Source organism: Pseudomonas jinjuensis (genome assembly GCF_900103845.1).
In the GTDB taxonomy this organism is placed as follows: domain Bacteria; phylum Pseudomonadota; class Gammaproteobacteria; order Pseudomonadales; family Pseudomonadaceae; genus Pseudomonas; species Pseudomonas jinjuensis.
Map to the genome: position 1 here is coordinate 165,297 of NZ_FNIJ01000007.1, position 56,805 is coordinate 222,101.

The window sequence follows — 56,805 nt, forward strand, 5'->3', positions numbered from 1 at the left end:
AGCGGGCCATGCCCGCGAGTCGCACGCATGGCGTGCTCCTACAGGGAGCGTTTCGCAGGGATCAGAAGATGTAATCCGTCGTCAGGAAATTCGATTCCCGGTTGCGGATGATCTCGCTGACCAGTTCCTTGTTGTCGTCCTGGAATTTGGTCGCCACCAGTGTGCGGATGGAGAACACCCGCAGCGCGTCGTGCACGGAGAGGGTGCCTTCCGCCGAGTTCTTGCGGCCGTTGAAGGGGAAGGTATCCGGGCCGCGCTGGCATTGGGCGTTGATGTTGATCCGGCCGACCTGGTTGACGAAGGCGTCCACCAGCCGGCCGACCTGCGCCGGGTCGTTGCCGAAGATGCTCAGCTGCTGGCCGTAGTCGGAGCGCAGCACGTAGTCGATCACCTCGCCGAGGTCGCGGTAGGGCACCACCGGGATCAGCGGGCCGAACTGTTCTTCCTGGTACACCCGCATGTCCGGGCGCACCGGGCTGAGCACGGCCGGGTAGAAGAAGCTGGCGCGATGGGCGCCGCCGCCCGGGTTGATCACTTTCGCGCCCTTGGCGAGCGCGTCCTGCAGCAGGCCGTTGAGGTAGTCGACCTTGCCCGCTTCCGGCAGCGGGGTCAGGGCCACGCCCGGTTCCCAGGGCATGCCCGGCTTGAGCGCGGCGAGCCTGGCGCTGAACTTGTCGAGGAACGGCTGCAGCACGTCGTCATGCACGAAGAGGATCTTCAGCGCGGTGCAGCGCTGGCCGTTGAAGGAGAGGGCGCCGGTGATGGCTTCGCTGACCGCGTTGTCCAGATCGACCTGGGGCAGGACGATGCCGGGATTCTTCGCGTCCAGGCCGAGGGCGGCGCGCAGGCGGTGCGGGCGCGGGTGGAGCTTCTTCAGGTCGCTGGCGCCGGAGTGGGTGCCGATGAAGGCGAACACGTCGATCCGGCCGCTGGCCATCAGCGCGCTGACCGTCTCGCGGCCCTTGCCGTAGATGATGTTGATGACGCCCGGCGGGAAGCTGTCGCGGAACGCCTCCAGCAGCGGGCGGATCAGCAGCACGCCGAACTTGGCCGGCTTGAACACCACGGTGTTGCCCATGATCAGCGCCGGGATCAGCGTGGTGAAGGTCTCGTTCAGCGGGTAGTTGTAGGGGCCCATGCACAGCGCCACGCCCAGCGGCACGCGGCGGATCTGGCCGAGGGTGCCCTGTTCCAGCTCGAAGCGGCTGGAGCGGCGGTCCAGTTCCTTGAGCGCCTCGATGGTGTCGACGATGTAGTCGCAGGTGCGGTCGAACTCCTTCTCGGAGTCCTTGAGGTTCTTGCCGATCTCCCACATCAGCAGCTTGACCACCGCCTCGCGCTGTTCGCGCATGCGCGCGAGGAAGGTCTCGACATGCTGGATGCGCTCGGCCACCCGCAGCGTCGGCCACAGGCCCTGGCCATGGTCGTAGGCCTGCACCGCCGCATCGAGGGCGGCCAGCGCGGCGTCGGCGTCGAGCAGCGGAGTGCTGCCGAGGATCACCTGTTCGTCGCCCTTGTCCCCGGCCAGGAACACTGGGCTGCGCACCGGCGCCAGCGGGCCGTCCCAGCGCAGCAGCTGGCCGTTCAGCAGGTACTCGCGCTGCTCGATGGGCGCGCCCGGACGGTACTGCTCGGGGATGTCGGCGAGGGTGGGGAAGAGCTGGTCGAGATTGTTCTTGTCGTGCATTGCCAATTCCTCTGGAGCGGGTGGATCAGGGGAAAGCTGTGTGCTGTTTTAGCCTGTGGGGGTGATTAAGTGAATCGTTTCAGCAGGCCGTTGGGCGGAAAGTGGGTGGGCGAGGGCTTCGGTCGTCGGGGAGTCGTAGGAGCGGGCCATGCCCGCGACCGGTCGCGCCCGGGTGCGCTCCTACAGGTAGGGCGAATAACCGTTCGCGGTTATCCGCCGTCCTGAAACGGCGGATGACGCTGGCGCGCCATGCGCCCTACCAGAGCTGTCTCAGATCACCAGCGACAGCAGCAGGATGAAGATCAGGCCGACCACCGAGAGGATGGTTTCCATGGCGGTCCAGGTCTTGAAGGTCTCGGCCACGCTCATGTTGAAGTACTGCTTCACCAGCCAGAACCCGGCGTCGTTGACGTGGGAGAGGATCAGCGAGCCGGCGCCGGTGGCGAGCACCAGCAGTTCGCGGTTGACCCCCGGGATCAGGTCGATCACCGGCACCACGATGCCCGCGCCGGTGATGGTGGCGACGGTGGCCGAGCCGGTGGCGATGCGGATCACCGCGGCGACCAGCCAGGCCAGCAGGATCGGCGATATCTGCGCGTTCACCGCCAGGTGACCGATCACGTCGCCCACGCCGCTGGCGACCAGCATCTGTTTGAAGCCGCCGCCGGCGCCGATGATCATGACGATGGCGGCGGTCGGCGCGAGGCTCTGGTCGAGCAGCCTGAGCACGCTCTTCGAGTCGAAGCCGCGGGCGTAGCCGAAGGTATACAGGGCCAGCAGCAGGGCCAGCAGCAGGGCGGTGATCGGGTGGCCGATCATGTCCAGCCAGGCGCGGACGATGTGCTCCGCGGGCAGCACCACGTCGGCGAAGGTCTTCAGCAGCATCAGGAACACCGGCAGCAGCACGGTCAGCAGGGTCACGCCGAAGCTCGGCAGGTCGCGGGCCTCGGGGTCATGGGCGAGCTGTTCCATCAACTCTTCCGAGGGCTGGCCGGGGATGTATTTGGCGATCAGCGCGCCGAACAGCGGGCCGGCGATGGCCGCGGTGGGCAGGGCGACGATCAGGCCGTAGAGGATGGTCTTGCCGATGTCCGCGCCGAACACGCCGATCGCCAGCAGCGGGCCGGGGTGCGGCGGCACCAGGCCGTGCACCGCCGAGAGGCCGGCGAGCAGCGGGATGCCGATCTTGATCAGCGACACGCCGCTGCGCTTGGCGACGATGAACACCAGCGGGATCAGCAGGATGAAGCCGATTTCGAAGAACAGCGGGATGCCGACCAGGAAGGCCGCCAGCATCATCGCCCAGTGCACGCGCTCCTTGCCGAAGGCCTGGATCAGGGTGCGGGCGATCTGATCGGCGCCGCCGGACTCGGCCATCATCTTGCCGAGCATGGTGCCCAGGGCAAGGATGATGCCGACGAAGCCGAGCACGCCGCCGAAGCCGTCCTGGAACGACTTGACGATCTTTTCCACCGGCATCCCGGAGGTCAGGCCGAGGAAGCCGGCGGCGATGATCAGGGCGATGAAGGGGTGGAACCTGAAGCGGGTGATCAGCAGGATCAGGCCGAGGATGGTGACCACGGCGTCCAGCAGCAGGTAGGTGTCGTGAGACATGCCGAGCATGGCGATCTCCTGTTGTCTTTGTTTTCGAGGAGCTTGTCGGGATAGCGCTATCTTTGGCAGGCGAAGCGCAAGCGGGTCATTCGAATCCGTGCATCCGCCACCAGGCGTTGGCGGAACGCGCCAGGCTTTCCACTTCGATGGTGGCGTCCAGGCGCAGGGTCAGGGGTTCGTCATGGGGTGGTTCGAGGGCGGCGAACTGGCTTTCGATCAGCGTAGCCGGCATGAAATGCCCCGGCCGCCGGGCCACGCGCTGGGCGGCGAGGTCGCGCGGCAGTTCGAGGAACACCACGCCGAGGCCGGGCACCGCGCGGCGCAGGCGCTCGCGGTAGCTGCGCTTCAGGGCGGAGCAGGTCAGCACCGGCTGCAGGCCGGCGTCCAGCGCCTTCTGCAGTTCGCTGCACAGGGTATCGAGCCAGCCGGCGCGGTCCTCGTCGTTCAGCGGGATGCCGGCGCTCATCTTGCGGATGTTCTCGGCAGGGTGGAATGCATCGCCCTCGATGATGAAGGCGCCGCTCTGCCGGCAGATCGCCTCGGCCACGCTGGATTTGCCGCAACCGGCGACACCCATGACCACGAGCGCATTGATGGTGGGGAGCATAGGATGCCTCTGCAGGGAGACAGCGCTATCTTTGACGGGGGAGAAATGCTGCACGGACTGCCTCCGCATTCTTGTGATTCTAGTGGATCGCCACTGGGGCGGTGCGACGGGAAGGAAATCGTCCACGGCGGGTGCAGGCAATTGCCGCCGTTTCGAGACAGCGCTACCTTAGTGCCTCGACTTTGGTTTGACAAGACAGGTTTGGCAAGCAGGCCGATGAACGCGAACAGGAATGACAAGAGCACCCGGACCACCGGGCGGCCGACCCTCAACGAAGTGGCGCGCCGCGCCGGCGTCAGCCCGATCACCGCGTCCCGCGCGCTGCGCGGCGTCGCCAGCGTGGCCGAGGAACTGGCGGAAAAGGTCCGCCAGGCGGCCAGCGATCTCGGCTACGTGGCCAACCCGGCGGCGCGCGCGCTGGCCTCGGCGCAGAGCCATGCGGTGGTGGTGCTGGTGCCGTCGCTGTCCAACCAGCTGTTCGTCGACACCCTCGAAGCCATCCACCGGGTACTGCGCCCGCAGGGCCTGGAAGTGCTGATCGGCAACTTCCACTACTCCCGCGACGAAGAGGAAAACCTGGTCCGCAACTACCTCGCCTATTCCCCGCGCGGCCTGCTGCTCACCGGCTTCGAGCGCACCGAGAGCGCGCGGCGGATGATCGAGGCCAGCGGCATTCCCTGCGTCTACATGATGGACCTGGACCATGGCGCCGGCCTGCACTGCGTGGGCTTCTCGCAGCTGCGCGCCGGCGAGGCGGCGGCCGAGCACCTGCTGTCGCGCGGGCGCCGCCGGCTGGCCTTCGTCGGCGCGCAGCTGGACCAGCGCACCCTGCTGCGCGGCGAGGGCTTCCGCCGCGCGCTGCAGAAGGCCGGCTGCTACGACCCGGCGCTGGAAGTGCTGACGCCGCGGCCGTCCTCGGTCGGCCTGGGCGGGGAAATCTTCATCCAGCTGCTGGCCAGCCAGCCGCAGGTCGACGGCATCTTCTTCGGCAACGACGACCTGGCCCACGGCGCGCTGCTGGAAGCCATGCGCCGCGGCGTGAAGATTCCCGAGCAGATCGCCGTGCTCGGCTTCAACGACCTGCCCAGCTCGGAATTCATGGTGCCGCGGCTGAGCAGCATCCGCACGCCGCGCGAGGCCATCGGCCGCCGCGCCGCCGAGCAGCTGCTGGCGCTGATCAACGGCCGCGAGGTCAGCGAGCCGGTGCTGGACATGGGCTTCGAGCTGATGGTGCGGGAAAGCACCTGAGCCGGCCGCGGCGACCGTCCGTCGGCTCGCCGCTGTTGGCTTGTTCCCACGGGCCGCGGGTGGTAACAGCGCCGCGCGGACTGCCCGTCACGATGTGCGGGGCCTCCCCCGCAGGCCCATGGCAGAGGCCATGGCGGGCGTTACCTTCGGTAGCGTGCGGCTTTCGTGCAATGCCCGCCGATTCCGACTGCGAATCATGAATAATCGCCGCCCCGCGTGCGTCCCACGCATCCGCGGTCAGCAATTCGTAGTTCCGATTCGGAGTGAGCATGACAAGAACAACAATGCGCGCCGCGTTCCGGCCGCATCTGCTCGGTGCGGCCATCGCCCTTGGCATCGGCGCGCCGGCCCAGGCCATCGATTTCAGCATCGGCGAACTCGAGGGAAGTTTCGATTCCACGCTCTCGGTGGGCGCCAGCTGGGCGGTGCGCGGCGCCGATCCGTCGTTCATCTCGCCGAACAACGTGCTGGGCAAACGTGGCGAGTCGGCCACCACCACGGTCGACGACGGCCGCCTCAACTTCAAGAAGGGCGAGACCTTCTCGAAGATCTTCAAGGGCATCCACGACCTGGAGCTGAAATACGGCGACGGCGGCGCCTTCGTGCGCGGCAAGTACTGGTACGACTTCGAGCTGAAGGACGAGCACCGGCTGTTCTACGACATCGACGACAGCGGCCGCGACCGGGCAGCGAAATCGTCCGGCGCGATCTTCCTCGACAGCTTCGTCTACTACAACTACAGCCTCGGCGACCTGCCGGGCAACGTGCGCCTGGGCAAGCAGGTGGTGAGCTGGGGCGAAAGCACCTTCATCCAGAACAGCATCAACGCCATCAACCCGGTGGACGTCGCCGCGCTGCGCCGCCCGGGCTCCGAGGTCAAGGAAGGGCTGATCCCGGTGAACATGTTCTACCTGTCCCAGGGCCTCTCCGAGAACCTCACCGCCGAGGCCTTCTACCAGCTGGAATGGGAGAAATCGGTCGTCGACAACTGCGGCACCTTCTTCGGCGTCGACGGCGTGGCCCAGGGCTGCAACGACCGCCTGGTGGCGGCCGGCCCGGACCTGGCGCCCGGCGATCCGCGCGCCAATCTGGACAACGCCTTCATCCCGCGCCTGAAGGACGACGATGCCCGCGACAGCGGCCAGTACGGCCTGGCCCTGCGCTGGTTCGTGCCGGAGCTGAACGACACCGAGTTCGGCGCCTACTACCTGAACTACCACAGCCGCAATCCGCTGCTGAACACCATCGCCACCACCGGCGGCAGCGGCCTGGACGCGGTGCGCAATTCCCGCTACTTCATCGACTACCCCGAGGACATCCGCCTCTACGGCCTGAGCTTCCAGACCACGGTGAGTGGCGCTTCGCTGGGTGGCGAGATCAGCTACCGGCCGAACCAGCCGCTGCAGCTGTCCTCGCCGGACTTCCTCTCCGCCGCCCTGGGCCGTCCGACGCCGCTGCTCACCACCGGCTTCGAGACCTTCGAGCCGGGCCAGGAAATGACCGCCTACAAGCGCATGCCGGTGCTGCAGGCGCAGATGACCGCGACCGAGTTCTTCGATCAGGTCTGGGGCGCCGACCGCCTGACCCTGGTCGGCGAGGTGGGCTACAACCGCATCAACGGCCTCGGCGACGCCGACGGCAGCGACCTGCGCTTCGGCCGCAGCCCGGTCTACGGCGCCGGTCCGACGCCGGGCGTCGCCTGCGTGCCCAGCGTCCCGCAGCAGGAATGCAGCGGCCACGGCTTCTACACCACTGACTCCTGGGGCTACCGCGCCCGCGGCAGGCTCGACTACAGCAACGTGATCGCCGGCATCAACCTGTCGCCGACCCTCGCCTGGTCGCACGACGTGGACGGCTGGGGACCGAACTTCGAGGAAGGCGCCAAGGCGGTCAGCCTCGGCGTCGAGGCCGAATACCTGAACACCTACACCGCCAGCCTCAGCTACACCGATTTCTTCGGCGGTGACTTCAACACCCAGGTCGATCGCGATTTCGTCGCGCTCAGCCTGGGCGTGAGTTTCTGACGCGCTCGCGCGGCGGCCGGCTGGACCGGCGGCCGCCCGCCGCCCGCGGATTATCCCCGCCGCGGTGCTTCAGATTCCCCGCCCGGCGCCGATAAGCGATAAGGACCCTGCCCGGAATGGCGGGCTAACATACTTTGCGTGCGTCGCCCGAAGCTGAACAACAACAATGCGTTTCCGCCGCCGGCTTGCCTGGGCGGCACCAGCAGGAGATGGACCCTGACTATCCAGTTCTTCGCTGTGATCAAGGAAGGAACGCCATGAACAGCAGCCCTGAAGACCCCGCACTCGCCCAGGGAACAGAGCAGCGCCAGCGTCTCGGGCTGGTGCTCTACGCGACGCTCTGCCTGGTGCTGGTGCTGCTGATCGGCCTGAGTGGCTGGGGCATCTACCGCGACTACCAGGCCAGCTCCGGCGAGGTGCGCAAGAACATCTCCGCCCTGTCGCGGGCCCTCGAAGGCTATATCAGCGCCCTGCTGGAGCAGAGCCACGAGAGCATCCGCACGCTGGCGGCGGACCTCAGCGGCGGACGCCTGGCGCCGCCGGACGACGCCGAGATCCAGCGCGATCTGCTGGCGGCCATGCGCTACGACCCGGTGTCCTCCTACCTGTTCGTGCTGCACGACGACCGCCTGCATGCCATCGATACCCACGGCCGGCCGGCTGCCGACGAACTGGGCAGCCTGGTCGCGCAGCTGGAACGGCCGGTCGGTCCCGGGCCGGTGTTCGGTACGGCCATGCGCGTGCCCGGCCGCGCCAACTACCTGCTGCCGCTGCTGATCGGCCGCGACGACGGGCAGGGCGGCGAACACATCTACGGCGCGCTGGTCGACACCGACCGCATCGGCCGGCTGCTCAAGCGCCTCGGCCTGCAGGAGCAGATGAACGCCGGCATGGTCGACGACCACGGCATCGTGCTCTACCGCGTCCCGCAGACGCTGGAGTTCGTCGGCAAGTCGTTGCCCGCCGGGTCGCCGATCCGCCCGCTGTTCGGGCAGATGCAGCCGGCGATAGTCGAAGGCATCAGCATCGACGGGCGGGACACGCTGTTCGCGGTGACGCCTTCGGTCAGCTTCCCGATCCTCGCGGTGGTCGGCGAGACCATGGCCAGCTACCAGCAGCCCTGGCTGCGGCGCACCCTCTACAGCGCCGTGGTGCTGCTGCTCAGCCTGCTGGTCACCGGGCTGGCGGCCTGGCAGCTGCGCCGGCTGATCCTGCAGCTCGGCAACAACGGCCAGTTCTACCGGCAACTGTTCACCGACATCAACGACGGCCTGCTGCTGGTCGGCGAGGACTGCTGCATCCGCGCGGCCAACCGGCGCGCGGCGGAACTCTTCGGCGTCCTGGCGCCGGCCAGGCTACACGGCCGTGCCCCCTGGGAACTGTCGCCGGCGCACCAGCCCGACGGGCGGGATTCGAAGCAGTCCGCCTGGGCCAGCCTGCGCGCCATGTTCGCCGGGGTGGCGGGCGACCACGAGGCGGAATGGCGCTTCCTGCGCTGCGACAACGGCCAGCCGTTCGACTGCGAGGTCCGGGTGGCGCTGTTCCACTGGCAGCAGCGGCCGATGGTGGTGCTGGTGATGAACGACGTCACCGAGCGCAAGCGCTACATCGCCGAGCAGGAGTACTTCGCCAACCACGACTCGCTGACCGGCCTGCCCAACCGCTACTGGCTGATGCGCCACATCGAGCAGCGCATCTCCAGCAGTCCCGGCGCGCGCTTCGCCGTGCTGCTGCTGGACATGAACCGCTTCAAGGAAGTGAACGACACCCTCGGCCACCAGCACGGCGACCTGGTGCTGCAGGAGGTCGGCGAACGGCTGGCGGGCTGGCTGAACTTCCGCAACGCGCAGATCGCCCGCCTGGGCGGCGACGAGATGGCCATCGTCACCGCCGACCTGCCCGACGAGTCGCCGATCACCTCGCTCTGCGAGGGCATCGGCCAGGTCCTCAGCCAGCCCCTGTCGGCCGGCGGCATACCGCTGGAACTGTCGGCCAGCATCGGCGTGGCCTACTACCCGAAGCACGGCTCCAGCCCCGGCGACCTGCTGCGCTGCGCGGACATCGCCATGTACCAGGCCAAGCACAGCCGGCGCAATTTCCTCCTCTACCATCCCGGCGTCGACCACTACACTCCCGAGCGGCTGGCGCTGCACACCCGGCTCGGCCGGGCGATCCGCGAGGGCGACCTGCAACTGCACTACCAGCCCAAGGTGCGCCTGGCCGACCGCGAACTGGTCGGCTTCGAGGCGCTGCTGCGCTGGGAACACGCCGAACTGGGCGCGATTCCGCCCGCCGAGTTCATCCCGCTGGCCGAATCCACCGAGCTGATCCATCCGCTGACCCAGTGGGTGCTCGACGAGGCGCTGCGCCAGTGGCGCAGCTGGGAGGACAACGGGCTGGGCATCTGCATCGCCATCAACATCAGCGCCAACAACCTGCGCAACCCGCATTTCACCGCCGAGCTGCAGGCGGCGCTGGAGCGGCACCGGGTGCCGGCCGGGATGATCGAGCTGGAAGTCACCGAGGGCACCCTGCTGGAGGACCCGGAAATGGCCCTGCGCAGCCTGCAGGAAATCCGCGACCTGGGGGTGACGCTGTCGATCGACGACTTCGGCACCGGCTATTCGTCCCTGGCCTACCTCAAGCGCCTGCCGGTGCAGGTGCTGAAGATCGACCGCACCTTCGTCTCGGTCATGGCGAGCAGCCCGTCCGACGCGATGATCGTGCAGTCCACCGTCAGCCTCGGGCACAACTTCGGCATGCAGGTGGTCGCCGAAGGAGTGGAGGATGCCGCCACCGTGGAGACGCTGCTGCGCCTGGGCTGCGACATCGGCCAGGGCTATCACTTCGGCCGGCCGATGCCGGCGGAGCAGGTGATCGCCTGGCGCCTGCAGCGCCAGCTGGAGCGCCTGGACATCGAGTGAACGCCCGCGCCGACGAATGGCCGCGGGCGAGGCACTAAACTGCTGAAAGGGCGCCGCGATCGCATCGGCGCCGGGCGGGGAGCTGGAGCCTCCCCCATGCAGGCCGGCTGCGCCGGTTTCATGGGGATCATGAGCCGACGTGCAGCAGGAGGTGCCTCATGACCATGGCAACCCGTTTGCAGAACAGCCTGACGCAGCACCATTCCGCCTTCGACGTGGTGCCGCATTCACTCTCCATGACCACCCGCGAGGCCGCGCGCCGCGCCGGCATTCCGCCGCAGCAGATGGCCAAGCCGGTGATCCTCGACGACTTCCAGGGCAACTGGCTGATGGCGGTGATCCCCGCCAGCCGCCAGGTGGACCTGCAGAAGGTCCGCAAGCTCACCCACCGCCACTGGCGGCTCGCCCGCGAAGGCGAGTTCGGCGAGCGCTTCACCGATTGCGAGCTGGGCGCGATTCCCGCGGTGGGTAGCGCCTACGGCCTGGAAACCCTCATCGACCAGTCCCTGGTGGAACAGCCGGACATCTATTTCGAAGCCGGCGACCACACCGAACTGGTGCACATGAGCGGCAAGCAGTACCTGGACCTGATGCCGGACGCGCGGCAGGGACGCTTCTGCGAATGACGCCGGGGTAGGGGGAGGGCGGAGCGGCCGCCCTTTCCAGCCCGCATGACCGGCCGGCTTTCCCGCCTGCCGGAAGGGGTTCCCTCGGCCTGCGAGCGGACGCCTTCCGGCTCGACCTGACCCGACTTTCTCCGCTGTCGACCGGGACCTGCCCTGCATTCCCTGCACCGCCCTCGGCGCGGGGTCGCTGTTTTCGCCGGACCTATACTCGACAGGCGGAGGTCCAATTTCTGGATCTTCCGTTGGCTTGGAACCGGCCGGACAGGGCCGGTGGGCAGCTGTGCCGTTATGAGCCGTATCAGGTATGTGGCCGCAACCTCTTCGCTGGTGGCCGGATGGCCGTTCCGGAGCGCGGCGATGTGGATGCTGCGCGTCCTGCTGATCGTTCTGCTGGTGGCGCTGGCGGCCTGCGCCGGCCGCGAGCCGGCTGCCGAGGCGCCACCTCCGGCGCCGCCCAGCGAGTACAGCTGGCGGCAGATCGACCAGGAAATCGTCGGGGCGTCCGAGGCCGCGCAGGTCCAGGCCGAGGAATTCGCCCAGGCCTCCATGGACCGCTGGATGGACCTCGTCTACCAGCGCACCGACTCGCATTTCGTCCCCTGGTTTTCCGGCTACTGGACGCAGCAGTGGCTGTCGATGAAGGTCGGCTGGTACCGGCTCGACTCCGACGGCGAGAAGGAGCAGGTGGTGCAGCGTCTCGCGCAGTACCTGCAGGAGCAGTACCGCAAGCGCGTGCTCGACCCGGTCGCCAGGACCACCAGCCCCGAGGCGATCATGCAGCAGGCGACCCGCACCTACGTGCAGCTGCTCGGCCAGCACCTCGCGGAAATCCCCCCGCGCCACGGCGTGCCGGCGGCGCTGTTCGACCGTCGGCTGCAGGAGATTCCGGCGATCCTTCCGGCCGCGCCCGGCAGTCCGCGCGCGTCGCTGTACCAGATCACCCACACCGACCCGGTGACCCGCCTGCCGGCCTATGCCGCGCTGATCCAGGGCATCCGCCAGGCTGGCGACGAGAACGGCGTGGGCAACGCCCATGCCGGCATCTCCAGCGTGGCGGCGGACGCCAGCGCCCGGCTGGAAGCCGAACTGGTCACCGGCGGCGTCGCCAGCGTCGTCGGCATGGCCATCGGCCGGGTGGCGGGCTCCCTGCTGTCCCTCGGCGCCAGCGGCTTCACCGCCATCGCCCGGGAAAACGCCCGGCCGAAACTGGAAGCCCAGCTGCGCCAGAACCTCAACGCCGCCTTCGACGAGCAATGGCTGGAGCTGATGCGCAACTCCTCCAGCGGCGTGCTGGCGGGAGTGCATTCGCTGGCTGGGCAGATCGAGAGCGGGGTGGCGGCGACGGCGGGGCGGGATGCCGGATTCTGACCCTCTCTCTGGTTTGGGCGAATCCTGACCAGCGCCATTCGCAGAAGCACCGCGCCGTTTCTCCAGACCTTCGACTGACGGCAGCCCGTTCATCTGCTCCCGGGCCGCAACCAGGCTGGACAGGAAAGGTCCGCCGCTACTGCGAGTGTCGCTTCAGCGGCGCGCCACGCGACTCACACGGAAATGCAGACGACCGCTGCCAGCCGCCATCAGGCCGAACGCTGGCGCCGCGGGCGACTCCCGGCGGAAGTGGCGTCGGCCTTGAGCGATTCGTGGGCCAGCACGGTGCGGGTGGTCTGCTGGTAGTGCCCGGTGAGCAGGGCGCAGGCGCCGTCGATGTCCTTGGCCAGCGCCGCTTCGAGCAGGCGGCGGTGTTCGCCGGGAACGTCGCGTTCCTCGTTGCCGGCGTAGCGCACGGCGAGCATGCGATAGCGCGCGGTCTGGTCGCGCAGGGTCTTGGCGAAGCGCAGCAGCCAGGGCGAGCCGCAACTGGCCAGCAGCGCGGTATGGAACTCCTCGTGGGCCTGTTCCCATTCCGGCTTGAGGATGCGCTCCGGTCCCTCGACCACCGGCAGGCGGTCGAGGCGGTGGTGCGCGGCGAGCAGGCGGCTTTCCCATTCGACGTCGCCATTGGCGATGGACAGCGCCAGCGCCTTGCATTCGATGAGCAGGCGGGTCTCGGTGATGTCGCGGATTTCCTCGGCGGAGATCGAGCCGACGCTGAAGCCCTTCTGGTCGGCGGACGAGACGAAGCCGATGGCCGCCAGGCGTGACAGCGCCTCGCGCAGCGGAATCACCCCGGCATCGTAGAACTCGGCCAGCTCCTTGAGACGCAGCTTGCTGCCGGGAGCCAGGCGGCCGTTGATGATGTCCTCGCGCACCCGGATTTCCAGCTGCGAAGCCATGGTGCGCTTGTCGGCGCCGTCGAGCGCTTCCGTCCAGCGTTCAGGTTGGTTCATGGGCTATTACCCCAGGTGCAGGTCGTTTTCACGGAATCATACACGCGACGTCGTTTCGTAGAAAATCTCAAAAAAATATATTTTTCAGTTGACGATATATTTTTAGGAGCTTAGTTTTGTTCCCACGCCGTCCTGCCTGACGGGTATCGCCACAACACAACAAGAGGTCCGGATCCATGCGCTACGTGTATTTCAACCATCAAGGCCGCGCCGTGCTGGGCGTGCGTACCGCCGAAGGCGTCAGGGTGCTGGGTGAGGAAACCCTGGAAGCGCTGCTGGCGCGCGGCGTGGACCTCACCACCTACGGCGCCCGGGCCAGCGGGCCGGTGGTGGAGATCGGCGAGCAGGACTACCTGCCTCTGATGCGCCGCCCGACCAAGATCGTCTGCGTCGGCCTCAACTACGCCGACCACACCAAGGAATCGCCCTACGCGCAGCCGGACTACCCGACCCTGTTCCCGCGCTTCAACAGCAGTCTCACCGCGCACAACCAGCCGCTGGTCCGCCCGCGCGTCTCCGACACCCTCGACTACGAGGGCGAGATGGCCGTGGTGCTGAAGAGCGGCGGCCGTCACATTGCGAAGGACAAGGCGCTGGACTGCGTGGCCGGCTACGCGCTGTTCAACGAGGGCTCGGTGCGCGACTACCAGTTCAAGTCGCCGCAGTGGACCGTCGGCAAGAACTTCGACGACACCGGAGCCTTCGGTCCGGACCTGGTGACTGCCGACGAGCTTCCCGCCGGCGGCAAGGGCCTGCTGCTGCAGACCCGGGTCAACGGCGAGGTGGTGCAGTCGGCCAATACCGAGGACATGCTGTTCGACGTGGCGACCATCATTTCCACCCTGAGCGAGGCGGTGACCCTGGAAGCCGGCGACGTGATCGTCAGCGGCACCCCGGCCGGAGTCGGTTTCGGCAAGGACCCGAAGGTCTACCTGAAGGCCGGCGATGTGGTGGAAGTGTCCATCGAGGGCATCGGCACGCTGGTCAACCCGGTGGTCGACGAGGCCTGACCGACAACAGGCCACGCCCGCCGTGGCGTGGCGCTACAACAAGAAGGCGGCCCGACGCAGGCCGCGAGACAAAGTTGGAGGATTCGCCATGACCTTGTCCGACAAGGCATTGGACGGTTCGCCCCGCCCGCTCGGGGTCCACTCCCTGGACCACTTCAGCCTGGACGTACCCTGCCTGGAGACCGCCCGGGACTTCTACGCCAGCTTCGGCCTGGATGCTCGCGTGGAAGGCGACGCCCTGGTGCTGCGCTGCTTCGGCGACGGGCATGCCTGGGCCCGGCTGTACCAGGGGCCGAAGAAGCGGCTGCGGCAGATCGCCTTCGGCGCCTGGCGCGAGGACCTCGGCGCATTGCGCGAGCGGGTGGAAGCGGAAGGCATCGCGGTGACGCCGGCGGAAGAGGGCATCGACGGCTTCCGCTTCGTCGATCCGGACGGCAACCAGGTCGAGGTGCGGGTCGCGGCCAAGGTCACTCCGGACTGCAAGTCCGACGTGCACTTCGAAAGCGTCGCCGGCGGCGAGCGCGGTTCGCCCTACCGCCGCCATGCCGCGCAGGTCCAGCCGCGGCGGCTGTCGCACATCATGCTGTTCACCCCGGACCTGCCGCGCGCCGTCGACTTCTATGGGCGGGCGCTGGGCATCCGCCTGTCCGACCGTTCCGAAGACATCGTCGCCTTCATGCACACGGTGCATGGCGCCGACCACCACACCGTCGCCTTCGCCCAGTCGTCCCATCGCGGCTTCCACCACTGCAGCTGGGACGTCGCCTCGCTCAACGAGGTGGGCCTCGGCGCCATGCGCATGGTCGAGAAGGGCTGGAAGGACGGCTGGGGCTTCGGCCGGCATGTGCTCGGTTCCAACTACTTCTACTACGTGCGCGACCCCTGGGGCAGCTACAGCGAGTACTCCTGCGACATCGACTACGTCCCCGCCGGCGTCGAGTGGCAGGCCGGCAACCACCCGCCGGAAGACTCGCTGTACCTCTGGGGACCCGACGTTCCCGCCGAGTTCATCGTCAACCACGAAGAACCCTGAAGCGGCCCGTTACAAGAACAAGATTGCGGAGCAAGACCATGAACCAGCCCGAAACCATCGAAGTCCCGGTACTGATCGTCGGCGGCGGCCCCGCCGGCCTGAGCGCGTCGCTGCTGCTGTCGCGCTACGGCATCCGGAACCTCTTGATCAACAAGTACCGCTGGACCGCCAACAGCCCGCGGGCGCACATCACCAACCAGCGCACCATGGAAGTGTTCCGCGACGCCGGCGTCGAGGAGCAGGTGCGCGCCGTCGCCAGTCCCCATGAACTGATGGCCAACAACGTCTGGGCCACCAGCTTCGCCGGCGACGAGCTCGGCCGCCTGCTCACCTGGGGCAATGCCATCGAGCGCAAGTCCGACTACGAGAAGGCCAGCCCCTCGGCCATGTGCAACATTCCCCAGCACATCCTCGAACCGGTGATCGCCAACGCCGCGCTGCGCGCCGGCAGCGAGATGCGCTTCAACAACGAACTGCTGGACTTCACCCAGGACGAGGATGGCGTCACCGCGCGCGTCCTCGACCGTGGCACCCAGCGTGAATACTTCGTGCGCGCGCAGTACATGATCGGCGCGGACGGCGCGCGCAGCCGGGTGATGGAACAGCTCGGCATTCCCCTCGAAGGCCAGATGGGCCTGGGCTGCGCGGTCAACGTCTGGCTGCGCGCCGACCTGCGCCGCTACTGCGAGAGCCGTCCCGGCGTCCTCTACTGGATGGTGCAGCCGGGCAACGACTACTGGGTCGGCAGCGGCACCTTCATCTGCGTGCGGCCGTGGGACGAGTGGGTGATGCTGTTCATGTACGACCCGGCGCAGGGCGAGCCCGACCTCAGCGAGGCGGCGGTGATCGAGCGCGCGCGGCGGGTGATCGGCGACGCCGACATTCCCGTGGAAGTGCTGGCCACCAGCAAGTGGCAGATCAACCACGTGGTCGCCAACCGCTATTCCCTGGGCCGTGTGTTCTGCGCCGGCGACGCGGTGCACCGGCATCCGCCGGCCAACGGCCTGGGCACCAACACCTCGGTGCAGGACGTCTACAACCTGGCCTGGAAACTCGCCATGGTGCTGCGCGGCGAAGCCGGCGCGGAACTGCTGGAAACCTACAGCGCCGAGCGCCAGCCGGTGGGGCGGCAGGTGGTCGACCGCGCCATGGAGAGCGTCGGCAACATGCTGCCGATCTCCAGCGCGCTGGGCTTCAAGCCGGGCCAGAGCGAGGAGGAGGGCTGGGCCAGCCTCGCCGAGCTGCGCGCCGACAGCGCCGCCGGCCGCGAACGCCGCGCCGCGCTGAACGAGGCCATCCAGCTGCAGAACTACCAGTTCAACTGCCACGGCGTCGAACTCGGCCAGCGCTACCGCAGCGCGGCGGTGCTCGGCGACGGCAGCGAGGAACCGGCCTACGAGCGTGACCGCGAACTCTACTACCAGCCCACCACCTGGCCGGGCGCGCACCTGCCGCATGCCTGGCTGCACGACGCGCAGGGCCGCCAGCTGTCGACCCTGGACATCTGCGGCAACGGCCGCCTGACCCTGCTCACCGGCCACGGCGGCGAAGCCTGGGTGCGCGCGGCCAACGCAGCGGCCCGCGAGCTGGGCATCGAGCTGCAGGTGCGGCGCATCGGCCTCGGCCTCGACTACGCCGACAGCTACGGCGACTGGGCGCGCCAGCGCGAGATCGGCGAAGACGGCTGCCTGCTGGTGCGGCCGGACAACCATGTGGCCTGGCGTTCGTCGCAGCGCCACGACGACTGCGAGCAGGCGCTGCTCGAAGCGCTCAGGGCGCTGCTCGCCCGCCACTGATCCCCTGACCCCACAAGAGTCTCCCGGGCCTGTCCAGGGCCCGGGCCGGGACTCTGCACGCCTGCGAAACGGCTCGCGCATCCCGCGGCGAGCCGCAATGACAACAAGAAAAAAGAGGCAGCAATGTTGAACATCAGGTTGAAACCACTGGTGGCGGTTTCCTGCGTCCTCGCGTCGCTGGGCGCGAACGGCGAACCCGCGGAACGCGGCGAAGGTTCATTGGTCCGCGGGCTGTTCGGACCGACGCTGGAAGAGGACTACGGCATCCGCATCTCCGGCCTGCTCGATGTCGGCTACGTACGCAACAACCGCTCGACCCACGACGAGCGCAAGGACGGCCTGAGCAACCTGCCGCTCACCGGCTATTCGGACGAGGGATTCGAGCTGGCCTCCGTGCACCTGTTCGTCGACAAGGCGCTGAAGTCCAACGTCATCCCGCGCATCACGCCGTTGCCCGGCCCGCGCCCCGACGACTTCTCCTTCGGCTTCAGCATGGAGACCCTCTACGGGCGCAACGCCCAGTTCGCCCGCACCTTCGGCTGGGACATGCACTGGCCGGCGAACTCCCCCGGCGACGACGATCCGGATCACGCCAAGCGGCACAAGGAAAAGTTCGTCGCCACGCCCAACCTGTTCGCCTCCGCCTACCTGCCGTATGCCACCGGCATCAGCCTGATCGCCGGCATCTTCGGCCCCGCCGTGGGCTACGAGATCCCGCCGAACATCCGCGAGGCGCGCAACCCCTTCGCCAGCAAGACCTACGCCTTCGTCACCGAGCCGAGCACAGTATCCGGCGCGCTGGCCAGCACCCGGCTGCTCAACGGCGACAGCGGCATCCTCGGCGCCGAGCTGGGCCTGGTGCAGGGCTGGAACAACCTGCGCGACAACAACCATGGCAAGTCGGTGCTCGGCGCGCTGCGCTGGCGCACGGCGGACATGCAGACCTGGATCGACTACGAGTTCATGGTCGGCGACGAGGAGAACCACGACACCGACGACGTCCAGGCGCCCACCGCGCGGCTGATCTCGCCCCACGGCCAACTGCGCCAGCAGCACTCGCTGAACGCCTGGCACACCATCGACGCGCGCTGGTCGATGGGCGCGGAACTGGTCTACGGCCGGCAGTCCGGCGACGGCAAGGCGGAGACCGTCGACATCGTCAACGGGCCGGGCTTCGACGGCGCGTCCTGGTGGGGCATGAACGGCGTGCTGACCTACCAGTACCGCACCGACCTGTCCTTCTCGGTGCGCGGCGAGCACTTCCGCGACCGCGACGGCTTCGTGCTGTTCCCCACCAGCAGCGCCCGCGGCGACTTCAACGCCATCACCGCCGGTTTCCGCTACGACGTCACGCCCAACCTCAGCCTGCGCCCGGAGCTTCGCTACGACTGGTTCGAGCCGCTGGAGCACGACCGCGTCTATGGCAACGGCCGCGACCGCACCCAACTGACCGGCATGGTCGAAGCGCTCCTCTATTTCTGAGACGCACAGTCATCCACCCAGGCCCGCAAGGGCGGAGAACCACGATGAACGACAACAAGAAATGGGATTCTCGATACGAATGGAAAGCCGTGGCGCTGCTGGCGCTGGGCTTCGGGCTGGTCGGCCTGGACCGCTTCATCATCCTGCCGCTGTACCCGGCGATGATGCGCGACCTGGCGCTGGACTATCAGGACCTTGGCAATATCTCCGCCGTGCTGGCGCTCGCCTGGGGCATCTCCTCGATCTTCATGGGGCGCCTCTCCGACCGCATCGGCCGGCGCAAGGTGATCATTCCCTCGGTGGTGCTGTTCTCCCTGCTCGCCGGGTTCTCCGGGCTGGCCAGCGGCGTCGGCGCGCTGCTGCTGATCCGCGCGGTGATGGGCGTGGCCGAGGGCGCCTTCACCCCGACCTCCATCGCCGCCACCGCCGAGGCTTCGCACCCTTCGCGGCTGGGCATGAACATCGGCATCCAGCAGGCATTCTTCCCGCTGCTCGGCCTGGGGCTGGCGCCGATCATTGCCACCCAGCTGCTGCTGGTGGTGCCGTCCTGGCGCTGGGTGTTCGTCATCGTCTGCATTCCCGGTCTGCTGCTGGCGTGGATCATGTACCGCGTGCTGCGGGAAACCCGTCCGCAGCCGGTGGAAGGGCAGGCCGCTGGCGGTTCCAGCGGCGACTGGCTGGCGGCGCTGAAGTACCGCAACGTGCTGCTGAACATCCTCGGCATGTTCTGCATGCTCACCTGCCTGTTCGTCAGCTCGGTGATGCTGCCGAACTACCTGACCGACTACCTGCACATGGGCATGCAGCAGATGGGCTTCGTCATGTCGGCGATCGGCTTCGGCGGCTTCTGCGGAATGATCGTCATGCCGACCCTGTCCGACCGCCTCGGGCGCAAGCCGGTGGCGCTGCTCTCGTGCCTCGCCACGGCGGTGGCGCTGTTCCTGATGATCCGCACCGGCGCGGAGCCGGCGAAGCTGTTCGCGCTGCTGTTCGTCACCACCTTCTTCAACTTCAGCATGATCTGCATGATCGTCGGCCCGCTGACCAGCGAGTCGGTCCCGGCGGCGCTGACCTCCACGGCGACCGGGGTGGTGGTGGGCATCGGCGAGGTCTTCGGCGGCGGCGCCGCACCGGCGCTGGCCGGCTACATCGCCCAGCACTTCGGCATCCAGCACACCCTGTTCCTCGCCCTTGGCGGTGCGGTCGCGGGTCTGCTGGTGGCGCTGGCGCTGCGCGAGACGGCGCCGCGCAGCCTGCGTTCGCGCCCGGAGCGGGTGGTCGACGCCGCCTGAGGTGGAGAAATTCGCTCCCCTGCGGGGAGTCGACAGGATGTCGGAATGGGCGCTGCCGTGCGGTCCTCGGCAGCGCCCCGACATGCGCAGGAAGCGCATGCCATGGCCCGGCGCCACGAACGCCGGGCGATGCCTTTCAGCCGCTGGCGTCATGAGGCGGGCGGGTTCCGGTCACGAGCCGGGGCCCGCCCGCTTTTTCTTGCCCGGAACCGTGGATCACGCTCCACCGATCCACCACGGCCGCGCAGGCCGCCCCGGAATGGTGGATGGAAGAGCGCCCATCCACCCTGCGATTTTCCCGAGTGTCAGGCGACGGACGCCTGCGGCCGGTGATCAAGGAATTCGCGGACTTCCTTCGAGCCCAGGTTGAGCGCCCACACCGGGCGCACCGAGCCCATCTCGCCGGAGATCCAGGACTGCAGGTACTGCACCGAGAAGACCACGCCATGGGCGCAGGTCTCGCGGCCGCAGCCGAGGCTGGTCATCGCCATGTGCACGCAGGTGTCGATGTAGTCGTGGGGATTCTCCACGCCCTGCAGGATCGCCTGGATGCCGTGGGCGGAGGCGCCCATCAGGAAGTCGGTGGTGGCGTCCAGCCGGCCATAGTCGAGCTGTCCGGCGGCCTTGCCGGCCTGCAGGTCCCTGGCCATGTATTCGGCGACCAGCGCGTGGTGCGGCCAGGCGTCGGCGCGGGTGACGAAGCCGGCCCACTTGTGGTCGAGCACGGCGCGCAGCAGGAACAGCCGGAAGCCCACGGCGATGCGCTGCCAGGGTTCGCTCAGCACGTCGTAGGCGGGCAGGATGTCGGTGGTCATCTGGTTGCTGAGTTCCTGGCCGAGGGTCACCAGCACCTGGTCCAGCGAGTCGAAGTAGCGATAGAAGGTTCCCCGCGACACCTTGGCCTCGCGGATCACATCGTCGATCACCGGCGGCGTGGTGCTCTGCCTGGCGAACACGCGCATCGCCGCGTCGAGCAGCTTGGTGCGCATCAGCAGACGTTTCTTCTCGGCCATCTTCGGACGGTGGTCGGAAACGATTTTTTCCCTGGTATCAGTGGCCTGCACTCGATTGGCTCCATGGAAGCGACAAAGTGTCATTGTGACGGACGTGCCGTCTATCTTCCTCTCGAAAATAAATCAATGAAACCCCTTGCATGCGCAGGGTCTCTGCCATAGATTGAACACGCATGTCGCAATGACACAAATGTACAGTCTGTAACTTGGTGTCGTGCGTCGATCGTCAATAAGAACAATCAGGAGACGAGCATGATCCTCCAGCCCGCAACTCCCCGCCTGTGCCGCCCCATCCCGCTGCGTTCCTGCCCGGCGCCGTGCGCCATCGATCCTCATTCTTCCCGAACGCCTGCATGAAGCCTGCGTGACGCCGCGCCATCGCGGTAGTCCGTCCACAGTGATCTGAAGCGCGCCCTTCCTGTTGCCGCAGTCATGCCGGCGGGATTCGCTCGCCCGGATAAAATAACTGACAAAAATGTCATTGTGACACAAAGGTATAAAGCCATGAAAGAAGCCACCGTTGCCAAGATCGATGTACAGGGCCCGAGCCTGGAAGAACTGGTCAAGCGCGCCGAGGCGCTGCAGCCGCTGCTGCGCCAGCACGCCGTGGAGGCGGAGCGCAATCGCCGCGCCGCCGAGGAGAGCATCGAGGCGATCCGCGAGGCCGGGTTGTTCCGCCTGATGGTGCCCAGGCGCTTCGGCGGCCACGAAGGCACGCTGCGTTCCCACCTGGAGGTTTCCGCGGCGCTGGCCGAAGCCTGCGGCGGCACCGCCTGGGTGGTGGCGCTGACCAACGTCTGCGCCTGGTTCACCAGCCTGTTCTGCGAGCGTGCGCAGCAGGAAGTGTTCGGCGCCAACCCGGATGCGCGGGTGGCCGGGGTGTTCAACGCCTCGCCCAATACCCGTCGCGTGGACGGCGGCCTGGTGGTTTCCGGCAAGTGGTATTTCTCCTCCGGCAGCCTGCATTCCGACTGGGCGGTGGTCGGCGCCGAGGAGCGCGACGCCAACGGCGCGCTGGTCGCGCAGTACTTGGCGCTGATTCCGAAGGAGCAATACAGCATCGAGGACACCTGGTTCACCACCGGCATGCGCGCCTCGGGCAGCAACTGCATCGTCGCCAACGAGGTGTTCGTTCCGGACCACCGCCTGCTGAACATGGGCGCGGCCATCGAGGGCGAATACCCCACCGAATTCAAGGACGAGGTCAGCTACCGTCCGCTGTTCGTGCCGTTCGCCTCGATGATCCTCAACGGCCCGCAACTCGGGCTGGGCCGCGCCGCGCTGAAGTACGTGATCGACAGCGCCCCGCGCCGCGCCATCGCCTACACCTCGTTCGAGAAGCAGACCGATTCGGTGCTGTTCCAGGCCCAGGTCGCCGAGGCCGCGCTGAAGATCGACAGCGCCGAGCTGCGCGCCTTCCGCACCGCCGACGAGATCGACACCGCGGCGCGCCAGGGCCGCAAGCTCGACGCCACCACCCGGGCGCGCATCCGCGCCGACGCCGGCCTGGTCAACACCCACATCACCGAGGCCATTGGCATCCTGCTGACCGCCCATGGCGCCGGCAGCTTCGCCGAGGCCAGCCCGATGCAGCGCTGGTGGCGCGATTCCAACACCGCCGCGCGGCATGCCGTGGCGCTTCCGGCCATCGGCCTGGAGCTGTACGGCAAGGCGCTGCTGGGTGTGGAAAACACCGTCACTCCGCTGATCTGACCGGGAGGGCAAACCGATGGACCCCAAACTCCTGCGCTCGGTGATGGGCCAGTTCGCCACCGGCGTGACCGTGGTGACCTTCGTCGCCGACGACGAGCCGGCGGGCATGACCGCCAACGCCTTCATGTCGGTATCGCTGGAACCGGCGCTGATCCTCGTCTCGGTGCGCAACGCCTCGCGCTTCAACCAGTGGGTGAAGGAGGGCGTGCGCTATGGCGTCAACTTCCTCGCCGAGACCCAGCGTTCGCTCAGCGCGCACTTCGGCGGGCGTCCGGAGGAGGGGCTGGATCTGCCGTTCCGCTTCCACCGGGATACGCCGCTGCTGGACGGCAGCCTGGTGCAGCTGGTGGCGCGCACGGTGGACGTGCACCCGGCCGGCGACCACCAGCTGTACATCGGCGAGGTCGAGCACCTGCGCATCGGCGAGCAGCGCAAGCCGCTGCTGTTCTACAGCGGCCGCTACCACCAGATGCACGCACGTTCGCCGGGCGCCGAATGGAACGGCTGCGCCGACGGCTGGTGAGCGCCGTCTCCCGGACTGACTGACCGCACCGCCTCCCGCACTGGCGCCCCACGGGCGTCGCGGGCTGGCGCGTGCCCGAGAAAAGCATTCGAGCGATAACCATGACAGCCAAGATTCCTGAAATGCCGCGCAATCCGGCGACCGCCGGGGCCGGCGACGACATCGACCGCCAGGAAACCCACGAATGGCTCGACGCCCTGGAGGCCGTGGCGCGCAGCGCCGGCGGCGAGCGCGTCGAGTTTCTCCTGCAGCGCCTGGCCGAGCACGCCAGCCACCTCGGCGTGCGCCCGGCGGCGCATCCCTATTCGCTGTACCAGAACAGCATCGCCGTGGAAGACCAGCCGGCCTTCCCCGGCGACCTGGCGATGGAAGAGCGCATCACCTCGATCATCCGCTGGAACGCCCTGGCCATGGTGGCGCGCGCCAACAAGGCCTATGGCGAACTGGGCGGCCATATCGCCAGCTACGCTTCGGCGGCGGAAATCTTCGAAGTCGGCTTCAACCACTTCTTCCGCGCCGACAGCGAGGCCGGCAAGGGCGACCTGGTGTACTTCCAGCCTCACTCCGCGCCAGGTGTCTATGCCCGTGCCTTCCTCGAAGGCCGCCTGGGCGAAGAGCAGCTGCAGCGCTACCGCCAGGAAGTGGACGGCGGCGGCCTCTGTTCCTACCCGCATCCGTGGCTGATGCCGGACTTCTGGCAGTTCCCCACCGGTTCCATGGGCATCGGCCCGATCAGCTCCATCTACCAGGCGCGCTTCCTCCGCTACCTGGAGCACCGCGGCATCGCCGACACCCGCCAGCGCCACGTCTGGGGCGTGTTCGGCGATGGCGAGATGGACGAGCCGGAATCCATCGCCGCGCTGTCGCTGGCCGCGCGCGAGAAGCTCGACAACCTGACCTTCGTCATCAACTGCAACCTGCAGCGCCTGGACGGCCCGGTGCGCGGCAACGGGCAGATCATCCAGGAGCTGGAGTCGCTGTTCAGCGGCGCCGGCTGGAACGTGATCAAGGTGGTCTGGGGTTCGGACTGGGACGCGCTGTTCGCCCGCGACCGCAACCACGTGCTGCTGCGCCGCTTCGCCAATACCGTCGACGGCCAGTACCAGACCCTCGGCGCCAACGACGGCGCCTACAACCGCGCGCACTTCTTCGACCTCGACCCGGAGCTGCAGGCACTGGTCTCGCACATGAGCCCGGAAGAGATCGACGGCCTGCGCCGTGGCGGCCACGACTTCCGCAAGCTGTATGCCGCCTTCGCCGCGGCCAAGGCGCACGACGGCCGGCCGACGGTGATCCTGGCCAAGACCAAGAAAGGCTTCGGCATGGGCCAGGCCGGCGAATCGCGCAACACCTCGCACCAGCAGAAGAAGCTCGATCTCGACGCCCTCAAGGCCTTCCGCGACCGCTTCGCCCTGCCGCTGGACGATGCCGCGCTGGAAGACATGCGCTTCTACAAGCCGGCCGAGGACAGCGCCGAACTGCGCTACCTGCGCGAGCGCCGCGAAGCGCTGGGCGGCTACATGCCGCGCCGCGTCACCCAGGCCGAGCCGCTGGCGGTGCCGGCGCTGGACAGCTACGCGCAGTTCGCCCTGCAGCCGGACGAACGCGAGAGCTCGACCACCACCGCGGTGGTGCGGCTGTTCTCCAACCTGCTCAAGGACAAGCAGCTCGGCCCGCGCATCGTGCCCATCGTCGCCGACGAGGCGCGCACCTTCGGCATGGCCAATCTGTTCCGCCAGATCGGCATCTACTCGCCGGCCGGCCAGCTCTACGAGCCGGAAGACGCCGGGGCGATGCTCTATTACAAGGAAGCGCGTGACGGCCAACTGCTGGAAGAAGGCATCACCGAGGCCGGGGCGATCTCCTCCTGGGCGGCGGCGGCGACGTCCTACAGCGTCAACGGCGTGACCATGCTGCCGTTCTACATCTACTACTCGATGTTCGGCTTCCAGCGCATCGGCGACCTCATCTGGGCCGCCGCCGACCAGCGCGCCCGCGGCTTCCTGATCGGCGCCACCGCCGGCCGCACCACGCTCTCCGGCGAAGGCCTGCAGCACCAGGACGGCACCAGCCAGCTGATCGCCGCGACCGTGCCGAACTGCCGCGCCTACGACCCGGCGTTCGCCGCCGAGGCCGCGGTGATCATCGACCACGGCAGCCGGCGCATGCTCGAAGAGCAGCGCGACGAGTTCTACTACCTGACGGTGACCAACGAGAACTACGTGCAGGCACCGCTGGAGGCCGCGCAGCACGCCGACGTGATCAAGGGCATGCGCCTGTTCGGCACGCGCGGCGAAGGCCAGCCGACGGTACGCCTGCTCGGCTCCGGGGCGATCCTGCGCGAGGTCATCGCCGCCGCCGAACTGCTCGCCGAAGAGTGGGGCGTGGCCAGTGAAATCTGGAGCGTCACCAGCTTCTCCGAGCTGGCCCGCGAGGCCCGCGAAGTCGAGCGCCAGCAGCTGTTCGGCAGCGACACCGAGACGCGCAGCCACCTGCAGGCCTGCCTGCCCGGCGCCACCCCGGTGGTGGCCGCCAGCGACTACGTGCGCGGCTATGCGCAGCTGATCGCGCCGCACCTGCAGGCGCCGTACATCGCCCTGGGCACCGACGGCTTCGGCCGCAGCGACACCCGCCCGGCGCTGCGCCGCTTCTTCGAGGTCGACCGCCAGCACATCGCCCTGGCCGCGCTGGCCTCGGTGGACCGCGACAAGCACGCCCAGGCGCGCCAGCGCTATGCCATCGACGGTGCTGTCGACGCACCGTGGAACCGTTGAGCGAGGAGGATTTCGCCATGCAACAACTCATGGTTCCGGATATCGGCGACTTCAAGGACCTGCCGGTGGTCGAGGTACTAATCAAGGCCGGCGACGTGGTCGCCATCGAGCAGCCGCTGATCGTCCTCGAATCCGACAAGGCGGTGATGGACGTGCCGAGCACGCTGTCCTGCACCATTCGCGAAGTGCTGATCAAGCCGGGCGACAAGGTTTCCCAGGGCAGCGTGATCGCCCATATCGAGGCGGCCGAGGCCGGCTCTCCGGCACCGGCTCCGGTCATGGTCGCCGAGGCGCCTGCGCCGGTCGTCGAGGCCGCTACGGTGCAACCGGCTCCCGCCGCAACTGCACCTGCGTCCGCACCCGCACCGGCCGCAACCAGCACCGAGCAAGCGCGCAAGCCGCAGCTCGCCCTGGCCGGTCCGGCGGTGCGCAAGCTGGCCCGCGAGCTGGGCGTCGACCTCGACCAGGTGCCGGCCAGCGGTCGCAGCGGTCGGGTGCTGCGCGAGGACGTGCTGGCCTTCGTCAAGGCCCAGCGCGAACAGCCTGCGGCGGCCAAGCTCGGCGGCGGGCTCGACCTGCTGCCCTGGCCGCAGGTGGACTTCGCCCAGTTCGGCCACATCGAGCGCCGCTCGCTGTCGCGCATCAAGCGCATCTCGGCGGCCAACCTGCACCGCAACTGGGTGAGCATTCCCCACGTCACCAACCACAGCCAGGCCGACGTCACCGAGCTGGAGGCGCTGCGCGTGCAGCTCAACCAGGAGGCGCGCGACGGCCAGGCCAAGGTCACCCTGCTGGCCTTCCTGATCAAGGCCTGCGTGGCGGCGCTGCAGCGCTTCCCGCAGTTCAACGTGAGCCTGGAGGGCGACGAGGTGGTGCAGAAGCACTACTTCCACATCGGCTTCGCCGCCGACACCCCCAATGGCCTGGTGGTGCCGGTGATCCGCGACGCCGACCGCAAGGGCATCGCCGCGCTGGCCGCGGAAATGGCCGAGCTGTCGCAGCTGGCGCGCAGCGGCAAGCTGTCGCCGGCGCAGATGCAGGGCGGCTGCTTCTCCATCTCGTCGCTGGGCGGCATCGGCGGCGGGCACTTCACCCCGATCATCAATGCCCCCGAGGTGGCGATCCTCGGCGTCGGCCGCGCCGAGATGCAGCCGCGCTGGGACGGCAACGCCTTCCAGCCGCGCCTGCAGCTGCCGCTGTCGCTGTCCTGGGACCACCGCGCGGTGGACGGCGCCGAAGCCGGGCGCTTCCTGGCCTACCTGGCTACGTTGCTCGGCGACTTCCGCCGGGTGCTGGTCTGACAACAACAAGGAGAACCGAGATGACTGCTACCCAAGCCCCGGCCGCCGGCGCCGAGCGCATCGTGCCGATGAAAATGGCCCACCTGGTGTTCCGCTGCGCCGACCGCAAGACCATGGTCGACTGGTATCGCGCGCTGTTCCAGGCCGAACTGGTCTTCGAGGACGAGGTGCTGACCTTCATCACCTACGACGACGAGCACCACCGCCTGGCCTTCTTCAACATGCCGAACCTGCCGCCGAAGTCCGACGAGGTCACCGGCGTCCACCACATCGCCTACAGCTACCGCAGCATCGGCGACCTGCTGAACACCTACCTGCGCCTGAAGCCGCTGGGCATCCTGCCGTTCTGGTGCATCAACCACGGCCCGACCACCTCGCTGTACTACCGCGACCCGGAAGGCAACGACATCGAGCTGCAGGTGGACAACTTCATCGACGCGGCCGACGCCGCCGCGTTCTTCCACACCGACACCTTCGCCAACGACCCCATCGGCCTGGAGTTCGACCCCGAGATGATGGTGGAGATGTGGCGCAACGGCGCCAGCGACGCGGAACTGTGCCAGCTCGGCGCCGCGGCGACCGGCACCCGTACCCTGCTGGGCTGAGGAGAACGCGATGAAACTCTGTACCTTCGAAACCCGTGACGGCTCCACCGGCGTCGGCCTGGTGCTGGCCGACGGCATCCTGAACATCGCCGCGCACCTGCCCGCGGCGCCGCGCGACATGCCCGGCCTGATCGGGCAATGGGCCGACTGGCGCGAGGCGTTGCAGGACCTGCACGACACACGCCGGGCGGACCTCGCGCTGGACCAGGTGATGCTGCTGGCGCCGGTGCCCCGTCCCGGCAAGATCCTCGCCATCGGCCTCAACTACGCCGACCACGTCGCCGAGTCGGGCATGGACATGCCGGCCGACCAGCTGTGGTTCGCCAAGATGCCCACCGCGACCACCGGCCCGTTCGCACCGATCGACCTGCCGAAGGTGTCGGAGCAGCTGGACTACGAGGCCGAGATGGTCTTCGTGGTCGGCCAGCGCTGCCGGCACCTGACCGCGGAAACCGCCCGCGAGGCGATCTTCGGCTACTGCGTGGGCAACGACGTCAGCGTGCGCGACTGGCAGCTGCGCACCTCGCAATTCATCCTCGGCAAGTCGTTCGACAGCCATGCGCCGTTCGGCCCGTGGATCGTCACCGCCGACGAGGTGGGTGACCCGCACCGCCTGGGCATCCGCTGCTTCGTCAACGACGAGAAGCGCCAGGACTCCAGCACCGACCAGCTGATCTTCGACTGCTACCAGCAGATCGAGCACCTGTCCAAGGTGATGACCCTGGAGCCGGGCGACGTGATCTACACCGGCACCCCCGGCGGCATCGGTGGCGGTTTCAAGCCGCCGCGCTGGCTGCGCGAGGGCGACCGCGTGCGGGTCGAGATCGACGGCCTCGGCGCCATCGAGAACACCGTCCGCGCCGAAGGAGACGAGCATGCACGCTGAAGCCATCGAGCAGGAAATCCTGCGCCTGGAGGACGAGCGCTGCCGCGCCCTGGTCCGGCGCGACCTGCCGGCCCTGGCGGCGCTGATGGACGAGCGCCTGGTGCACGTCCACGCCACCGGCAAGGTGGACGACAAGGCCCAGTACCTGGAGATGGTCGAGCGGCAGATCGACTTCCTCAGCGTCGAGCGCGGCGACATGCGCGTGCGCGTGCACGGCGACACGGCCATCGCCAGCGGCCGCCTGGAGCAGACCATCGTCCTGCGCGAGAGCGGCGAGGAGCGGCTGATGAAAGCCTACGCCACCCAGGTGTGGGTCCGCGGGGAGGGCGGCTGGCGGCAGTGCGCCTTCCAGGCCACCAATACCTGACCTTGCAAGCTCGCGGCCCGCAAGGGGCCGCACCGGCAGGGACGCCGGACCTATCCACCGAAAACAACAACAAGAGACAGGATAATGAAGAACATCAAGGTGAAAACACTTGGTGCGGTTCTGGCCGCCTTCGCGATCGTCAACAGCCATGCCGACGAGGCCGAGCAACCGGGGGAGGGCATGCTGTTCCGCAGTCTGTTCGGCGATACTCTGGAGCGCGACTACGGCATCACCGTTTCCAGCCTGCTGGACATCGGTTACTCCCGCAACAACCGCTCGACCCACGACGAGCGCAAGGACGGCCTGAGCAACCTGCCAGTGGCCGGCTTCTCCGACGAGGGCTTCGAACTGGGTACCTGGCACCTGTTCGTCGACAAGCCGCTGAAGGCCAACCTCATCCCACGCATCACACCGCTGCCGGGGCCGAAACCCGAGGCCTTCGACTTCGGCTTCACCTTCGAAGCCGCCTACGGCCGCAATGCCCAGTTCGCCCGTACCTTTGGCTGGGACATGGCCTGGGGCATGAACGAGCAGGACGCCGCCAAGGCACAGCGCGACAAGGACCAGTTCCTCTCCGTCCCCAATCTGGCCGCCACCGCCTACCTGCCCTATGGTCCGGGTTTCACCGTCATGGCGGGTATCTTCGGCCCGGCCTTCGGCTACGAAATCCCGCCGAACATCCGCCTCGCCCGCAACCCGTTCGCCAGCCGGACCTATGCCTTCGTCAGCAACCTGGTGACGGTCAGCGGCGTGATGCTGAGCAGTAAGGTCATGGACGGTCCGCAGGGGCTGCTGGGGGTGGAATTCGGCGTCGCCCAGGGCTGGAGCAACATGCGCGACAACAACGATGACAAGGCGCTGCTTGGCGCGCTGCGCTGGCGCACGCCGGACCTGCAGACCTGGATCGACTACGAGTTCATGGTCGGCAACCAGGAGAACGAAAGCGTCAAGGATGTGCAGGCGCCGACGTCGCGGCTGATCTCCCCGGACGGCCAGCTCAGACAGCAGCATTCGCTGAACGGCTGGCACAGGTTCGACGAGCGCTGGTCGATGGGGGCGGAGCTGGTGTACGGCCGCCAGGACGGCGACGGCAAGCCGTCGACCGTCGATATCATCACCGGGCCGGGCTTCGACGGCGCTCATTGGTGGGGAGCCAACGCGGTGGTCACCTACCAGATTCGTCCGGACCTGACGTTCTCGGTACGTGGCGAGCACTTCCGCGACCCGGACGGCTTCACGCTGTTCCCCACCACGACGGCCCGCGGCAACTTCAACGCAATCACCAGCGGTTTCCGCTACGACGTCAACAAGAACCTCTCCCTGCGCCCGGAGTTGCGCTATGACTGGTTCGACGCGGAGGAACACGACCGGCCCTTTGGCAATGGTCGCGACCGGAACCAACTGACGGCGACGGTGGAAGCGCTGGTCTACTTCTGATCGTCAGTCCGCAATACCACGCCCCGGCAGGTCCAGACCTGCGGGGGCTTTTGCGTGCACCCCATGGCACTGCCTGGCGTAGGATGGGGTGAGCGAAGCGATACCCATCGGCTTCGTCGACAGGGTGGCGTCCCCCTGATCGCGAGTCACAGCAAAGAGGCCCTGGCGGAGCACGATCCGCCAGGGCCTTTTCGTTGTGTTGGGTGGATATCGACGCCTCTTTGTAGGAGCAGCTGTCTTCGCGCCATGGCCCACACGCTGGTGTAGGGCGAATGAAGCGGAACGCTTCATCCGCCGTTGAGCGCCATGCCGATGGGATGGCGGATAACGCTGGCGCGTTATGCGCCCTACCCGGATGCCCCACCGGAACCGTAGGAGCGAGCTTGCTCGCGATAGGCTGGCCCCGCTGATCGCGAGCAAGCTCGCTCCTGCAGGGCGGTGCTGGGTCGGGCGTTCAGGCCCGTGCGGCGCAGCGTTTGGCGAAGGCCAACTGCTCCAGCTGGAACGCCTCGCCCGACCGGTGGAAGTCGATGCAGTGGCCGGCTTCGCGGAACAGCGCCGCATCCATGTCCGGGCAATTGACGAAGGCATCGGCGAAGCGCCGCACGGTTTCTTCGTCGACCGGCCAGAGCTGCTCGAACTCAGGCTGCCGATAATGCACCGGGACCTTGACCCGCGCCGCCAGCCGGTTGACCAGCCGCGGCCAGTGCAGGCCGATGTTGACCAGCTCGCTGCGGGGGGCGGGGGCATTGGCGACATAGCTCGCCTGCGGCATCACGCCCTGCTCGTAGGTGCCGGGCGGGCCGAAGAAGAATCCGTTCATCGCTTCCGGAGGAATACTGACCAGTGCCTGGTCCTCGGGCACCTCGTTCCACTTGTCCTTGGATTCCGGCACCGGGTCGAGCCCGACCCCGGAAACGGAGATGCCCAGCAGCGGCCAGGTGGGTTGGCGCGCGGCGATGGCGATGGTGATGGCGCCGCCGATCGAATGGCCGATCAGGACGATGCCGCAAGCCTTGTGCTTGTAGCTGTGCCAGAGCTCGTGGATGGCCGAGTCGAGGATTTCCGCATTGTCCATGATGCTCGGGGCGTTGACGGCATAATCGGCGCTGAGCCCATATCCGGGCCGGTCGATGGCGAAGATCGGCAACTGTTGCGCCTCCGCCCTGTCCAGCAGCGAATAGCCCTCCACGTCGAAATACTTCGAGGAATAGATGCCGCCATGGATCGCGATGATCAGCGGATGCCGGGCGCTGTCTTCGGACTCGGGCACGCGAGCGCGTCCGGACAGCGACAAACCCAGTCCTCGGACGATGTAGTTCAGATGCGTAGCGTCCTGGTTTTGCTTGTACATCGGCTTTACTCCTGTTTCTTGTTGTATTCGGGCAACCGATTCGAATCAGTGCGGCCTCAGGCGGCGAGCCAGTCTCGGGCCGCTTCCTTCATGGCGTATTCCAGCTCGCTGCCGCGTGTGGCGAATACACGGTTGAGAGGAAAGCCGCTTTTCTCCAGCAGGTAGGCGAGGGCCGCGTATTCGCGCGGATAACGCGCCACGGTGTCGCGGTCGATCTCCATCGGTCCCTGGGGAAAGGTGAAGCCCCCCATGTCGTAGATGCTCTGCCGCTTGAGCAGCTTCCATTGCCCGTCACGTTTCTCGGCCAGGTCGTAGAAGCGGTTGTGCACGCTGCAGCCCAGGCCCAGGCGCACATTTTCGGCAACGATGACCGCATTGGTCTCGATGATGCCCTTGTCGCCGTTGAGGCTGACCACGGGGGTGCCGATCAGGTGCTTGGTGCGCAGGTCGGAATCGCCCATGCGCCTGGAGCCTTCGATGAACGCGGTGAAAGGTCCTTCGAACCAGGTGACTTCGATGATGCCATCGGGGTGGAACAGGTTGGCCAGTTGGTCCCACTGCGCCAGGTCGCGGTGGATCCAGCCGGTGATCAGGTCGGTGATCTGCAGACGGTCTTCCTGGTAACTGTGCATCGGTATCTCCCGTGGTGGTGGTTTCTCTCGGGAGCATCTTCCGTAAGGGTATTGAACTCAAATAGATTGATGTGAATGATCGATCTGTAAAAGTGATGGAATGCCGGCATGGAACTGCGCCACCTGCGTTACTTTCTTGCGGTTGCCGAAGAAGGCCACTTCGGCCGCGCGGCCCAGCGCCTGCACATTGTCCAGTCCGCCTTGAGCATGCAGATACGGGCGCTGGAGGAAGAGCTCGGCGGCCCGCTGTTCGTCCGCACCAGCCGGCGGGTCGAGCTGACGGAGGCAGGCGTGTTGCTGCGCGCGGAAGCCCAGCGCACGCTCGATCAGGCCGCCCACGCGCAGCGTGTCGTACAGAGCTCCATCCGTGGCGAAATGGGCTGCGTGCGTATCGGTTTCGCCGGCAACGCCGTATTCAGCGGCAAGCTGATGGCGGACGTGCGCGCCTTCCACGCCGCCTACCCGGATGCCGAGGTCGTGCTCAGGGAGCTGGCGCCGCACCTGCAGGTGGAGGCCATCGAGGCGGGACAGCTGGACATCGGCTACGCGCCCAGTCACGGCGGGCAGAGTACCGATGCGTCGCTGTGCTTCGAGCGCATCGGCACCTGGCGGCTGATGCTGGCCATGCCGGACGCCCACCCCCTGGCGAATGAGGCGACGTTGCGGGTGTCGATGCTCGGTGCCGATCCGTTGATCGTCTACGCCGCGCACGGTGCCGACGAGAACATGCTGTCCGTATTGCGCGGCGCCCTGGGACGCGAGCCCAAGGTGCATCGCACTACCAGTACCCTGAGCCTGCTGGCGCTGGTCGCTTCGGGGCTGGGGGTCGCCCTGGTGCCGGAACCGCTGATGAAGATGTCGATTCCCGGCCTGGTCTATCGCGTGCTCGAGGAGATGGAGCCGCGGGCCGATCTGCTGATGATCAGCCGCATCAGCGAAACCGGCGGCGCGGTGAGGGCCTTTCTCGAAATGGCGCGTTCGCATGGGAGCCATGGGGGGGACGAATAGGCTGCCCGTCAGGCAGCGCCGAATATCCCCCTCGCCTCGGCAAAGCACTTCTCCGACGTCCAGGCGCCGCCCTCGGCTGTAGGGCGTCCTGTAACTCAAGGGCTTGGTCGCTGGCGACTGGTTCGGAACCGGTCCAGCGGTTAAGGTGCCGGCATTTATCAAGGCATCATGCAGGGACGCGGTTCAGACTTGCGTTCCCTGCACCTGGAGAAGGGACAGCGCGTGAACCAGCAAAACCTCGCCGACTTCATCTGGAACGTGGCCGTGCTGGCCTGCTTCGACGAGCCTGATGCCGACGCCCAGCCGCCGCGGCCGCTGGCGGAGATCGATGCCGATCTCAAGGCGGTGGAGGCGGAGATTGCCGCGCTGCTGGGTGAGGTGACGGCATGAGTGAGATCCTTATCTACCAGGCGGACAATCAGGCGGTCGAGGTGCGTCTTGAGGGCGAAACCGTCTGGCTGCGGCAAGAGCAGATGGCAACCCTGTTCGGACGTGATCGGACGGTGATCGGACGGCATATTCGCAATGTGTTTGCCGAGGGCGAGCTGGCGAAGGAGAGCAATGTGCAAAATCTGCACATTGCAAATTCAGATAGGCCGGTTGGCCTCTACAGCCTGGACGTGATCATCTCGGTGGGCTATCGGGTCAAGTCGGCGGAAGGTGTCCGCTTCCGCCAGTGGGCCACCCGTGTTCTACGTGAACACCTGACCCGCGGCTATACACTCAACCGGCAGCGCTTTGAGACCAACGCCCGCGAGTTGGAATCGGCCCTCGCCATGGTGCGGCGGCTGACCGCCAACCCGGAGATCAGTGCCGAGGCCGGGCGCGGGCTGGCCGACATCGTCAGCCGTTATGCGCAGACCTTCCTATGGCTGCAACGCTATGACGAAGGGCTGCTGACCGATCCTGTCGTCGAGGTCGGCGGCCAACTGCCTACTCTCGGCGATGCCCGTGCGGCCCTGGCCACTCTCAAGGCCGACCTGGTTGCGTGTGGGGAAGCCACCGAACTGTTCGCCCGCGAGCGTGGTGACGGTCTTGCGGCGCTGCTGGGCAACCTCGACCAGAGCGTGTTCGGCGAGCCGGCCTATCCCAGCGTCGAGGCCAAGGCGGCGCACCTGCTGTATTTCGTCATCAAGAACCACCCTTTCGTCGATGGCAACAAGCGCAGCGGCGCCTTCCTGTTTGTTGATTTCCTGCACCGCAATGGCCGCCTGTTCGATGCAGCGGGCCAGCCGGTGATCAACGACATCGGCCTGGCCGCGTTGGCGTTGCTGGTGGCTGAGTCCGACCCGGCGCAGAAGGACACCCTGATCCGGCTGATCATGAATATGCTGGCCGGGCCGGCGGAAGGAGTGCAGGTATGAGCCACTGTAAGCCTTATCGGTGATGAGCAGCCATACCAGCATGGCGACCAAACTGCTTAGCGATGAGGCTACGCGGGATGTGTTCCTGACAGTGGTGTACGAGTTGCTGAAGCGGGATGCAGGGGCTGACTTGCTGGGCTCGATCAGAGGCCAGGATTAGGGTTCGCGCACCGAACCACCTCGAAGTTCGCCCGTCCTTATCAGGACTGTTCCCCGAATATCCCCCTCGCCTCGGCAAAGCACTTCTCCGCCAGCACCGAGCGCGGTTCTGTCCGTCGCAGGACCAGGCCGAGGGGCGCGTGGACGCTGGATTCGGCGATGGGCAGCACGCGCAGGTGTTCGCTGAGGTCCTCCAGGCCGTTGCCCAGGGGCATGATGGCGCAGCAGATGCCGGCGCTGACCACCTGGACCAGCTGGAAGGTGGATTCGCTTTCCAGCAGCGGCGTCGGGTCCAGGCCGCGGCTGCGGAAGCTCAGGTCGATGGACTGGCGGAAGTGCATGCCTTTGGTGAGCAGTCCGAGCGGCAGCTGGCCGAGGTCTTCCCACTGCAGCTCCGGCTGGTCGAAGGCGAAGAAGCGGGTGTCGTGCAGCAGGCCCATGCGCGTCGAGGCCAGTTCGATCACCTCGAAGTAGCTGCTGTCGACCTGGTCCAGGTAGCACAGCCCGAGGTCCAGCTGGTTGCGTCCGAGGCCGTCGATGATCTGTTCCGAACTCAGTGACGACAGCTGGAAGCGCAGTTCGGGATAGCGCTCGACCAGCGGCCTGAGCAGGTGGGTCGGGTTGAAGCTGGCCAGTGGCACCATGCCGAGGCGCAGGCTGCCCACCAGTTGGCCGCGGCAGCTGGCGGCCTCGGCCTGCAGGCCATCGTGGGCCGCCAGCACGGTGCGGGCCCAGGCGAGGATGCGTTCGCCGGCTTCGGTGAAGCCCTCGAAGCGCTGGCCGCGCCTCACCAGGACCAGGTCCAGCTCGTCCTCCAGGTTGCGCAGGCGCATCGACAGGGTCGGCTGGGTGATGTGGCAGAGCGCGGCGGCCTGGCCGAAGTGGCGGGTGCGGTCGAGGGCGATGAGGAACTTGAGTTGCTTGATGTCCATGGCGCCACCTTGCGAAGTGGGGTTACGGAGTATGGGAACGATCAAATAGCTCAGGGCTGGGCGTTCCGTAGGGTGGACAAGGCTTTTTTGTCCACCCTACGGAGCCGGAACCGCGCTGCTCAGCTCAGCACATAATCCACCGGCTCCAGCACCGGCGGCAGTTCCCGCTGGCCGAGGTTGGAGAGAATCTCCCGCTCGATGGTGCGCACCATGGCGTCGGTGGGCAGGTCGTTCTCGTCGCGGCCGAAGGGGTTCTCCAACTCGTCGCCGATGGCATCCAGGCCGAAGAAGGTGTAGCTGACGATGGTGGTGAAGATCGGCGTGACCCAGCCGAGCGGCACCGCCATGGCGAACGGCAGCAGGATGCAGAAGATGTAGATGGTGCGGTGCAGCAGCAGGGTGTAGGGGAAGGGCAGCGGCGTCGACTTGATCCGCTCGCAGACGGCCTGGGCCTCGGTGAGGCCGTTCAGGTGTCCTTCCAGGGCGATGGCGCGCCATTCGCTGATCTCCCCGCGCCGGGACAGCAGCACGCACTGCTGGCCGATGCGCCGCAGGATGTCGTCGCTGACGTTGTGGTCCGGACTGTCGGGCAGGTCGGACAGCCAGCGGGCTGCGGCAGCCAGTTCGTCCTCGTCGCGCAGCCGGGCGTTGAGCGCGTGGGCGAAGCCGCACAGCTCGCGCAGCAGGGTCTGGCGCAGGGCGTCGTTGCCGATCGCCACGCTCTGCCGGGCGAAGCCGCGAATCTCCAGGATCACCCGGCCCCAGGCCTTGCGGCCTTCCCACCAGCGGTCGTAGCAGGCGTTGTTGCGGAAGCTCATGAAGATCGACAGCGACAGCCCGAGCAGGGTGAAGGGCGTGGCCTCGACCCGCACGAACCAGTCGGGATGCAGGCTGCCGACCAGCACGATGACCGACGCCAGCAGGGTGATCAGCAGGCTGCGCACGGCGATGCGCCGGGCGATCGAGCCCTTCAGCGAAATCAGGACGTTGAGCAGGTTGGGTCTGGGACGAACGATCATGGGAGTGGGCGCCAGTCGTGTCGGTGGTGAATTTCAGCCGCCGGTCATGTTCATGAAGCGCAGCACCTGCACCTCATCGTTGACCTGGAAGTTGTGGCTCCAGGGCTTGCTGCGGATGGCATCGACCATGGCCTGCTCCAGCCGCTGCGGGTCGCCCGGATAGGCGCGCAGCACGGCCTTCAGGTCCGCCGCATGCTCGTTGCCCAGGCACAGCAGCAGGCGCCCTTCGACGGTCAGGCGCACGCGGTTGCAGCTGCCGCAGAAGTTGTGGCTGTGCGGCGAGATGAAGCCGATGCGGATTTCCGGGGCCTCCGCCAGGCGCCAGTAGCGCGACGGGCCCTGGGTGGACTCGGCGGATTCCATCAGCGTGTAGCGCTCGGCGATGCGCGCGCGGACCTCGTCGCTGGAGCAGAAGGATTCGCCACGGCTGTGCTCGCTGATCGCGCCGAGGGGCATTTCCTCGATGAAGGAGATGTCCAGCCCGCGGTCGATGGCGAAGCGCACCAGGTCGTTGATCTCGCCGTCGTTGCGCCCCTTGAGCACCACGCAGTTCAGCTTGAGGTGGCGGAAGCCTGCGGCGCGCGCCGCGTCGATGCCGGCGATGACGCTGGCCAGGTCGCCAGTGCGGGTCAGCTGGCGGAAGCGCTGCGGATCGAGGCTGTCGAGGCTGATGTTGAGCCGCGACAGCCCGGCATCGAACAGCGGGCCGGCCAGGCGGGTGAGCTGCGAGCCGTTGCTGGTCATGCACAGTTCGCGCAGGCCGGGCAGGGCGGCGATGCGCCGGCACAGATCGACGATGCCGCTGCGCACCAGCGGTTCGCCGCCGGTCAGGCGGATCTTGCGGGTGCCCAGGGCGACGAAGCGTTCGGCCAGCAGGTACAGCTCGTCGAGGCTGAGGATGCGCTGCCGGGGCAGGAACTGCATGTCCTCGGCCATGCAGTAGACGCAGCGGAAGTCGCAGCGGTCGGTGACCGACATTCGCAGGTAGTCGATCTTCCGATCGAAACCGTCCACCAGGGTCCTGTTCGCCATGCGCGCCTCGCCGTTGCCGATGGCGGAGGGAGCTCGCGCCATTCATGGGGAAAAACTAAGGGGCGGCGGGCGGGGCGTCCAATCGTTATTGGCGACCGTGTGATCGATGGCGTCTATCGTGTCGCCAGAAGCTCGCTCCATGTCGCAAACCCATCGTCATTGCTGGCGTGTGGCGTGATAGAGGATCTCGATGAAGTCGTCATCAATAGCGATTGGACGCTTCGTTCGAATGGCCATAGCCTGAATATGAACCCAGGCTGCCACGGCCGATCGACACTTCCTATCACGCCCCTTTCACCCGGCATCGTTCGCTCGCGAACAGGCGCCGCGGGCTTCTTCGGCCCGCAGAAAGGGGGGGAGGGCCAGCCGTGATCGCCTGCCCGGCCTGCGACCAGGCCGACCTTGCGTGCTGCGACATGGAGACCCCCTCATGAGCCTCGACGACCACATCAAGCCCTACAACGGCCCCGCCGCCGGCTGGGGCGCGCTGAAGAGCGTCACCAGGAGCTGGCTGGGCAGCGAGAACGCGGTGAAGAACATCCGCGCCATGCTCAAGACCAACCAGAACAGCGGCTTCGACTGCCCCGGCTGCGCCTGGGGCGAGTCGCCGGAAAGCGGCCTGGTGAAGTTCTGCGAGAACGGCGCCAAGGCGGTGAACTGGGAGGCCACCGGCCGCAGCGTCGATCCGGACTTCTTCGCCCGCTACAGCGTCAGCCAGTTGCGCGAGCAGAGCGACTACTGGCTGGAGTACCAGGGCCGCCTGACCCATCCGATGCGCTATGACGCGGCCACCGACCACTACGTGGAAACCGGCTGGGACGAGGCCTTCGCGCTGGTCGCGAAACACCTGCGCCAGCTGGAGGGCCCAGACCAGGCCGAGTTCTACACCTCCGGCCGGGCCAGCAATGAGGCGGCGTTCCTCTATCAGCTGTTCGTCCGCGCCTTCGGCACCAACAACTTCCCCGACTGCTCGAACATGTGCCACGAGGCCAGCGGCGTGGCCATGTCGGAAACCCTCGGCGTCGGCAAGGGCACGGTGGTGTTCGACGATCTCGCCGAGGCCGACGCCATCTTCGTCATCGGCCAGAACCCCGGCACCAACCATCCGCGCATGCTCGAACCGCTGCGCGAGGCGGTGGAGCGGGGCGCCCAGGTGGTCTGCATCAACCCGCTGAAGGAGCGCGGGCTGGAGCGCTTCCAGCACCCGCAGCATCCCATCGAGATGCTTTCCAACGGCTCGGAACCCACCAGCACCGCGTACTTCCGTCCGGCGCTGGGCGGCGACATGGCGATGTTCCGCGGCATGGCCAAGTTCCTCCTGCAGTGGGAGCGCGAGGCGCCCGGCACGGTGTTCGACCACGCCTTCATCGCCGAGCACACCAGCGGGCTGGACAGCTATCTCGCCGAGGTGGATGCCACCGGCTGGGAGCACATCGTCGAGCAGTCCGGGCTGGGCAAGGCCGGGATCGAACTGGCCGCGCGCATGTACCGCAAGGCCGAGCGCGTGATCATGTGCTGGGCCATGGGGCTGACCCAGCACCGTCATTCGGTGCCGACCATCCAGGAAGTCATCAACCTGCAACTGCTGCGCGGCAACGTCGGTCGCCCGGGTGCCGGGCTGTCCCCGGTGCGCGGCCACAGCAACGTGCAGGGCGACCGCACCATGGGCATCGACGAGCAGCCACCGGCGCGCCTGCTGGATGCGCTGGAGCGGCGCTTCCAGTTCAAGGTGCCGCGCGAGCACGGGCATAACGCCGTGCTGGCGATCAAGGCGATGGAGGAGGGCCGCGCCAAGGTATTCGTCGGGTTGGGCGGCAACTTCGCCCAGGCGACCCCGGACACCCCGCGCACCCACGCGGCGATGCGCAACTGCGAGCTGACCGTGAGCATCGCCACCAAGCTGAACCGCACGCACCTGCTGCCGGGCCGCGACTCGCTGATCCTGCCCTGCCTCGGCCGCACCGAGATCGACCTGCAGGCAGAGGGGCCGCAGGGCGTCACCGTGGAAGACACCTTCAGCATGGTGCACATCTCCCATGGTCAGCTGCGGCCGCGTTCGCCGCTGCTGCGCTCGGAGCCGGCGATCATCGCCGGGATGGCCGAGGCCACGCTGGGCAAGCATCCCATCGACTGGTCCTGGGCCGTCGCCGACTACGGCCGCATCCGCGACCTGATCGCCGACACCATCCCCGGCTTCACCGACTTCAACCAGCGCCTGCAGCATCCCGGCGGCTTCCACCTGGGCAACGACGCGGCCGAGCGGGTCTGGAAAACCCGCAGCGGCAAGGCGCAGTTCACGCCCTGCGAACTGCCCCGGCAACTGGTCAACGAGAACGTGCTGGAACGTGGCGATACGCCGGACCTGATCCTCCAGACCATGCGCTCCCACGACCAGTACAACACCACGCTGTACGGGCTGGACGACCGCTATCGCGGCGTGTTCGGCATGCGCCACGTGGTCTTCGTCAGCGCCGAGGACATCCGGCGGCTGGGCTTCGAGCCGGGCGACAAGGTCGACCTGGTGTCGCTCTGGGATGACGGCCGCGAACGCCGCGCGCCGGGCTTCACCCTGGTGGCCTACGACATTCCCCAGGGCCAGGCTGCCGCCTACTACCCGGAGACCAACCCGCTGGTGCCGCTGGACAGCTACGGCGACCGCACCTTCACCCCCACCTCGAAGTTCATCGCCATCCGTGTCGAGAAACCCGGCGCCGACGGCCTGATCACCTCGTCGGTCGCCTGAACCATCGGCTTTTGCAGGGCGCCTGCGGGCGCCCGTGAGGATATCCACATGTCCAACCTCGCAGCGCTGGACCTGGCGCGGATTCAGTTCGCGTTCACGGTCTCGTTCCACATTCTCTTTCCCGCCATCACCATCGGCCTGGCGAGCTTCCTGGCGGTGCTCGAAGGCCTCTGGCTGAAGACCGGCAACCCGGTCTACCGCGACCTGTACAAGTTCTGGTCGAAGATCTTCGCGGTGAACTTCGGCATGGGCGTGGTCTCCGGCCTGGTCATGGCCTACGAGTTCGGCACCAACTGGGCGCGCTTTTCCGACTTCGCCGGCAGCATCACCGGCCCGCTGCTGACCTACGAGGTGCTCACCGCCTTCTTCCTCGAAGCCGGCTTCCTCGGCGTCATGCTGTTCGGCTGGGACAGGGTGGGGCGCGGCCTGCACTTCTTCTCCACGGTCATGGTGGCGATCGGCACGCTGGTCTCGACCTTCTGGATTCTCGCCTCCAACAGCTGGATGCAGACGCCCCAGGGCTTCGAGATCGTCGACGGGCGGGTGGTGCCGGTGGACTGGTTCGCCGTGGTGTTCAACCAGTCGTTCCCCTATCGCCTGGCGCACATGTCCATCGCCGCGTTCCTCTCCACGGCCTTCTTCGTCGGCGCCTCGGCGGCCTGGCACCTGCTGCGCGGGCGCGACAACCCGGCGATCCGCAAGATGCTTTCCATGTCCATGTGGATGGCGCTGATCGTGGCGCCGGTGCAGGCGCTGGTGGGCGACGCGCACGGGCTGAACACGCTGGAACACCAGCCGGCGAAGATCGCCGCCATCGAGGGCCACTGGGAGAACCGTCCCGGCGAGGCGACCCCGCTGATCCTCTTCGGCCTGCCCGACATGGACGGCGAGCGGACTCGCTACAGCGTCGAGATTCCCTACCTCGGCAGCCTGATCCTGACCCACAGCCTGGACCGGCAGATTCCGGCGCTGAAGAGCTTCGCCAGGGAGGACCGGCCCAACTCCGCCGTGGTGTTCTGGAGCTTCAGGGTGATGGCCGGGCTGGGCATGCTGATGATCCTTGCCGGGGTGCTCGCCCTGTGGCTGCGTCGCAACGGCGCCCTGTACCGGCACAGGGGCTTCCTCTGGCTGGTGCTGCTGATGGGACCGTCCGGGCTGATCGCCCTGCTGGCCGGCTGGATCACCACCGAAGTCGGCCGCCAACCCTGGGTGGTCCATGGCCTGCTGCGCACCGCCCACGCGGCCTCGCAGCACAGCGTGGCCCAGCTCGGCGTCACGCTGGCGATCTTCGTCGCCGTCTACTTCGCGCTGTTCGGCATGGGCATCGGCTACATGCTGCGCCTGGTGCGCAGAGGCCCGCAGGACCGGCACGAACCCATCCACGCCACCCTGCGCAGGCCGCTTGCCGCCGCCGGCGCAGACCTCGCACACGTGGGCTGAACAGGAGCGACGAAACATGGCAATCCAAGGCATCGACCTGGCGTACATCTGGAGCGTCATCATCGCCTTCGGCCTGATGATGTACGTGATCATGGATGGCTTCGACCTGGGGCTGGGCATCCTCTTCCCCTTCATCCGCGACCCGGACGAGCGCGACGTGATGATGAACACCGTGGCGCCGGTGTGGGACGGCAACGAAACCTGGCTGGTGCTGGGTGGCGCGGCGCTCTACGGCGCCTTCCCGCTGGCCTACTCGGTGGTGCTGGAAGCGCTGTACCTGCCGCTGATCCTGATGCTGGCGGGGCTGATCTTCCGTGGCGTGGCCTTCGAGTTCCGCTTCAAGGCCTCGCCGCGCAAGCGGCATGTGTGGGACAAGTCCTTCATCGGCGGCTCGCTGGTGGCGACCTTCTTCCAGGGCGTGGTGATCGGCAGCTACATCTCCGGTATCCCGGTGGTCGATCGCCAGTTCGCCGGCGGTTCGCTGGACTGGCTGGCGCCGTTCCCGCTGTTCTGCGGGCTGGCGCTGATCGTCGCCTATGCCCTGCTCGGCAGTACCTGGCTGCTGGTGAAGACCGAGGGCATGCTGGAATCGCGCATGCGCCACTACAGCCGCCCGCTGGCCTACCTCCTGCTGCTGGCCATCGTGGTGATCTGCGTGTGGACGCCAAGCCAGCACGAGGAAATCGCCAGCCGCTGGTTCGGCGGCGAGTACTGGCCGCTGTTCGTCCTCATCGCCGTGGGTGCGCTGGCGGCGGTGGCGAGCCTGCAACGCACCCTGCGCCGGCGCCATTCGCACCTGCCGTTCATCTGCACCCTGGCGCTGATCTTCCTCGGCTACCTGGGCCTGGCGGTCAGCATCTGGCCGATGATCGTCCCGCTGTCGCTGGACATCTGGCAGGTGTCCGCGCCGGCCACCAGCCAGCTGTTCGCTCTGATCGGCACGCTGTTCATCCTGCCGATCATCCTGACCTACACCGTGTGGAGCTACTACGTGTTCCGCGGCAAGGTGCGGGTTGGGGATGGGTATCACTGAGCTTTTCATCGCTCCAGTGCTTCCCGCTTCAGGGTTTCCGCGCTGGGGTTGATGCATGCCGCGCCCGGTGCCTGCAGCCCGTGATTGACTGGGAATTCACCGAACTCAAGCTGGAGCACGACCATGACGAAGATGCCGACCAGGCGACTGGGCCGCAACGGACCGGAGGTCTCGGCGCTGGGGCTGGGCTGCATGAGCTACATGCAGCCCGGCGCGGAGGCCGGCCGGGAGGCGGTGCGGACCATCCAGGCCGCGCTGGATGCCGGTTTCATCTTCCTCGACACCGCCGACTTCTACGGCAGTGGCATCAGCGAAATGAATGTTGGCCAGGCCATTCGCGGCCGCCGTGAGCAAGCCTTCCTGAGTGTGAAGTTCGGCGTGCAGATGTCACCCACGCAGGGAATCATCGGCCTCGACGGACGACCGAAATCGGTCAAGAACTTCGCCGCCTACTCGCTGCGGCGGCTGGGTGTCGAGGTGATCGATCTCTACCAGCCGGCGCGCGTCGATCCCGACGTGCCGTACGAAGAGACGATCGGCGCGGTCGCCGACCTGATCCAGGAAGGCAAGGTGCGCTATCTCGGTGTATCGGAAGTCGGCGCCGACCTGCTGCGCCGGGCGCATGCCGTGCACCCGGTGACGGCGCTGGAGATCGAGTATTCGCTCGCATGCCGCTTCATCGAAGCGGAGATCCTGCCGACGGCGCGCGAACTCGGCGTGGGCATCGTGCCCTACCGTATCCTCGCCGACGGGCTGCTGACCGGAGTGCGGCCGCAAGCCCAGCCGCCCCAGGACACGCATTTCCAGGTGCCGCGCATGCAGGGCGAGAACTACGTGCGTAACCGCGAGACTGCCAAGGCGCTCGACGCGATGGCGGCCGCCAAGGGCGTGACCCCGGCGCAGCTCGCGATTGCCTGGGTGCTGTCGCGCGGAGACGACATCGTCCCGATCACCGGCATCAGCTGTCCTGCGCGCGTCGTCGAAAACATGGGCGCCCTGGCGATCACCCTGACTACCGCCGAACGCGCTGAACTCGACCGTGCGTTCGCGCCGGACGCGATAGTCGGGGCACGCTATCCCGAGGCCGTGATGGAGTGGGCGGCAAGGTGAGGCGGCACAGGTTCAGCAGCCGTTTCGCTTCGTGCGGACATTGCCCGACTGCTGGAGCGCCCCCTCGGCAACCAGGGATTTCCCGAGCATGCGGAGTGCCTGCTCAGCGGCGTTGTGCCATGCATTGAAAGGCATGCCGCCGGGGGTACCGCCATCGGCTGCACGGCGGTGCCCGCTGGTGTGGTTCGCCGGATGCCCGGCATGATCCGGTTACCACTGTGCCAAGCCTGTCACACCGTGCGGCATTTCTTTACCGCTCACTTCCGGATGGATGGCGTCAACATCCTCGGTATCAATGGTTCCCGGCACGGCCACATGAGAGAGCTGCGGACCCAGCATGCCGGGCGGCAGCTCCGCACGCTCCATGCGTTCGATCCTCGGCGCTCGGCGATACTGCTCATCGGCGGTGACAGGACTGGGGACGACCGATGGTATGAGGTGAGCGTCCCCATTGCCGACCGGCTTTACGATCAACACTTGCAGCAGTTCCGCGAGGAGGGACCGATTGATGGCTGGGAAATTTGCGGACCTGCCGGCTCAGGCCTGCCGATCCGCGGCAAGGCGGCCAGCGCCCGCTCCCAGACCTGTCGGGTCCGCAGCCAGACCACTTCGCGCCAATCCGGATCGGCCGGGTAGAACTGTTCGAGCAGCTCCCGCTTGATGCGCCGCCCAACGCAGTCGCCCGGGTCGCCATGCAGATGCAGCCAGTGATCGTTGCGCAGATAGGCGTGGATGTCTTCCTCCGGGTAGGTGCCGCATTCGATGACGAAGGGCAGCAGATGCACATGCGGCAACGCATCGACAAGGGCCTGCGAGGTGTAGCCGGTAGCGGTGGCCGCCACCCTGGCATTGCTGCTGTCGGCGCCGGTCAGCAGCGTGTAGAGCCAGGGCCCATACAGCGCGCGGGCATCGGCCAGCCCCGGATGGGCCTCGCGGGTGATCGACATCAGCATGGCGTGGCCGTATTCGCCGGCACCGCTATGCAGGTCGAAGCACAGGGCAACCTGGGCGTGTGCCACGTGCTCCTGCAGGATCCGGTGCAGGGTGCCGTTCGACCAGGCGGGGGCCTGGCCGCCATAGAACAGGCCATCGGGGAAGCGGTACTGGCCCGCCTCGACGATCGACATCAGCGCCGGCCAGCCCCGGGAGCCGATCAGCTCGGCCAGCCGGGCATCCACCCGCTGGCGCTCCGGACCATCGAGCTGCGTGCAGGCGTAGATGTCGTGCAGGGCCGTATAGGCGTCGTTGCTCGGCAGGGGCTGGCTGAAGTCGAGGTAGTTGCGGTTCAGGTCGATATTGTCTTCGTTGACGCGCCGCCCCCAGGCCGTGCCCCAGGGATTGATCAGGTGGACCATCACCACCGCCACCCCGGCCGGCAGCGGCCTGCCGGCGAGTTCGCGCAGCCAGCGGCTCTGGCAGTCCGAGCCGTAGAAGCCTTCGACGCCGTGGGTGCCGCTGAGGGCGACCAGTACCCGCGGCGCTTCGGGGTCGCCGAGCACGGCGACGTCGGTGGCCAGGACCTCTCCGCAGGGGCCGCGCAGGGGATGGCGATACTCCTGCAGCCTGGCGCCTGCCGCAGCGGCGGCAGCGAGGAAGCGTTCACGTTGTACCGGGAAGCCGGCCTGGTCTGGAAAAGCTGGATGCATGACTGCCTCGTCTGGCGGAAGAGAGCGGGGAAGCCGCCCTCCCCGATGTTCGGTGACGGCGCTATTTCAGCGCCCCGGAGAGAAACTGCCGCAGGCGTTCGCTGCGGGTGTGGACGAAGACTTCCTCGGGCGTTCCCTGCTCCTCGATCTGGCCGTGGTGCAGGAAGATCACCTGGCTCGACACCTCGCGGGCGAAGCCCATTTCGTGGGTCACCACGATCATGGTGCGGCCCTCGGCGGCCAGCCCCTTCATCACCTTGAGCACGTCGCCGACCAGCTCCGGGTCCAATGCCGAAGTGGGCTCGTCGAACAGCAGCACCTCCGGCTCCATGGCCAGGGCGCGGGCGATGGCGACCCGCTGCTGCTGGCCGCCGGACAGGTGCGCCGGGTATCTGTCCGCGAAGTCCGCCAGCCCGACCTTCTCCAGGTAGCGTTCTGCCCGTGCCTGCGCCTCCCTGCGAGGCAGTCCGAGCACATGGATGGGCGCTTCCGTCACGTTCTCCATGACGGTCAGGTGCGACCACAGGTTGAAGTTCTGGAACACCATCGCCAGCCGGGTACGCATCCGTTGCAGTTGCCTGCGGTCGGCCGCCTGCAGGCTGCCCAGGCGATCCTTGACCAGGCGCAGGTCCTCGCCGGCGAAGCGGATCGCCCCGTCATCGGGCGTTTCCAGGAAGTTGATGCAGCGCAGGAAGGTGCTTTTCCCCGATCCCGACGAGCCGATGATGCTGATCACGTCGCCCTTCCGGGCCGACAGCGAGATGCCCTTGAGCACCTCCTTGCTGCCATAGCGCTTGCGGATATTGTCGACCACCAGGGTTTTCATTCTTGTCGTTCCTCTTTCGGCATTCGAAGTGTCAGTGGGCGCGGCGGGGCGCCATGTGGGCGAGGAAGCGCCGTTCGGCAAGCCTGAACAGGCCGACCAGCACGACGGTCAGCGCCAGGTAGATCAGCCCCACGCAGAGGAAGGCCTCGAATGGCGCGTAGTAGTCCGAGTAGAGGCTGCGCCCGGCGCCGGTGAGGTCCACCAGGGTCACGGCGCTGGCGATGGACGAGCCCTGCAGCGTGAGGACGATCTCGTTGCTGTAGGCCGGAATGGCGCGCCGCCAGGCCGACGGCAGGATGATCCGGCGGAACTGGGTGAACGGGCCCATGCCATAGGCGCGCGCCGCCTCCACCTCGCCGTGGGGAATGGCGCGCATCGCGCCGGCGAAGATCTCCGTGGTGTAGGCGCAGGTGTTGAGACTGAAGGCGATCAGCGCGCACCAGTAGGGCTCGCGCAGATACTCCCAGAACGGGCTTGCGCGCACCCAGGCGAATTGCGCCAGCCCGTAGTAGAGCACCAGCAGCTGGATCAGCAGGGGCGTGCCACGGAAGAAGTAGGTGTAGGCGAACACCGGTGCGCCCAGCAGGCGATTGCGCGATGCGCGCAGCCGTGCCAGCGGGATCGCCAGGGCCAGGCCGAGCAGCAGCGCCGAACCGACCAGCTTGAGGGTGAGCAGCAGGCCCGCGGCGAACAACGGCAGGTTGTCGAGGACGATCTGGGGTTGCAGGTCGATCATGGATCAGATCTCCGCGTGCCGGGCGCCCCGAGAACAGCGGCGGTCCAGCGCGTGCAGGGCGTATTGCGAGAGGGCGGTGATGAGCAGGAAGAGGACGCAGACCAGCATGTAGAAGAGGAACGGCTGGCGTGTCGCACGACCCGCCTGGTCGGCGATCCAGGTCATGTCCTGAAGGCCGATCATGGTGACGATGGCGGTGCTCTTGATCAGCACCAGCCAGTTGTTGCCGATGCCGGGAAGGGCGAAGCGCAGCATCTGCGGCAGCATCACCCGGCGGAACACCTGCCAGCGGCTCATGCCATAGGCCCGTCCCGCTTCCAGTTGGCCGGGCGGGACGGCGAGGAAGGCGCCGCGGAAGGTCTCGGAGAAGTAGGCGCCATAGATCAGGGCCAGGGTGGCGATGCCCGCCACGTACGGGTCGATCGACCATTGCGGCAGGCCATGCGCCTCGGTGAAGGCGTTGAGCAGCAACTGGCTGCCGTAGAACAGCAGCAACATGGCCACCAGGTCCGGCACGCCGCGCATCAGCGTCGTGTAGACCATCGCCGGCCAGCGCAGCCAGGGGAGGGGGGACAGCTTCAGGCTGGCGCCCAGCAAGCCGATCAGGACGGCAAGCAGCAGGGAGAAGAGCGCCACCTGCAGGGTGGTGCCGGCGCCGGCGAGGATCGCCGGCAGGTATCCGTTGAACATGGTGTCTCCATGGCGCGCGAAGCACGCCTGGTGATGGAATTCGACAGGCGCCTGGGCCTTGCGCCCGGTGCCGAACGGGCCGACCTGCAGACCGGGGTTTTCCCGGGATGCGCCAGGTGCGCATGACCTCATTCCCGCGTCGGAGGCCGGGCGCGGCGCCCTGAAGGACGCCGGCGCGGGGGATCATTCGTACTGGTTGTACTCGAAGTACTTGTCGTTGATCCGCTGGTAGGTGCCATTGGCGAGGATGGTCTTGAGCGCCTGGTTGATTCGCCCGAGCAGGACCTGGTCCTGCTTGCGCACGGCGATGCCGGAGCCGACGCCGAAGTAGCGCGGGTCGTTCAGCTTCTCGCCGAAGCCGTGATACCCGGCCATGTCCGGGTTCTTCTTCGCCTGGTGGATCTGTGCAATGTCCAGCACCACGGCGTCGACGCGCCCGGCGGAGAGGTCCATCAGCGCGGCCTGGACATCGGGATAGCGGCGCAGGCTGAGACCCGCGCTCTCGTAACGGGCCTTGGCGAAGGTCTCCTGGATCGAGCCCTTCTGCACCGCGATCACCTTGCCGCGCATGGCATCGGGGCTGTTGTCGGTCAGCGCGGTGCTGCCGAAGAGCATCGAGTAGCCGCCTTGGTACTTGTCGGAGAAGGCCACCTTGCGCTGGCGCTCCGGGGTGATCGCCATGGACGACACCACGGCGTCGTACTTCTTCGCCAGCAGGCCGGGAATGATGCCGTCCCATTCCTGCTTCACCAGCGTGCAGCGCACCTTCATCTCGTCGCACAGGGAGTTGGCGATATCCACATCGAAACCTGCCAGGCTGCCGTCCGGCTTGACGAAGCTGTACGGGGGAAAGGTGCCTTCGGTGGCGATGCGGATGACCGGTTCGCTGGCCTGGGCGGCATCGAGGCTGCCGAGCAGCAACAGCGCGAGCAGTGCTTTTCTTGTTCTGTACATCTCTTCGCTCCTGGCGGATTTGCATGGGCATTGCCAGGGCGAGGTTACGGGTTATGAACTTTCAATCCATACACAGCGGCGCCTAGAATCGCCGCACCTGTAGCAGTCGAAAAACCTGTACACGCCCATGGAAACATCCCGCAAGACATCACGGATCGGCCACCTGGTGAGCCACTTCTCGCAGCGGATCGAGGATGCCAGCCTGGCCCAGGGCGCACGCCTGCCATCGATCCGGGCGGCCGCGAAAGAGTTCGATGTCAGCACCTTCACCGTGGTCCAGGCCTATGACCGGCTGGTGGCGCTGGGCTATGTGGAGGCGCGCAAGGGCGATGGTTTCTTCGTGGCGCAGACTTCCCCGGCCAAGGTGGAGCAGCGCAAGTCGGCGCCGCTGGAGGACGTCTACTGGCTGCTGGACGCGGCCTTCCACCCCGATGCCGCCCTGCAGCCGGGCAGCGGCGGCCTGCCAGGCGACTGGCTGGACGAAGACGGCCTGCACCTGGCGCTGCGCAGCCTCGGGCGGGCCGCTGGCGCTATCGCCGAGTACGGCGAAGCCCGCGGCAACCAGGCCCTGCTCCAGTGGGTGCAGCGCTACCTCGCCGAACGCGGCGCCGAGGTGAATGGCGAGCAGATCATCCTCACCCAGGGCGCCAGCCAGGGGCTGGACCTGGTGATCCGTGCATTGCTGCAGCCGGGTGACTGCGTGCTGGTGGACGACCCCGGCTACGTCAACTTCCTGTCCCACCTGCGCGACCACAAGATCCGCATCATCGGCGTGCCCTGGACGCCCCAGGGACCGGATGTGGAGGTCCTCGCCGAACTGCTGCGCCAGCACCGGCCCAAGGCCTTCTTCACCAATCCCTGGCTGCAGAACCCTACCGGTGCCAGCTACAGCCTGGCGGTCGCCTATCGTGTGCTGCAACTCGCCGAAGCCCATGACTGCTGGATCGTCGAGGACGACGTGTTCGGCCAGCTGGCGCCGCAGAACCAGCCGCCCCTGGCCGCGCTGGACAACATGCAGCGGGTCATCCACGTCGGCAGCTTTTCCAAGACCCTGGCGGCCTCGCTGCGGGTGGGCTTCGTCGCCGCCGAGCCGGCGGTGGCCGAAGCGCTGCAGCACTACAAGATGAGCGCCGCCTTCTACGGTTCGCAGGTCTGCGAACAGCTGACGCTGCAGATGCTCAACGACGGCACCCAGCGCAAACGCTGCCAGCGCCTGCGCGACCGCCTGCTGCAGGCCCAGGTGGACGCCCGCCAGCGCCTGCAGCGGATGGGCTGGCAGTGCTGGGCGCCACTGGCGCCGGCGCCCTACCTGTGGATCAGCAACGCCAGCGCGGACCTCGACCCGGTCCGCCTGACCCGCGAAGGCCTGCGGCAGAACATCCTGCTGTCGCCGGGCTGCATCTTCCGCCCCGACCTGGAGGCCACGCCCTGGCTGCGCTTCAACGTCGCCTTCGGCAACGATCCGGAGATCTGGCGATTCCTCGCCGAGGGCGGGGCGCGCTGACTGGGTCCCGCAGTCGGGGCAATCGTGTTGGCGTGGATGACGATGCGCTATGCCCACCTGGCGCCCGGGCATTTGGCGGAAGCAATTCGGTTGAATCCTTTGGCTGGTAGGGCAATTCTTGGTCGATCGCCTACCCCAGAAAGCAAAAACCCTTGAAATTCGCTAGGAAGATCAAGGGTTCAGGCTGTTTTCATTTGGTGGGCCGGGGGGAGCGGTGACCAATCCCTTTTCCCCTTCTGAAAGCCCCGGAATGCGTGGGCCTGCTCCATCCTGCCTATTCTGCGATGTCACACCCTGATGGGGGCGGTTGATGTTTCCCCAGAACCTTACCACAGCAGCTCATCGTAACCGCAACGCAGGGATTTGAACCCACGAACGGATTGCGGAGCTGCTGCGTTTGATCAGGCCTGCCAACAGGCGGTTCTCGTGCCAGCTCGCCTTGGCTGCTCGATGGTCAGAGGCCGAGAAGCTGACTCCCAACCATCTTCAAGGGGGCATCGTCACCTATGCCGGGACGAAATCGGGAAAGGTCTGTTCGGTGCAGATTCCCGCAGAGTTAGCTGGCCGGCTCAGGAAGCACTGACGAACTAATGGCAGTTCACCTTGTGCACCACATCGTTCCGCAGCGCTCTGGAGCGAACCATCATCCAGCTACCGCAAGGTCAGGCCAGCCATGCCCTGCGGCATTTCTCTCGCCCGATCACCGGCTGATGTTGTACGGTTTGGACCGCTTGATCATGAAAACATCTGTAGCAGTGCGCAATGTGCTAAACCGTTTAAAAAGGTTTATAAACGGGCTGTGAGGCGATGCGAGGCTCTTGCCCTATGGGGGTAGGGCCTATACGCTTCGCGACGTTTTTGTGTGAGCCTCAGCCTGTCGATGTGGGCAAACGCAGGGGAACGGAACTGGCTTTCGGTCCTCAGGTTCACACTTGAACAAGGGAAGAGAGCAGCAGCCAACGAATGGCGTACGCGTTTCTGGAGGGTCTCGTGAGCAAACACCACAAGCCTAAAACCTTGATTGAGCGACTTAAAGGTTACTACCGGATCGCTGAGCATGAAGCTTCCGAGTCCGTCCCCTTCTACGTGACGGGCGATGGTGTCATGTTCTCTGATCCCAAAGAGGTAGTCCGCGCCAAGGTCGTTAAGCGTCAGTTCAGTGCGTTCGAGAGCCTTAGAAGCGAGCTGAAGAAAGCCCCTGCATCTGATCAGAAAGAAGTAGCGGCTGGCGAATCTATATAACGCAATGACCTAAGGACGGGTGAATGCTGAAGGCCGCTCTTGCGTTCGTTCCACTATTGGCGGGTTATCTTTTTGTTAGCACCTGGCACGAGACCAGGTATCTCATAAAGCGCGAAGATTCCCAGAAGCTTTATATCCGAGCGGCCTTCTGGGGTATTTGGCTTTTTTTGCTCGCGTTAGCGCTCACAGTCTGTGCTAACCCGTATCTTGAGTCTCTGCTTGCGTTTCTTCGTGCTGGTGTAGGCCAAGCTGGGCTGCTCGAGGAAAAGGGCGGGAAGGTGGACACCGCTTTTTGGGTTCTAGTGCTTGCCGCCACACTCGTGCTGGGTTTGATTGGTGGGTATGTTCTGAACTGGTTTCTTGCCTTCAAGAGCATTTCGACGAAAGAGCTCTTCCGTCTGGCAGTACGCCGCATCAAAAGTAGAGATGCGCGTCTCTTCTCGTTAATTTACGAGTACTCCAATCGAGCGGCTCTCAAGCGAGCCATCCACCTTCTGAATTCCGACCTGGATTTGATCCTGATGAGGGCTCTGGAGCAGAGCATGCCGATCTGCGTGACGCTGGGTCACGGGAAGGTATACGTAGGCTATGTCACTGGGGCAATTGATCCTGGTGACAAGCGCGATATGCTCCGGATTCTGCCTTTCGTAAGCGGTTACCGTGCCAGTGATGGCTTGAAGATGCACTTTACGACCTGGTACACGACCGTTTACCAGCGCTTTACAAAGGATGAGACGCTCAGTCACCTAAACCCTGAGCTGTTTGAAGTGGTATTCCCGCTGAGCGAAGTGAAATCCGTGAATCTCTTCGACATCAGGGCATATCAGGCCTTCCAGGAAGACAAGCCTAGTACTACCCCTGATTGATTTGTGCCTGTTGTCTCGGTGCGACACTCTTTCGACACCCAAAGAAACGCCCCTGAAAAACCCTAAGCTATTCAGGGGAGGCAAGAGCCGTGATACGCCTTGGGGAGCTACCGCTTCTGTAGCAGTACGTAGGGCTCAACGCCCAAGGCGCCAGCAAGCCTTTCGACGCTCTGAAGCGTTGCATTCTTTTCACACCGCTCCAGCATTCCCACATAAGTCCGATGCACGCCCGCTCGCTCGGCTAGCTCCTCTTGTGAGAAGCCGAGCTCTAGCCGTCGGCGTTTTACATTGGCAGCGAAGGTGGCAACGAGTTGGCATTGATCGGGCTGGATAGGCATCCGCCCAATGTCGTTCGTTGCATACTATAGGTCGACATACTAAAGTTAGCACTCGTAATTCATCTGGCCCCAGTTTGAGCTGATAGCAAGGCTACGAGCCCGCTGCACTTCTAAGCCAGAATCGAATCTTCACGCATCAAAACTGAGAATTTCGCAAGGAGTAGCATGTGCGCGCCTGGATGCCCCTAGCTGTTGGCTGTTTGACCATTCTGAGCATTGCGACAATGGCTGTGGCCGCGCCTTCCAAGGAGGAAGTAAAGAGTGTCGCAGGGATTTTCGATTTCACCGCTGTGGACGATCTGGCTGTCTTGAAGGTCTGTGGTAAGCCGGAGTTGGAAACCCAGTATCTTCACTCTCTAATCGATGCAGGCTTGGCCTATCCGAATGCTGATCCGAAGAAAGTGATGGCTCTAATCCGGCAGATTCAGCGCAAGGCAAGTTTCCTAGCAGAGTCGCGCACTAGGTTTAACCAGAGTGCTCCTCCTACACCAGAGGAATTCGAAGAAGGTTGCCGATTTGATGTTAGGCAAGCTGAGAAGCGCATCGAAACGCTGGACGACTTTATATTCAAAAGCTGAGCCGTTCCCGCAGGCTATGAAATCGCCTCACCAGCGAGCTCCTGAGGGGCTTCCCGGCCCCTCTCACTCTTCATCCAGGCCACAAGCTCTTCGTACAGCTCTCTACCTGCTCTGCTGGCGCTGTGGCTGGCGAAATCCGGGGCACTGCCCAGCTTGTGCTCAGTGAATGGGTACTCTTTGTGGATGTAGCTCACCCACGCACCGGGAGTGGTGATCGGCTGAAGGTCGATTGCCTTGTTTCCGAAGCGCTGGCGATAGCCTTTGACCTTTCCGTTGGGATTGGGCGCCAGCACCGCCCGTATGCATTCCTCAGTCAAACCATCCGGGATGCAGGCGATACCGTGAAGGTGCAGCGTGTGATTCTCATCGCTGGCGCTGCTCGGGTATTCAAGGATGAAGGCAATGTTCCGGACTCCAAGCTTCCGCTTGAGTAGAGCAGCTAGGTAAGCAGCCGGCCCATCTGATGCAGCAAGAGCTTTCTCAGCGACCTCATGACCAAGCCTGAAGGTAACGATACGAGCGCCGGGCTGCCTCGCGATTCCAAGCAGTGTGAATGCTCGTTTGGCCTCTGCTGGAAGCCTTCGTTGCCAATCACTCAGCGTGACTCCTGATGTGTATTCCTGAGCAAGCTTGGAGAATTGACTGATTATCTTCAGGGCAGGGATATCAGAGGTATTGCTATTCCATTGCCCTAATACTGCTACGTTCCGTTGATAGCCTTCATGGAAACTGGCTAGAACCCCCGCCATTGCTAATGTTACGGCCCGTTGGTTGGGGGCAGTTACTCGGTGCATTTTTGGAAAATGTCCACGCTCAGTGACGGGGTGCTGATTGCTGCTTTTCATTGTTGGGCTCTGTGCTGCCAGCTGACCGGATTTTCAAAAATCGGTTCCGCTCATCGTGGCCAGTGGGTTGAAGTCGTTTCGTGATTTCTAAGGGTTTGACACCTGGCTAGTCATCGCATGGTCAAGGAGAGTTCAGCCCTCGATGACCACGATGTCGTCACTCTCGTAACGAGGTGTCTTCTTCTGCGCGATCCATTGCAGGTTTTCGAGCTCTTCATTGACCCCTTCTGCGTCGCCTCTCAGTTCCGCCTCGTCGAGCCGCTGTTGGGCCCGCATCTCTTCGACATCCCAAGGGGTCATTACGTGAATCTGAAGCTCCGGGAGCTCTTCAACGGCTTGTGCTTGCTCCAACTTGTCGAGAGGGAGCGCACGCCGGCCAACGTCTTGAGTTAGCTTGAGGGTGGTCGCACTGGCAGCAAGGGCTCGGAAGGCAATGGGGTTGCTCGGATCGAGTTCTTCCAATGCGCTGGAGAGCTTCCGCCTGATCTGCTGTCCAATTGCGAGGTCATCCAGCACCAGCGAAGCAGCGGTCTGCTGAACGCTTTCCAGAGAGAAGGCGTAGGCCAGCATCTCCTCCCGAGCCTTCTCAATCAGCGCTTGTGTCGTAGCGCCAGCAACTGCCTTGTGCTTCTTCAGCAAGCGCTGGACCGTGCTAAGGCTGATTTCTAGGCGTTGGGCAATCGCCGGCAAGGTGTAGCCGGCCTCTCTCAGAATCACTGCCTGAGCGCCCTGATCTGGTGTTGCATGCTTGCCCACCATCGTTACACCTCATCATCGATGATGTGGAGCACGACTGGCTTGGGTGGCAGCTTGGCGAGCTCAAGTAACTCAGACTCCAGGCGATGCCAGTTGCTTGCAACAGTGGCGAATTGAAAGCCGGACAGCCGCGCGATGGTGCCGATTTGAAACGGGGCCAGGGAGGCAAGGCTTGTGCCGGTGCGCAGAAGCGCTTCAGTCAGGGCTTTTACGATGGCTTGGCGGCTGCGCTTGCGTTTCGAAATGCTGGCAGCAGGCTGACAACGGCAGCGACGCTGGGAAGCTATACCGTGGGTGCGGCAGAAGTGATAGGCAGCGTCCTTCGTCCAGAGGGTTCCGTCTGCACGAGGATGAGAGTTGTTCAGGTACTCAGCGAGGCGCCGGTACGAGTTGATGGGGTTACTGAGAAATTCGCGGGCGTGTTTTTCCAGGGTGCTCATAGTTTCTTTTCCGATGCAGGTGATGTGATTTCGTGTTCATGCGTTGATCTCGCTCGTTGTGTGAATGGGTAATCTGCCAATCGGACAGTGATTAAATTCTAGGGTTTATAGCGTCTAGTGTCTACATGCGAATTAATACAACATATTGATTTGCAAGAGTTTTTTCTGAACTTATCTTATTTTTCCTCACCGTGGTGATCCCAATTTCAGGTCTGCTGCCACTTCACTCTGTGATGGTCCTTTAGCCTTCCATGCAGAAGCAAAAAGCCCGCGTTAGCGGGCTTGTAGGGGCGACTGCAAACAATTACGCAGCGGATTCCAAGGCTCTTTTCACCTTCTGAACAGTAGTAGTGGAGCAGTCCAGCAAATCAGCCACCTTGCGGATGCTCTTACCATCATTCAGCAGCTCGGTAATTTTGGCGTGCAGTTCCGCATCAGCCGGGCGGCCCTTGTAAACACCTTGAGCCTTGCCCTTGGCGATTCCCTCAGCCTGACGACGGCGGCGATCTTCATAGTCCTTGCGAGCGACAGCAGCCAGCATATCTAGGAGCATCTCATTAACTGCACTCAGCATCCGGCCTGTGAACTCATCTGCTGCACCAGCAGTGACGAGGTACTGGTGGGAGGTAGGCAGGTCCAGGGCGACTACCAGCACTCCCTTGGCCTTGATCGTGGCGCGGAGTTGGTTCCAGTCCTCTTCTTTCAAGCGGCTCAGACGGTCTACCTGCTCCAGCAGTAGTACGTCTCCGGGCTGGGCGTCATTCAGCAGGCGGAACAGCTCAGGACGCTGGAGAGAGGCGCCAGATTCGTTCTCAACATAGTAGCTAGCAATCCGCTGTCCTTTGCTCTCAATGAACTCTACCAGTGCAGCACGAGCACGGTTAGCGTCTTGTTCGGTAGTAGAGGCTCGCAGGTAGGCACGGACAAACATGGTGAATTCCCTTTGTGTCACTTTGGATGTGTCACATTATGGTGTGTCACATTAGACTTGTAAAGATATTTAATGACACAGTGAAGCGGGGCGATTTGATCATTCTGTGTACAGCTGGTGTGTGGTGCCTCATGTACACCCTAATTGGTACGCAATGCCCTTACCCCCGACTTCCATGAAAAAGACTCAGTGACTGCAGGGGATGGCCGTGGCCATACCTCATAACTGTATTCTGATGTTTAGACTTACCATTTCTCCAACGAGGTGACGTTTCTGCTTGCGAGAGGGCTCATCATGGTGCCCTAATCGCTGTGGCTCTTGAGGTGAGACGGGACATC

At 65.8% G+C, this 56,805-nt stretch carries 49 protein-coding genes and 1 pseudogene; 30 read left to right on the plus strand and 20 right to left on the minus strand.

The annotated features are described in order from the left end of the window. Window positions 1-61: 61 nt before the first annotated feature. The 3 genes from BLR75_RS12030 to BLR75_RS12040 form a co-directional block, all read right to left on the minus strand. On the minus strand, window positions 62-1,687 hold the full coding sequence (locus BLR75_RS12030) for an NADP-dependent glyceraldehyde-3-phosphate dehydrogenase (protein WP_084312497.1): 1,626 nt from the start codon (window positions 1,685-1,687) through the stop codon (window positions 62-64). A gap of 270 nt (window positions 1,688-1,957) precedes the next feature. Next, window positions 1,958-3,310, minus strand: a complete 1,353-nt coding sequence (locus tag BLR75_RS12035; RefSeq protein ID WP_084312499.1) for a GntP family permease — start codon at window positions 3,308-3,310, stop codon at window positions 1,958-1,960. Between the two features lie 76 nt (window positions 3,311-3,386). Beyond that, the gene (locus BLR75_RS12040) at window positions 3,387-3,908 is read right to left on the minus strand and encodes a gluconokinase (protein WP_084312501.1); all 522 of its coding nucleotides are present in this window, start codon (window positions 3,906-3,908) and stop codon (window positions 3,387-3,389) included. Window positions 3,909-4,124: 216 nt separating this feature from the next. On the opposite strand from BLR75_RS12040, the gene gntR reads away from it, so the two are divergent. The 5 genes from gntR (at window position 4,125) to BLR75_RS12065 (ending at window position 12,098) form a co-directional block, all read left to right on the plus strand. Then, window positions 4,125-5,156 (plus strand): HTH-type transcriptional regulator GntR, encoded by a 1,032-nt coding sequence (gntR, locus tag BLR75_RS12045; RefSeq protein WP_084312503.1) that lies wholly within the window; start codon window positions 4,125-4,127, stop codon window positions 5,154-5,156. Between the two features lie 269 nt (window positions 5,157-5,425). Continuing rightward, window positions 5,426-7,180, plus strand: a complete 1,755-nt coding sequence (locus BLR75_RS12050; RefSeq protein WP_084312505.1) for a DUF1302 domain-containing protein — start codon at window positions 5,426-5,428, stop codon at window positions 7,178-7,180. A gap of 257 nt (window positions 7,181-7,437) precedes the next feature. Next, a complete protein-coding gene (locus tag BLR75_RS12055) occupies window positions 7,438-10,104 on the plus strand; it encodes a bifunctional diguanylate cyclase/phosphodiesterase (RefSeq protein WP_084312507.1) in 2,667 nt (888 codons plus the stop codon). A 158-nt stretch (window positions 10,105-10,262) separates the two neighbouring features. Next, the gene (locus tag BLR75_RS12060) at window positions 10,263-10,730 is read left to right on the plus strand and encodes an aminoacyl-tRNA deacylase (protein ID WP_084312509.1); all 468 of its coding nucleotides are present in this window, start codon (window positions 10,263-10,265) and stop codon (window positions 10,728-10,730) included. 357 nt (window positions 10,731-11,087) lie between these two features. Further along, complete coding sequence (locus BLR75_RS12065; protein ID WP_084312511.1) at window positions 11,088-12,098, plus strand: hypothetical protein; 1,011 nt, start codon at window positions 11,088-11,090, stop codon at window positions 12,096-12,098. Between the two features lie 209 nt (window positions 12,099-12,307). Here BLR75_RS12065 and BLR75_RS12070 read toward each other — a convergent pair whose 3' ends face one another. Next, window positions 12,308-13,057, minus strand: coding sequence for a GntR family transcriptional regulator (locus tag BLR75_RS12070; RefSeq protein ID WP_245726135.1), 750 nt, complete (start codon window positions 13,055-13,057; stop codon window positions 12,308-12,310). Between the two features lie 176 nt (window positions 13,058-13,233). Here BLR75_RS12070 and BLR75_RS12075 point away from each other — a divergent pair, with 176 nt between their 5' ends. From BLR75_RS12075 to BLR75_RS12095, 5 genes are all read left to right on the plus strand, one after another. Next, the gene (locus BLR75_RS12075) at window positions 13,234-14,067 is read left to right on the plus strand and encodes a fumarylacetoacetate hydrolase family protein (protein ID WP_084312513.1); all 834 of its coding nucleotides are present in this window, start codon (window positions 13,234-13,236) and stop codon (window positions 14,065-14,067) included. Between the two features lie 88 nt (window positions 14,068-14,155). Continuing rightward, entirely contained in the window at window positions 14,156-15,100 is a 945-nt protein-coding gene (locus BLR75_RS12080) for a VOC family protein (RefSeq protein WP_084312515.1), read from the plus strand. A 38-nt stretch (window positions 15,101-15,138) separates the two neighbouring features. Continuing rightward, window positions 15,139-16,896, plus strand: a complete 1,758-nt coding sequence (locus BLR75_RS12085; RefSeq protein ID WP_084312517.1) for an FAD-dependent monooxygenase — start codon at window positions 15,139-15,141, stop codon at window positions 16,894-16,896. 123 nt (window positions 16,897-17,019) lie between these two features. Beyond that, window positions 17,020-18,378 carry an outer membrane beta-barrel protein gene (locus BLR75_RS12090; RefSeq protein ID WP_084312519.1) on the plus strand — a complete coding sequence of 453 codons (1,359 nt, stop codon included), beginning with the start codon at window positions 17,020-17,022 and terminating at the stop codon, window positions 18,376-18,378. Between the two features lie 44 nt (window positions 18,379-18,422). After that, window positions 18,423-19,670 (plus strand): MFS transporter, encoded by a 1,248-nt coding sequence (locus BLR75_RS12095; RefSeq protein WP_084312521.1) that lies wholly within the window; start codon window positions 18,423-18,425, stop codon window positions 19,668-19,670. 305 nt (window positions 19,671-19,975) lie between these two features. Here the strand turns inward: BLR75_RS12095 and BLR75_RS12100 are convergent, their stop codons facing one another. Next, the gene (locus tag BLR75_RS12100) at window positions 19,976-20,734 is read right to left on the minus strand and encodes a TetR/AcrR family transcriptional regulator (protein ID WP_245726136.1); all 759 of its coding nucleotides are present in this window, start codon (window positions 20,732-20,734) and stop codon (window positions 19,976-19,978) included. Between the two features lie 453 nt (window positions 20,735-21,187). Between BLR75_RS12100 and BLR75_RS12105 the strand changes: the two genes are divergently transcribed. From BLR75_RS12105 to BLR75_RS12140, 8 genes are all read left to right on the plus strand, one after another. Then, window positions 21,188-22,396, plus strand: a complete 1,209-nt coding sequence (locus tag BLR75_RS12105) for an acyl-CoA dehydrogenase family protein (protein WP_084312524.1) — start codon at window positions 21,188-21,190, stop codon at window positions 22,394-22,396. 16 nt (window positions 22,397-22,412) lie between these two features. Beyond that, window positions 22,413-22,919, plus strand: coding sequence for a flavin reductase family protein (locus BLR75_RS12110; protein ID WP_084312526.1), 507 nt, complete (start codon window positions 22,413-22,415; stop codon window positions 22,917-22,919). A 101-nt stretch (window positions 22,920-23,020) separates the two neighbouring features. Further along, window positions 23,021-25,693 (plus strand): alpha-ketoglutarate dehydrogenase, encoded by a 2,673-nt coding sequence (gene mdeB, locus BLR75_RS12115; RefSeq protein WP_084312528.1) that lies wholly within the window; start codon window positions 23,021-23,023, stop codon window positions 25,691-25,693. Further along, complete coding sequence (aceF, locus tag BLR75_RS12120; protein ID WP_425439002.1) at window positions 25,681-26,994, plus strand: dihydrolipoyllysine-residue acetyltransferase; 1,314 nt, start codon at window positions 25,681-25,683, stop codon at window positions 26,992-26,994. Before mdeB ends, aceF begins: the two co-directional genes overlap by 13 nt. A 20-nt stretch (window positions 26,995-27,014) precedes the next feature. Further along, window positions 27,015-27,599, plus strand: a complete 585-nt coding sequence (locus BLR75_RS12125; protein ID WP_084312532.1) for a VOC family protein — start codon at window positions 27,015-27,017, stop codon at window positions 27,597-27,599. A gap of 10 nt (window positions 27,600-27,609) precedes the next feature. Beyond that, window positions 27,610-28,485: a fumarylacetoacetate hydrolase family protein gene (locus BLR75_RS12130; protein WP_084312534.1), complete on the plus strand. Its 876-nt coding sequence runs from the start codon at window positions 27,610-27,612 to the stop codon at window positions 28,483-28,485. Beyond that, window positions 28,475-28,852, plus strand: coding sequence for a nuclear transport factor 2 family protein (locus tag BLR75_RS12135; RefSeq protein ID WP_084312536.1), 378 nt, complete (start codon window positions 28,475-28,477; stop codon window positions 28,850-28,852). Before BLR75_RS12130 ends, BLR75_RS12135 begins: the two co-directional genes overlap by 11 nt. 84 nt (window positions 28,853-28,936) lie before the next feature. Continuing rightward, a complete protein-coding gene (locus BLR75_RS12140) occupies window positions 28,937-30,289 on the plus strand; it encodes an outer membrane beta-barrel protein (RefSeq protein WP_084312538.1) in 1,353 nt (450 codons plus the stop codon). A gap of 454 nt (window positions 30,290-30,743) precedes the next feature. On the opposite strand, the gene BLR75_RS12145 is transcribed toward BLR75_RS12140, so the two are convergent. Beyond that, window positions 30,744-31,643 (minus strand): alpha/beta hydrolase, encoded by a 900-nt coding sequence (locus BLR75_RS12145; protein ID WP_084312540.1) that lies wholly within the window; start codon window positions 31,641-31,643, stop codon window positions 30,744-30,746. Window positions 31,644-31,699: 56 nt separating this feature from the next. Further along, entirely contained in the window at window positions 31,700-32,275 is a 576-nt protein-coding gene (locus BLR75_RS12150; protein ID WP_084312542.1) for a nuclear transport factor 2 family protein, read from the minus strand. 108 nt (window positions 32,276-32,383) lie between these two features. On the opposite strand from BLR75_RS12150, the gene BLR75_RS12155 reads away from it, so the two are divergent. The 3 genes from BLR75_RS12155 (at window position 32,384) to BLR75_RS12165 (ending at window position 34,647) form a co-directional block, all read left to right on the plus strand. Further along, window positions 32,384-33,283, plus strand: a complete 900-nt coding sequence (locus BLR75_RS12155; RefSeq protein ID WP_084312544.1) for a LysR substrate-binding domain-containing protein — start codon at window positions 32,384-32,386, stop codon at window positions 33,281-33,283. Between the two features lie 222 nt (window positions 33,284-33,505). Beyond that, window positions 33,506-33,673, plus strand: coding sequence for a hypothetical protein (locus BLR75_RS26730; RefSeq protein WP_169720265.1), 168 nt, complete (start codon window positions 33,506-33,508; stop codon window positions 33,671-33,673). After that, entirely contained in the window at window positions 33,670-34,647 is a 978-nt protein-coding gene (locus BLR75_RS12165) for a virulence RhuM family protein/type II toxin-antitoxin system death-on-curing family toxin (RefSeq protein ID WP_084312548.1), read from the plus strand. The genes BLR75_RS26730 and BLR75_RS12165 overlap by 4 nt, the downstream gene beginning before the upstream one ends. 200 nt (window positions 34,648-34,847) lie before the next feature. Here the strand turns inward: BLR75_RS12165 and BLR75_RS12170 are convergent, their stop codons facing one another. From BLR75_RS12170 to moaA, 3 genes are all read right to left on the minus strand, one after another. Next, the gene (locus BLR75_RS12170; RefSeq protein ID WP_084312550.1) at window positions 34,848-35,738 is read right to left on the minus strand and encodes a LysR family transcriptional regulator; all 891 of its coding nucleotides are present in this window, start codon (window positions 35,736-35,738) and stop codon (window positions 34,848-34,850) included. Between the two features lie 119 nt (window positions 35,739-35,857). Next, window positions 35,858-36,757: a bestrophin family protein gene (locus BLR75_RS12175; RefSeq protein WP_084312553.1), complete on the minus strand. Its 900-nt coding sequence runs from the start codon at window positions 36,755-36,757 to the stop codon at window positions 35,858-35,860. 33 nt (window positions 36,758-36,790) lie between these two features. Beyond that, window positions 36,791-37,789, minus strand: a complete 999-nt coding sequence (gene moaA / locus BLR75_RS12180; RefSeq protein WP_084312728.1) for a GTP 3',8-cyclase MoaA — start codon at window positions 37,787-37,789, stop codon at window positions 36,791-36,793. A 430-nt stretch (window positions 37,790-38,219) separates the two neighbouring features. On the opposite strand from moaA, the gene BLR75_RS12185 reads away from it, so the two are divergent. From BLR75_RS12185 to BLR75_RS27055, 5 genes and pseudogenes are all read left to right on the plus strand, one after another. Beyond that, a complete protein-coding gene (locus BLR75_RS12185; protein ID WP_084312554.1) occupies window positions 38,220-40,532 on the plus strand; it encodes an FdhF/YdeP family oxidoreductase in 2,313 nt (770 codons plus the stop codon). Between the two features lie 48 nt (window positions 40,533-40,580). After that, entirely contained in the window at window positions 40,581-41,972 is a 1,392-nt protein-coding gene (locus tag BLR75_RS12190; protein WP_084312556.1) for a cytochrome ubiquinol oxidase subunit I, read from the plus strand. Window positions 41,973-41,988: 16 nt separating this feature from the next. Continuing rightward, window positions 41,989-43,005 carry a cytochrome d ubiquinol oxidase subunit II gene (cydB, locus tag BLR75_RS12195; RefSeq protein ID WP_084312558.1) on the plus strand — a complete coding sequence of 339 codons (1,017 nt, stop codon included), beginning with the start codon at window positions 41,989-41,991 and terminating at the stop codon, window positions 43,003-43,005. 123 nt (window positions 43,006-43,128) lie between these two features. Further along, a complete protein-coding gene (locus BLR75_RS12200; protein ID WP_245726137.1) occupies window positions 43,129-44,115 on the plus strand; it encodes an aldo/keto reductase in 987 nt (328 codons plus the stop codon). Between the two features lie 291 nt (window positions 44,116-44,406). Then, window positions 44,407-44,628, plus strand: a pseudogene (locus tag BLR75_RS27055) (type II toxin-antitoxin system RelE/ParE family toxin); the annotation flags it as partial. Here BLR75_RS27055 and BLR75_RS12210 read toward each other — a convergent pair. From BLR75_RS12210 to BLR75_RS12230, 5 genes are all read right to left on the minus strand, one after another. After that, entirely contained in the window at window positions 44,586-45,761 is a 1,176-nt protein-coding gene (locus BLR75_RS12210; protein ID WP_084312560.1) for a DUF2817 domain-containing protein, read from the minus strand. The pseudogene BLR75_RS27055 and the gene BLR75_RS12210 sit on opposite strands and share 43 nt — an antisense overlap. Window positions 45,762-45,822: 61 nt before the next feature. Beyond that, window positions 45,823-46,587 carry an ABC transporter ATP-binding protein gene (locus BLR75_RS12215; protein WP_084312562.1) on the minus strand — a complete coding sequence of 255 codons (765 nt, stop codon included), beginning with the start codon at window positions 46,585-46,587 and terminating at the stop codon, window positions 45,823-45,825. A 31-nt stretch (window positions 46,588-46,618) separates the two neighbouring features. Continuing rightward, window positions 46,619-47,323, minus strand: a complete 705-nt coding sequence (locus tag BLR75_RS12220; RefSeq protein ID WP_084312564.1) for an ABC transporter permease — start codon at window positions 47,321-47,323, stop codon at window positions 46,619-46,621. Window positions 47,324-47,326: 3 nt separating this feature from the next. Beyond that, on the minus strand, window positions 47,327-48,013 hold the full coding sequence (locus tag BLR75_RS12225) for an ABC transporter permease (protein ID WP_084312566.1): 687 nt from the start codon (window positions 48,011-48,013) through the stop codon (window positions 47,327-47,329). Between the two features lie 183 nt (window positions 48,014-48,196). Next, window positions 48,197-48,967 (minus strand): transporter substrate-binding domain-containing protein, encoded by a 771-nt coding sequence (locus tag BLR75_RS12230; RefSeq protein ID WP_084312568.1) that lies wholly within the window; start codon window positions 48,965-48,967, stop codon window positions 48,197-48,199. Between the two features lie 127 nt (window positions 48,968-49,094). Between BLR75_RS12230 and BLR75_RS12235 the strand changes: the two genes are divergently transcribed. The 3 genes from BLR75_RS12235 to BLR75_RS12250 all read left to right on the plus strand — a co-directional run bounded on the left by BLR75_RS12235 (window position 49,095) and on the right by BLR75_RS12250 (window position 52,579). Beyond that, window positions 49,095-50,471, plus strand: a complete 1,377-nt coding sequence (locus tag BLR75_RS12235) for an aminotransferase-like domain-containing protein (protein WP_084312570.1) — start codon at window positions 49,095-49,097, stop codon at window positions 50,469-50,471. Between the two features lie 990 nt (window positions 50,472-51,461). Further along, window positions 51,462-51,713 (plus strand): hypothetical protein, encoded by a 252-nt coding sequence (locus tag BLR75_RS12245; RefSeq protein WP_139207019.1) that lies wholly within the window; start codon window positions 51,462-51,464, stop codon window positions 51,711-51,713. Between the two features lie 23 nt (window positions 51,714-51,736). Continuing rightward, window positions 51,737-52,579, plus strand: a complete 843-nt coding sequence (locus tag BLR75_RS12250; protein WP_084312573.1) for a hypothetical protein — start codon at window positions 51,737-51,739, stop codon at window positions 52,577-52,579. A 107-nt stretch (window positions 52,580-52,686) separates the two neighbouring features. Here the strand turns inward: BLR75_RS12250 and BLR75_RS12255 are convergent, their stop codons facing one another. After that, window positions 52,687-52,917, minus strand: a complete 231-nt coding sequence (locus BLR75_RS12255) for a helix-turn-helix domain-containing protein (RefSeq protein ID WP_084312575.1) — start codon at window positions 52,915-52,917, stop codon at window positions 52,687-52,689. 167 nt (window positions 52,918-53,084) lie between these two features. Here BLR75_RS12255 and BLR75_RS12260 point away from each other — a divergent pair, with 167 nt between their 5' ends. Further along, window positions 53,085-53,495 (plus strand): hypothetical protein, encoded by a 411-nt coding sequence (locus tag BLR75_RS12260; protein ID WP_084312577.1) that lies wholly within the window; start codon window positions 53,085-53,087, stop codon window positions 53,493-53,495. A 14-nt stretch (window positions 53,496-53,509) separates the two neighbouring features. Here the strand turns inward: BLR75_RS12260 and BLR75_RS27060 are convergent, their stop codons facing one another. The 4 genes from BLR75_RS27060 to BLR75_RS12280 form a co-directional block, all read right to left on the minus strand. Beyond that, window positions 53,510-54,340: a hypothetical protein gene (locus tag BLR75_RS27060; protein WP_245726138.1), complete on the minus strand. Its 831-nt coding sequence runs from the start codon at window positions 54,338-54,340 to the stop codon at window positions 53,510-53,512. A 132-nt stretch (window positions 54,341-54,472) separates the two neighbouring features. Beyond that, complete coding sequence (locus BLR75_RS12270) at window positions 54,473-55,099, minus strand: helix-turn-helix domain-containing protein (RefSeq protein WP_090416063.1); 627 nt, start codon at window positions 55,097-55,099, stop codon at window positions 54,473-54,475. A gap of 2 nt (window positions 55,100-55,101) precedes the next feature. Then, window positions 55,102-55,536 carry a hypothetical protein gene (locus BLR75_RS12275; RefSeq protein WP_084312579.1) on the minus strand — a complete coding sequence of 145 codons (435 nt, stop codon included), beginning with the start codon at window positions 55,534-55,536 and terminating at the stop codon, window positions 55,102-55,104. A 304-nt stretch (window positions 55,537-55,840) separates the two neighbouring features. Continuing rightward, a complete protein-coding gene (locus BLR75_RS12280; RefSeq protein WP_084312581.1) occupies window positions 55,841-56,467 on the minus strand; it encodes a recombinase family protein in 627 nt (208 codons plus the stop codon). Window positions 56,468-56,805 lie beyond the last annotated feature (338 nt).

Excerpts from the sequence above, each read along its gene's own strand:
- BLR75_RS12070 (WP_245726135.1), bottom strand. The coding sequence starts at position 13,057 with ATGAACCAACCTGAACGCTGGACGGAAGCGCTCGACGGCGCCGACAAG.
- cydB (WP_084312558.1), top strand. The coding sequence starts at position 41,989 with ATGGCAATCCAAGGCATCGACCTGGCGTACATCTGGAGCGTCATCATC.
- BLR75_RS27060 (WP_245726138.1), bottom strand. The coding sequence starts at position 54,340 with ATGAAAAGCAGCAATCAGCACCCCGTCACTGAGCGTGGACATTTTCCA.
- BLR75_RS12215 (WP_084312562.1), bottom strand. The coding sequence starts at position 46,587 with ATGAAAACCCTGGTGGTCGACAATATCCGCAAGCGCTATGGCAGCAAG.
- BLR75_RS12055 (WP_084312507.1), top strand. The coding sequence starts at position 7,438 with ATGAACAGCAGCCCTGAAGACCCCGCACTCGCCCAGGGAACAGAGCAG.
- BLR75_RS12220 (WP_084312564.1), bottom strand. The coding sequence starts at position 47,323 with ATGATCGACCTGCAACCCCAGATCGTCCTCGACAACCTGCCGTTGTTC.
- BLR75_RS12075 (WP_084312513.1), top strand. The coding sequence starts at position 13,234 with ATGCGCTACGTGTATTTCAACCATCAAGGCCGCGCCGTGCTGGGCGTG.
- BLR75_RS12175 (WP_084312553.1), bottom strand. The coding sequence starts at position 36,757 with ATGATCGTTCGTCCCAGACCCAACCTGCTCAACGTCCTGATTTCGCTG.
- BLR75_RS12125 (WP_084312532.1), top strand. The coding sequence starts at position 27,015 with ATGACTGCTACCCAAGCCCCGGCCGCCGGCGCCGAGCGCATCGTGCCG.
- BLR75_RS12210 (WP_084312560.1), bottom strand. The coding sequence starts at position 45,761 with ATGCATCCAGCTTTTCCAGACCAGGCCGGCTTCCCGGTACAACGTGAA.
- gntR (WP_084312503.1), top strand. The coding sequence starts at position 4,125 with ATGAACGCGAACAGGAATGACAAGAGCACCCGGACCACCGGGCGGCCG.
- BLR75_RS12155 (WP_084312544.1), top strand. The coding sequence starts at position 32,384 with ATGGAACTGCGCCACCTGCGTTACTTTCTTGCGGTTGCCGAAGAAGGC.
- mdeB (WP_084312528.1), top strand. The coding sequence starts at position 23,021 with ATGACAGCCAAGATTCCTGAAATGCCGCGCAATCCGGCGACCGCCGGG.
- BLR75_RS12280 (WP_084312581.1), bottom strand. The coding sequence starts at position 56,467 with ATGTTTGTCCGTGCCTACCTGCGAGCCTCTACTACCGAACAAGACGCT.
- BLR75_RS12255 (WP_084312575.1), bottom strand. The coding sequence starts at position 52,917 with ATGCCTATCCAGCCCGATCAATGCCAACTCGTTGCCACCTTCGCTGCC.
- BLR75_RS12165 (WP_084312548.1), top strand. The coding sequence starts at position 33,670 with ATGAGTGAGATCCTTATCTACCAGGCGGACAATCAGGCGGTCGAGGTG.
- BLR75_RS12085 (WP_084312517.1), top strand. The coding sequence starts at position 15,139 with ATGAACCAGCCCGAAACCATCGAAGTCCCGGTACTGATCGTCGGCGGC.
- BLR75_RS12090 (WP_084312519.1), top strand. The coding sequence starts at position 17,020 with ATGTTGAACATCAGGTTGAAACCACTGGTGGCGGTTTCCTGCGTCCTC.
- BLR75_RS12270 (WP_090416063.1), bottom strand. The coding sequence starts at position 55,099 with ATGGTGGGCAAGCATGCAACACCAGATCAGGGCGCTCAGGCAGTGATT.
- BLR75_RS12185 (WP_084312554.1), top strand. The coding sequence starts at position 38,220 with ATGAGCCTCGACGACCACATCAAGCCCTACAACGGCCCCGCCGCCGGC.
- BLR75_RS12170 (WP_084312550.1), bottom strand. The coding sequence starts at position 35,738 with ATGGACATCAAGCAACTCAAGTTCCTCATCGCCCTCGACCGCACCCGC.
- BLR75_RS12250 (WP_084312573.1), top strand. The coding sequence starts at position 51,737 with ATGCTGAAGGCCGCTCTTGCGTTCGTTCCACTATTGGCGGGTTATCTT.
- BLR75_RS12235 (WP_084312570.1), top strand. The coding sequence starts at position 49,095 with ATGGAAACATCCCGCAAGACATCACGGATCGGCCACCTGGTGAGCCAC.
- BLR75_RS12145 (WP_084312540.1), bottom strand. The coding sequence starts at position 31,643 with ATGTACAAGCAAAACCAGGACGCTACGCATCTGAACTACATCGTCCGA.
- BLR75_RS12225 (WP_084312566.1), bottom strand. The coding sequence starts at position 48,013 with ATGTTCAACGGATACCTGCCGGCGATCCTCGCCGGCGCCGGCACCACC.
- BLR75_RS12065 (WP_084312511.1), top strand. The coding sequence starts at position 11,088 with ATGTGGATGCTGCGCGTCCTGCTGATCGTTCTGCTGGTGGCGCTGGCG.
- BLR75_RS12140 (WP_084312538.1), top strand. The coding sequence starts at position 28,937 with ATGAAGAACATCAAGGTGAAAACACTTGGTGCGGTTCTGGCCGCCTTC.
- BLR75_RS12080 (WP_084312515.1), top strand. The coding sequence starts at position 14,156 with ATGACCTTGTCCGACAAGGCATTGGACGGTTCGCCCCGCCCGCTCGGG.
- BLR75_RS12030 (WP_084312497.1), bottom strand. The coding sequence starts at position 1,687 with ATGCACGACAAGAACAATCTCGACCAGCTCTTCCCCACCCTCGCCGAC.
- BLR75_RS12200 (WP_245726137.1), top strand. The coding sequence starts at position 43,129 with ATGACGAAGATGCCGACCAGGCGACTGGGCCGCAACGGACCGGAGGTC.
- BLR75_RS12190 (WP_084312556.1), top strand. The coding sequence starts at position 40,581 with ATGTCCAACCTCGCAGCGCTGGACCTGGCGCGGATTCAGTTCGCGTTC.
- BLR75_RS12230 (WP_084312568.1), bottom strand. The coding sequence starts at position 48,967 with ATGTACAGAACAAGAAAAGCACTGCTCGCGCTGTTGCTGCTCGGCAGC.
- BLR75_RS12135 (WP_084312536.1), top strand. The coding sequence starts at position 28,475 with ATGCACGCTGAAGCCATCGAGCAGGAAATCCTGCGCCTGGAGGACGAG.
- BLR75_RS12105 (WP_084312524.1), top strand. The coding sequence starts at position 21,188 with ATGAAAGAAGCCACCGTTGCCAAGATCGATGTACAGGGCCCGAGCCTG.
- moaA (WP_084312728.1), bottom strand. The coding sequence starts at position 37,789 with ATGGCGAACAGGACCCTGGTGGACGGTTTCGATCGGAAGATCGACTAC.
- BLR75_RS12060 (WP_084312509.1), top strand. The coding sequence starts at position 10,263 with ATGACCATGGCAACCCGTTTGCAGAACAGCCTGACGCAGCACCATTCC.
- BLR75_RS12050 (WP_084312505.1), top strand. The coding sequence starts at position 5,426 with ATGACAAGAACAACAATGCGCGCCGCGTTCCGGCCGCATCTGCTCGGT.
- BLR75_RS12040 (WP_084312501.1), bottom strand. The coding sequence starts at position 3,908 with ATGCTCCCCACCATCAATGCGCTCGTGGTCATGGGTGTCGCCGGTTGC.
- BLR75_RS12150 (WP_084312542.1), bottom strand. The coding sequence starts at position 32,275 with ATGCACAGTTACCAGGAAGACCGTCTGCAGATCACCGACCTGATCACC.
- BLR75_RS12110 (WP_084312526.1), top strand. The coding sequence starts at position 22,413 with ATGGACCCCAAACTCCTGCGCTCGGTGATGGGCCAGTTCGCCACCGGC.
- BLR75_RS12130 (WP_084312534.1), top strand. The coding sequence starts at position 27,610 with ATGAAACTCTGTACCTTCGAAACCCGTGACGGCTCCACCGGCGTCGGC.
- BLR75_RS12095 (WP_084312521.1), top strand. The coding sequence starts at position 18,423 with ATGAACGACAACAAGAAATGGGATTCTCGATACGAATGGAAAGCCGTG.
- BLR75_RS12035 (WP_084312499.1), bottom strand. The coding sequence starts at position 3,310 with ATGCTCGGCATGTCTCACGACACCTACCTGCTGCTGGACGCCGTGGTC.
- BLR75_RS12275 (WP_084312579.1), bottom strand. The coding sequence starts at position 55,536 with ATGAGCACCCTGGAAAAACACGCCCGCGAATTTCTCAGTAACCCCATC.